Below are 43,269 nucleotides of genomic sequence, written 5' to 3' on the forward strand. Positions count from 1 at the left end.
ACAATAACCTATACAGTTACTGGAACAGGTGGTTGTTCAGATGCTACAGCAACACGAACAGTAACCGTAGATCCTCTACCAACAGTAACCATCCCATCAAGCGGAATTCTTTGTGAAGGAGCGACTTTAAACGTAACTCCTGCAACGGGTGGAACATGGGCAAGTAGTGATGTGAGTGTAGTTACGATCACAAACGGTGGAGTGGTAACAGGTGTTTCTGAGGGAACAGCGGACATGGTTTTCACATCGACATCAACAGGTTGTTCTAGTACACCAGGAGATGGAACCATCACCGTTAATCCATTGCCTACCTTTACAGTAGCATTAACAGATCCTAGTTCTTGTGGTGCAACTGATGGTAACATTACAATATCTGGATTAAATACATCAACAAGTTATGATGTATCAATAGCTTCTGGAGCACTAAACACTCAAACTTCAAATGCTGCAGGAGAAATTGTACTCTCAGGATTAGGAGCTGGTGGTTATTCTCCAATAGAAGTTGTTTTAAACGGTTGTTCAACAATTGACAACACAGTGTATGATTTAAACGATCCTTCTTCACCTACAATTACAGTTCCTTCTGGAGGTGTTATTTGTGAAGGAGAAACCTTAAATCTACTTCCATCAACTGGTGGAACATGGACAAGCAGTAATCCATCTGTAGCTACAATTGATAATGCTGGACTTTTAACAGGTATTTCTGCTGGTAATACTACAGTAATTTATACCGAGACTGCATCAGGTTGCTCAAGTATGGCTGCAGCTGGAAGTATAACTGTGAATCCAACACCATCGGTAACACTCCCTTCTGGTGGAAATGTATGTGAGGGAGCAACTTTAAATTTATCACCTTCAACAGGCGGAACATGGTCAAGTAGTGATGCAAATATAGCTACAATCACAAATGGTGGTCTAGTTACAGGAGTCGCTCAAGGAACAACTAATGTCATTTTTACATCAACAACAACGGGTTGTTCTAGTTCAGCAGCAGCAGGAACAATCACAGTGAATCCAATACCAACAATTACAGTACCTGCAAATAATTTAGTTTGTGAAGGTGCTACATTGAATTTAGAACCAACATCTGGTGGTACTTGGTCAACTAATGATGCAAGTATAGCTATAATTACAAATGATGGTGAAGTTACAGGAGTTGCTCAAGGCACAACAGAGATGATATTTACCAATACGACAACTGGATGCTCTAGTAATGAATCATCAGGAACAATAGACGTAAACGCAGCTCCTATGCTTACGATAGAAGAAATTATTTGTAATAAATTAGAAGGCAAATATTCGGTTGAGTATACAACAAATCCAGAAGCTACTATAACAGCAAGTTTAGGGAACGTTACACCCACGTCTATAACTGACATTCCAAATAATCAGGAGGTGGAGATTATGGCAACAACAGATGGTTGCCCTTCAATTACAGAGACAGTAATTACGAATGACTGTATCGAAATTACAATTGACATTTCAAATGGTGTATCTCCGAATGGCGATGGTTTAAATGATTTCTTTGAAGTAACGAATTTGGAAAATTATCCGAACAACAGCATCCTTATATTTAACAGATGGGGCGATAAAGTATTTGAAGAAGCACCTTATAAAAATAGCTGGGAAGGACAAAACAATTCAGGTGGACTTGGAGAAAACAAACTACCAGCAGGAACATACTTTTACATACTTAAACTAGATGATAATCAAGATCCTATTAAAGGATATATAGAATTAAAAAGATAAAAATAACTTAAAAGCAATCATCATGAATAAACTACTAGTCGGAAGCTTTTTATTGTTTTTGACCTCATCATTTTTGTTGGGTCAGAATAAATTAAATATAACACAATATATGATCCACCAACCCATATTAAATATGGCTTCCATTGGTGGGAACAACACAATCAATGCTGCGCTGGTTCATCGCCAACAATGGGTCGGATTTGAAGGAGCGCCAGCTACATCATTTTTTAGTGTTAATTCACCTATAAAGACAACAAATTTGCATATAGGAGGAATAGCTTCATTTGATAGAATTGGATCTAATTCAATTACAAATATCAATCTTGGTGTTGCCTATCGAATGAAGTTGAATACTAAAAATTACTTATCATTATCTTTGAAAGGTGGAATTACAAATACTAGTTCTGATTATTCGACTTTATCACTAAAAGATGAGATTGACCCCAAGTTCTCCTCAACATCAGTAAATGAGCTCCAACCAGACTTTGGATTCAGCGCTTATTTCTTTTCAAGAAAATATTACATAGGTTTGGCCATTCCATCCTTAATAAGAAACTCTAACTTTTATACAGAAAATCAACTCGTAATACCGCAAGATTTTCATTATTTTACTACAGCTGGTTATGAGTTTAACTTAAGTAATTCATTGGACCTAGGCATTTCAACCTTGATAAAAGGAGTTTTAGGATCACCTGTTCAAGCTGATTTAAATGCACGTTTACTTTATAAAGAATTTTTAGGTATAGGTGTTTCTTACAGATCTTCAAATGATATAGCACTATTGATGTCGGTTAAAATGTTTGATAAACTTACGCTTGCATACAGTTATGATCTAGGAATATCTGAAATTTCTAGATATCATAGTAATACACATGAAATAATGTTGACTTTTGATACTCCATCTAGAGATCTATTAAAAGTTGCATCTCCACGATTCTAACACAACTCTATTTAAAATCTGATTATGAAAAATTTATTATTAATGGTTTTAATAATTGCCTATGCAACGTCTGCTAAAGGGCAAAGTAAAGCTAATAATTATTATGAGGCTGGATATTACAAAGAAGCAAGTATAATATTTGAAAAAGAAATCAAGAAAGATAAAGGGAATAATAAAATGCTCCAGCTAAAACTTGCTGACAGCTACTTCCATTTAAAGAAATTTGAAAGTAGTATTAAACTTTATGAAGATCTTTATAAGAGAAGTATCAAAGATTCAATTGTCTTAATAAGACTAGCTGAGTTAAAGAGAATGTTTTGCGATTTTGATGAATCACAACAATATTATTCTGAATACGATGACGTTTTTTTATCGAAACAAAATAAAGCGAAATTCAATTTTGAAAAAATAATTGAATCTAAAATTAATTTTCCGCAATCAAACATTAATACTTCAAGTTCTGCTGAACTTGAAATTCTTAAATTACCACAAGTGGATAAGGGAATGGGATATACATTTCTTGGCAATGGAGATCTATTAGGAGCAATCAGTCATAAAGATAAAGAAGCGCGATCAACATTTACTACATTAGGTGTCTTCAATTCTGCATCAGACTTTCAACAGGTAAAAACATTCAGCTTCAATAAGGAAACATCTTTCTTCAATGCGTTTCCTAGCTATTGCAAACAATCAAACACTTTATACTTCACAGCTAACATCAGCGATAAGAGATTATCATTTAAAGAAAGACAGAATGTACTTCAGATTTACTCAATAAACTTATCTTCAGAAGATAACGAACCTGAACTTTTAAGCTTTAACATGCCAGATTATAATTTTACACATCCGGCTATTTCAGATAACGGAAAGAGATTATATTTCGTTTCTAACAAACCTGGAGGTATTGGTGGATTCGATGTTTATTATGTAAATAAAACAAATGATGGATGGTCTGAAATAAAAAATTGTGGTGAGCATATAAACACTCCTTTTGATGAGCTAACGCCTTATTCAAAAGAAGAGACTTTATATTTTTCAAGCTATGGACATAATAATTATGGCGGATCAGACATTTTTAAAAGCCAAACAAATAAAGGTGAGTTTTTAAAAGCCACTAACCTGGGACAACCCATCAATAGTTGTATGAATGACTTTTCATTTATTTTAGCACCTGACTCTGGTGAAGGACTATTTACTTCTGATCGAAATCACAAAGATGAAAATAAAGATGATGTCTATAAGGTGACTTTCCCTGTAATTAAAAGACTAATTACAGATGAACGTTCAAAAGATCCAATCTCCGATGTGTCTATTTTATTTAACGATGAGACAAGTTTTCTATCTGACGATCAAGGAAAATGGACAAAACAAATTTCACTCGGGACGGATACTGAGATAACGTTTGACCATCCTTATTACAATACGAAAACTTTAAAATATAAGAATCTTTCCATTGAGAATTTAAATGAGTTAAAACTTGTCTCTCTTACTCCAAACTTATTGATTGGTCAGGTGAAAGATGACATTACAGGTAATACATTAAAAGGAGCGTCTGTATCATTATATGAAAAAACTAAGAACGATAAGTGGGAGCTTGTGGAAGTTAAAAAAACGGATGGTGATGGGAAATGGGAGTTTCATGTTCGCAAAGACAGAACTCATAAAGTTGTCCTTGAAAAAGACAATTACCTAACACATAATGAAATTATTCCACGCAAAAATGAAAATGAAAAATTAAGAAATGAGGCTTTAACTAGAATTAATCCTTTTTTAATGAAATATGAAGTCAAGAAAGATTTGATTATTCAAATTGATAATATATATTTCGACTTTAATAGTTCATATATTCGTGAAGAATCATTTCCAGTACTTGATAAAGTAAAGAATTTTTTAAATGAAAATCCAAATATAAATATAGAACTTAGTGCTCACACGGACTGTATAGGAAAAGATAATTATAACTTATGGTTATCTGACAGAAGGGCAAGTAGAAGTAAAAAATATTTAGTAGAGGCAGGTATAGATCCAAAAAGGATAAAAGCTAAAGGATATGGAGAACAAAAAATGATTGTTAAGGATTGTGAATTACAAAAAAGAGATGATAAAGAAGCTCAAAAAAACAGAAGAGTCGAAGTTAAAATCTTGTAAATAAAAAGATTATGGTCATTAACAATCAATACCTTAGTGTTTTTTCAGATCGCTATACTCAAATTTATAGGGAATCCTGTATTATTAAACATGAAGAAATTACCAATATTTTGAATGATGTAAAATCGTCCTTAGACATTGATTTTGTTACAAAAAAACGCATCTACTCTATTGTTAATGAACTTCTTGAAAACACAATGCTTCATAGCGATCATAGCGAAAGCGAGGTTGAATTAGTTATACTAAAAACGGATGACTGCTATAGAATAATTACCATAAACACTATATCTGTTGACGAGAGACACAATCTTTTATCTTATTCTACTAATATTAATTCATTAAGCATCCAAGAATTAAAAAATCAATACAAAGAAAAATTATTGAATGGTGAAATAAACGACAAAGGCACAATCGGTGTAGGTATGGAACTAATTCGCTTACAATCCAATAATAAAATATTAATCTCAACTGATGATAATAGCAATGTTATTATCGATGTCAGACTTGACAAGTTATAAACTTTAACCCAATTAACATAAATCATATGCAACGTTTAAAAATTGATCCAACAGCTAGTAGTTTTTTTGTTGATTTAAATGCTGATACTGGAATATTTAATTTTCAAGGAGAATCAAGACCCGAAAATGCACCCAGCTTTTTTGAACCCATTATAGCGTGGCTAATCACCTATAGAAATACAATAGAAAAAGACAAAGACAGTCACCACTTAAAGGTGATTTTCAAACTCGATTATTTTAATTCAACATCTACAAAGTATATAGTTGATATAGCCAAATTACTTAAATCGATTGATGACCTTCCCAATGTAAACCTGGCAACTGAATGGTTTTATAAAAGTATAGATGAAGACATCAGAGATAGTGGTAATGAACTTATAGACTGGACGGGCCTAAAAATAAAATTAATTCCCTACGATTAATTTCCATTTCAAGGGAAAGTGTTCCTTTTAAATTAAATACTTTAATACATTTCTATTCTTATTTACCCAATCATTGAAATAAATATTTGATTCATTGCCCATCTTTGATAAAATCCTATTTTTATAATTGTTTATCGATTTTTGCTGAATATTCATTTGCGTAGCAACTTCATTTGTGTTTAATCCTTCGAAAAAATGAGTCAATACCTCACGCTCTCTCTTTGTAAGTGTATTCAGCACAGGAAGAACTTTTTTAATGAATTGATTACTATTATGAAAATCAAGAGAAAACCATTCTGAACAGATAAACAAGTTAGATGTATAAACCCTAAGTATTACTTCCTTTAAACTTTCAGGAGAGATGTTTTTTGTGATATAGCCATTCGCGCCATATTCTTTGGCAATAAATATAAACTCTTTTGCCGTTTGTGATGTTAACATTATGATCTTAGAACTTAACCCCATCTCTTTTAATCGGATTAATGTTTTAATTCCATTTAGCTCATTCAGTTTGATACCTGAAATGATAACATCGGGTTGTTCCTCTTTTGCTTTACTTAATAAATCAATTCCAGAAGCGGACTCCAAAAAGTTTGTTCTTGGAAAAGAATCTATCAAAGTATTTATAAGACATTTTCTAAATAATTCGTGTTTATCTGCTATTAGAATGGTTGAAATCATCTAATCAAATATACTAAAAAAGTTTAAAGGTAAGATTGTTAGAATAGAACTTAAATAAAATGAATTAATATTCAAACTTATAGAAATAAACATGTGGATAATTTGAATCTAATATACAAACAAACACATTTAAAATTGTATGGGCTAGATATCACTCATCAATCCAATATACAAACATGAAAATCAAAACATTAAAAATATTGAGGGGTTAACACTTCTCAATAATTACTAACAACATGTTACATTTGTAATAAATTAACACAATATATAACACAATGCAGAAGCCAAACTTAAATTTAAAAGCCTTAATATGGATTTTTATATTCATTATTTCAACAGCTCACGTGACCGCGCAAAACGTGGGAATAAACGAAGAAAACCCAACGAATACGCTACACATAAAACCGCTTAACACAGGAGATGAACCCTTAAGAATTGAAGGGTTAACCGCTGTGAGCGCTGGGGAAAATGCTTTATTAATCCACAACCCTTCAGTTGGTGTGGTACGCTATATTACCATTAATAACTTATCTGATTCTATATTAGAAAGCTTAGTGGTTAATCAAGTTTTTGTAGATAGTATGGTGAGTATGATTTATAATTATGGAGATACCTTACTACACAACGAAACATTTCTGACCAGTTTAGGTGATTCAATTGATACACATCTGGATTCTCTCACATTAAATGGGAACATCTTAAATGGATGGGTGGATGGAAATAATACTAGCGTTGACCTCACTAGCTTAACAGGTGTAAATCAAAACGATATTATCAATATCATTTATAATAACGGTGATACATTATTAAATAATACTACATTTTTGAACAATTTGCAAGATTCTATTGACACACATCTCGATTCTTTGGTTTTAAATGGTACATTGCTCTCAGGTTGGGTTGACGGAGCTAATAATACAGTTGATCTTGGCAACCTTATCGGTACAGATAATCAAAACCTAACGGGTGCAACTTTAAGTGGTACAACATTGACCATAGATATTCAAAATGGAACTTCCACATCAGTAGATCTTTCTTCGTTGATAGGAACAGATAATCAAGACCTAACAAATGCAACCCTTTCAGGAAATATTCTAACCATTGATATACAGAACGGAGCTTCCGTAAATGTTGATTTATCCAGTTTAGTTGGATCAGATAGTCAAAACTTAACCTTAACTGGAGACAATTTGAGTATTTCGAATGGAAACACTGTTATGTTAACTTCCCTGAAAGATCATGATTGGTATGAATCGGGTACAACAAATCAAGCGACGTCCATCAATCAAAGTATATTTACAAATGGAGATGTAGGAATAGGAAACAACAACCCGTTATCAAAATTACATCTATCTGGAAACCCTTTGGTAATGCGTCTTGAGAATACTTCTGGAGGAACTTGGGGATTAAATTCCACAAATGCTGGTGATTTTCGTTTGGAAAACATTTCAGGATCATCTACAGCGATAACAGCTTTAGGAAGCAATGACTATGTAGGAATTGGAACAAACAATCCTACACACAGACTTGAAGTAAACGGTGAAGTATTAATTGATAATGGAACAAACGATGGTGCAAGATTAATTTTCAGAGGAGGAACGGGAGCCACTGAAGAATACCGTGCGCGAGTTGGACTGACAGGTAACCTAGGCTTCTTTCCAATTGAAGCAGGATTACCGGGCTACATGGGAGAAGCATTAGTGTTAACTCAAGATGCTAAAGTTGGAGTTGGTGATCATCAAGCACCATTATATGCACTTGAGTTAAAAAATCAAATGAGCTTATATGGGCAGGCAAGGGCTACAGGGTGGCTTACATATTCGGATGAACGAATTAAAAGTAACCGTCAATCAATTGGAGATGCAGTAGGCACCATTAAAAAGCTTAATCCTGTTTATTATTTCCAACATAATTCTGAAAAAACAGAAAATGGATTGGCTATCTCAGATAAAGGCGGGTATTCTTACGGGTTCTTAGCGCAAGAGCTTTATAAAGTAGTACCTGAAATGGTATTTAAACCAAAGAATGACTCCGATGAATTGTGGAGTGTTGATTACATTAAATTAATTCCAATTCTAACAAAAGCAATACAGGAACAACAACTTGAAATTGACGCTTTGAAAACTGAAAATCAACAGTTGGTAGAACAACAAAATAAATTTGAAGAGTTGGAAAACGAAGTTGAAGAACTAAAGAATCAAATAAAAACACTAATTGAAAATACTAAATAACATGCGAGTTTTACTTTTTATTGTTATTCTAACTTTTGTTCATAAGCTATCAATAGCACAAGATATTACTCTAGTGAATTCGGAATTAACCGTACAATCAGGTGCTGTAATTACAATTCAAGGAGGCGTGAAAGCCGAATCAAATGGGCGTATTGATAATTCAGGAGAAATTCAAATTCGGAATGATATTGAAAACAACAGTGGTGGAGTTTTGTTTACCAATCAAAACGCTGGAGAAGTACTATTGTATGGTAACAATCAAGAAATTTTAGGTATAGATTCAACTGTTTTTTACAATTTATATTTTTCAGGCAACACACTTGATGAAAAGTCATTTCTAACATCAGCAAGCATATTGAATGAATTAGATATTAATAATCAAATATTAGAAACAAATGTAAACAAGGTGTATTTACTCAATCCTAGTTTAAACTCCTTATTTGTTGATCAAGGATTTATTTCATCAAATACCTTAGGTGGTTACTTTGTAAGAGCTACCAATTCATCGAATGAATATCTTTTCCCTACTGGCGCAACGAATTTATCACCCAATCATAGAGTGGTATTGATAACGCCTGATGATAATTCGACTAATCTTTTTCAAGTGCGTCTTTCCAATATTGGAAGTTCTATGGATAATAGCGGAACAAGTGCTTCTGGCGCCACTGGTCCATTTGATATAAATCTAAAAACAAACGATCTTGGTGAAATAAACAATGCGTATTATCATAATATTCATCAATTATCTGGTAATTCATCTGCAGAAATCAAACTATTTTGGAATGTAACAGATGGAAATTTTAAAACGATTGCACAATGGAGAGGTACTCAATTTTATGATGCACTAGCAGATTTAGAATTAGATAATTATTTTAATCTTGATCGCGCCTTGAGTATTAAAAACTATACTCAAATTCAAGATGATGTTTTTGCGCTAGCAGATGTAAACATTGAAATAAACATACCGAATGGAGTTTCTGCCAATAATGACGGAATAAATGATCTTTTTTATATCGAAAGTTTGGAATACTATCCAAACAACTCTTTAACCATATTTAATAGATGGGGAGATGAAGTTTTTTCTGCGCAGCCTTATGAAAATGATTGGTCGGGACAAAGCAATGTTCAGGGAGCAATTGGTGGTGATGACTTACCTGCGGGAACATACTATTATTTATTTAAGCCCGATGATGAAAGCGAAGTATTGAAAGGTTTTATTGAATTTAAAAAGAAATAAAGATGAGAAATTTTATTGTATCTGTTATTATCATTTTGAATTGCTTACTCTCTTTTAGCCAAAATCAACATTTCGTTACACAATATATGATTCATCAGCCAATTTTAAACATGGCTGCTATTGCCGCTAACGATCATATCAATGTAGCCGGTTTACACAGGCAACAGTGGGTCGGATTTGAGGGGGCTCCAAAAACATCATTATTTAGTATTAATGCGCCTATAAAATCCACAAAATTACATATTGGAGGTATAGTCGCTTATGATCAAATAGGAGCTAACGCAATCACTAATGTAGATTTGGGAATTGCTTATCGTATGAAATTATCGCGTAATTTATTCTTATCACTCGCATTAAAAGGTGGCATGATGAATACTGCGGCAGATTATTCTGAACTTTACCTGAACACGCTAAACGATCCTTCGTTTCCAGAAACAGCTACCAACAAAATCCAACCAAGTTTTGGGTTTAGTACTTATTTATTTTCAGACAATTATTATGTCGGTATTGCTGTACCAACATTTCTTAACAACACAACATTTTATGATAATGAGCAACGCTTTACGCCAAAAGACTTTCATTACTTTCTAACAGGTGGCTACCAATTTCAACTTTCAAAATCCTTTAAATTAGGTGTCTCAACATTATTAAAAGGAGTTATTGCGGCACCGTTACAAGCTGATTTCAATGCACGATTGCTATACAATGACTTTATAGGTTTAGGCCTAACCTACCGAACTTCTAATGATTTGGCAGCTATATTTTCAATAAAAGCTTTTAATCAGCTTACAATCTCTTACAGTTACGACTTTGGCATGTCTGAATTATCCAGACACCATAGTAATACACACGAAATCATGCTCGTTTTCGATGCACCTTCAAGAAATCTTATTCCAGTTACCTCACCCAGGTTTTAAAATTTAAAGCTTCACAACCATGTTAAAAACAGTTACGTTACTTATTTCTATCTTATTAGCTGGTGTAATCCAAGCTCAAACTACAGCAATGGAATATTATAATGCGAAGTACTTCAAAGAAGCCAGCTTAAGATTTGAAAAAACATTGGCTGAAGAAGGACAATTAGAAAATGATGAGCTAAAAAAACTGGCTGATTGTTATTATCAAATGAACAGAGTAGCATCAAGTGTAAAAGCTTACAAAGAGATATACAAGGAAAATGAGCAAGACACCACAGCTTTAAAAAGATTGGTAGAACTCATGAGGATGCAGTGTAATTATGATGCAGCAGACAAATACTTAGCACAGCTCAACTACAGCTCTATGAGAAACAAGCGATTTAGAAATGATAGGATCCTGTTTCCGCAAAACAATAGTAAAAAAAATAAGGCTTTAACAATAAAACAAATTAATATCCCAAATATCCATCAAGGTATGGGATACACATTTAAAGAAAACGGCGATTTAATTGCAGGATTACAATTAGAAAACAAAGAAGATCAAACAACATTTACAACATTGGGAACAATAGATAAAGGCAGCAGCGTTCAGCATATTCAACCTTTACCTTTTGAGGAAGAAACTCCCTTTTTTAATGCCTATCCGAGTTTTTGTAGCCAGTCAAACAAAATCTATTTCACAGCAAATATAAACAGTAAAAAAAGATCATTCCGTGAGCAGAAAAATGTTCTACAATTGTTCGAAATGGATATTACGGAAGGTCGCGCTTCTTCTACTCTACTTTCATTTAATCAAGAAGCGTATAATTTTACCCATCCCGCAATATCTGCAGATGGTAAGCGCTTATATTTTGTTTCTGACAAACCAAATGGATTTGGTGGTTTTGATGTTTATTATGTTCAAAAAACCGAAACGGGTTGGTCAGAGATAATTAATTGTGGTAAAAATGTGAATACAGCTTACGACGAAATAACACCTTTTGTTAAAAATGATTCCTTGTTTTATTCGAGCTATGGACATGAAAACCATGGAGGTTCTGATGTGTTTTTAAGTCAAATCAATCAGAATGAATTCACCGAAGCTAAAAATTTAGGTTTTCCAATAAATAGCTGTCAAGATGATTTTTCATTTGTACTTTCACCAGACATTTCTTTCGGACTTTTAACTTCTAACAGAAACTATAATGATGCCAATCAAGATGATGTATTTCAAATTAAATTTCCAGCTTATGACTATTTTGTAAAGGATACCGTTTCCAACCTTCCAATTGCAGCGGTAGATATTTTAATTAATAAAAAAACCGCAACCCAAACTGATACTTTAGGAAAATGGGAAAAATTAATCCAAAATGAACAAAAATTAAAGATCACCTATGATCATCCTTATTACGTAACAAAAACACTATCTTTTAACGAGAAATCTACTATGATTCATAAAAGTTTAAAACAAGTACAACTACAACCTGTACTTATCTCTGGGAGAGTTATAGATGATATCACAGGAAATGAAATTAGCGATATTGAAGTTCAACTTCTTGTTAAGTCAGAAGATGGAACCTGGAATTTTGTAGAAAAAAAACAAACTGATCTTGAAGGAAAATGGTCATTTCATGTACGTAAGGACAAAGCCTACAAAGTGATTTTTGAAAAGGACGATTATATAGCGCATGAAGAAATAATTCCTGAATTTGATGGACCTCAAGAAATCAGAGAGGAGGTTTTGTCTCGTATGAATCCATTCTCAATGAAGTATGAAGCCAAGAAGGATTTAGTAATTCAAATTGACAATATTTATTTCGATTTTAACAGTTCTTACATCAGAGAAGACTCCTATCCTGTTTTGGATAAGGTAAAAGGGTTTTTAGATGATAATCCTGACGTTAAAATTGAATTAAGCGCACATACGGACTGCCTTGGAAAAGATGATTATAATTTATGGTTATCCGATCGGAGAGCAAAAAGCAGTAAAAATTATTTGGTAAAGTTAGGCGTTTCTCCCAATCGCATTAAAGCTAAAGGTTATGGTGAACAGAGAATGATTGTTACAGACTGCGAATTACAAAAAAGAGATGACAATGAAGCCCAAAAAAACAGAAGGGTTGAAGTTAAAGTTTTATAGAATTCACTGGGTATTTAGTATTCTAAAATTGTAATGGTAATATCAAAATGTAAACTTCATACTGCGTTCATCTAAAATGGCAAAGCTAACTTTAAATGTAGTTCTAGGATCAATTTGATTTCCATCTGAGAAAGCAGCGTAAATACCGAGACGTAATCTTCTTCTAGCAAATTTAAAAACACGCTCTAAACCTGCATAGAATTCATAATGTGTCCAATTATGTTCAGGAACCCATAAGTATCCTCCTCCTGCAACAGTCGAAATACGGGTTTTTTTCATGAATGGAATCTTATTAATTAATGCGCCATTAAAATGATGAATATAATGTGATTCAAAATACCAATTCATGGTAGGTAAAGTTGAGTCTAAATCTTGATAGGAGTACATTGGATTAGAAAATAAAATTGGATCAGAACGTCGATGATATTGCATATCTTCAGCACGTAGAATTTTTTTATTTAAGAACCTTCCTGTTGTGAGGTGATATTTAGAGGTTCCAAGGGTAGATATTTTAAAGGTTTGAGTAGCACCAAATCTTATGTAATCATGGTTTACTTCACTACCGATAAATTCAGGAATTCCCTTTTCGTAATACATATAGAACATTGGCCATTTTGAGCCTAGAACAACCTTTCTATTGGGTTCTCTCATGTATTTTTGAAAAGGAGTATAACGTAACATTATATCAGCAATTAATGCGTTATACTCAATAAACTTAGGAGGTTCTGTATTTTCCAATGCATCATCAAACCATCGAATAAACTTTGTATCTTCTGGTAAAGGTCTTCTGTTGGTATACGTTAAACTACTCTCTAGATATAAGCCATTAAAGATTTCAAAATCATGATAGAGCGAACCAGATGTGCGCTCAATAAAATTATCACGTAAAAACACCTGTGTTAATGCATCATAAGAACGAATGAGGTCATAATTATGTGTTAAATTAATTCCTACCCGAGACTGCCGAAAAGGATTATACAGGTAACGCAAGTTGGTGTATCCTTTTATATCTCCATTGAGCACTCCCACATCAACGCGTGTATAACTATCAAAAGTTGTTTCATCATCCCATTTTTTAAAAAAATCAAAATCTGGACCTATTCTTGGGCCTGCGATATAAAGCGGTCTTAGCGTTGCAGCAATAGAGCTAATCGTCCATTGTGTTTTTTTTGCTCTATTCCTATGATCAATACCAAACCAAACTACTTTCCAAAAATCCACCTTATTAAAAACAGAATCTATGGAGTCTAAATAGGTTGTTTTGGTAAATAAATTCTCAATACTATCACGTTGTTTTATGTATTGCTGTTCTTTTGGTGTTAACGGTGTCAATCTCTTTGTTGACCAATAAGAGGAATCACGTTCGTATGCAGCTTGAGTCGTAACAGCCAGTTCATTTCCAAACATTTTCTTATCAAATGAAGGATTGAAATTATAGTTTTGATAATTAACAACCGTGCTACCTTCAAACTGCTCATTTTTATATGCAACATCATACTTCATGTCTTGTTGTTTAAGGACAGATAAGGTATCTCCATAAATTTCAAAATCTTGTACGACAGAAAAATGATCATAGATATATAGGTTTCCTTTTACAATAGTAAAATCGATTTTTTCTACCAGCCATGTGCTATCTTGTATATAAACAAAGCCGTCTAAAGTTGATGTAGAAATATTACGCGCACTAATTTTAATTTTATTGAGTGTAGGTAAATTTTCTCTTTTTATCTTCTCGATCAACTGATATTTGTAGGAGAGTATTCCAGCGGTTGATAAAGGAGATTGAATAGGTGATTTACTGAGGTCATCTAAGTAAAGTATATTTTGAAAGAAATTAAAATTTGACTTTGCGGTTGTTGTAAAATACAAGTTTCGATCACTACCCCTCTTGGTATATCCTGTTCTGACTTCCTTAATATTATTAGGTGGGGCGTAGCTTCTTTCCATTTCAACTTCCACCATATTTATGGCATTAAGTTGTCGCATTTTTTTCTCTTTTAAGGCTTCTGCATCATAGAATCGAGCATCATCATCTTCTGCATCTTCCGATTCGTCATTTTTTTCATTGTAATGTTCGGTCTTTTTCGCCTCATCTTTAGCCCTTATGTAAACATCACAAATGTGGGGATACATATTATGGTCAATTATATTTTTAACAGCTACCGTCTTCAATACGATCTCACGTCCGACATTTCGTCGTTTCTGAGCAAAATTAAATTCCTCTAAGTCTTTAACCTGCATTGGAAAGAGCTGCATATCAACCTTTTGATTCCTTTCTTCTACAATTAGATAATATTCTCGTTTTTGATAACCAGATGCAGAGAAAACAACGTAATACTCTCCTACCTCCAACCGCATCAAGTAATTACCCTCAATGTCGGCACGGGTTCGTAAATCCGCGTAATTTTTAACAAAAATATCTGCAAAAGGAATGCCTAAGTTAAGTTCATCGGTGACTTTTCCACTCACCACATACTGTGCTGACAGTTGAGGAACTATTAAAAGTAGCAAGACACTTGACAGTAACCTTAAAGAATATACACGTAGACTGTTGACCATTAAATTAATTCACCATCATTTTCATACTTATATTGAATAACAGCATAAATATAATTCGAATCTCATTATTACTAAAAAAAGACTTACTTTTTCTTACCTTTTTCTTCTAGATAGGCCTCATGCTTTTCCATTCTTTTCATCATAAAACGCCTTACAAAGTATAGTAATAAAGCTAGTACGCCGAAAAAGTAATAAGAAGCCCAGCGATCAAAGCCATCTGTAAGCCCCATATATGTTACCGCTACAATGGTTACTAATCCCATAGCCAACCAAAAGAATTGCATTATTTTATTGTATGTTTTCATCTTTTATTTATTGAGGTAAATTTTAGCGGTAGGTTCATAAAATTGCGCTGTATCAAAAGCTCGTGTTGTCCATGCGCCAACACCTGAAACAACCATATCAGGCGAGGTAATTACAACAGGTTTGTTGGTATAAATTGAATCACCTCCTTTATTCCAATACAAGACTTCTGTTGCCAGTGTTTTTTCTTGTTTAACGTTTAAAAACTTAACGCTATCTCGAACAGTAATATTCCCTGAGACTCCATCTATTTGACCATACAAGGAAGTTAAAACTGAAGCCACATCACCATCATCATTATAGAAGTTTACCTTTAGTCCGTCCTTAAACTCGGTTATTTTTTTGGGTTCGGCATAGGTTTCGGCAATTTTGGCAAAAATTTCTATTTGTGCATATCCTGAATCGGTATAAATTACATGTAACTCTTCACTAGTTTCATCAGGTTGATTTGGATGTGTAGTGATTTTTTTTACTTTTTGAAGATCATTTTCACACGAAATAAAGATTCCTGTCATGCTTAGCACAACAGGAATCAAAATAAAATATATACACTTAAACTTCAATTTTAATAAGCTTTAATTGTAAAGGTTTTCCCCCAACAACTCAAGGTAACTTGATCTCCAACAGATTTGTCTTCATTGAAAATATCAGTTGAACTTGGACATTGTGCTTTTAAAGAATTAACCAATGAGGTATTCCCCGATTTTTGAGCCAATTCTACAGCATAATAATTATTAGCCTTACGATCGAAAGTAGAGACACCACAATCATTCATTAAAGCATTCACACTTTTTGCAGCAATCTCATAACCTTTGGCTGCGTGTTTGCCTCCTAATGCAATCCCCGCATTATGGGCAGCTTTATAACTTCTTGAATTGAAATAAGACTGTGCAATTTTTAATTCTATATCATTTTTATCTTCTTCATTCTCGGTCATATCAACTGCTTGTTTAAAAGTAGCAATAGCACCAGAAGTATTTCCTCTACTTATCTGTAATTTAGCTTTTGCAAGAACAGCATCAACGGAAGGATCAATTGCAATAATAGTATCTACCAACATCGCATATTCATCGCTTTGTGTACAATCTTTACTCTCAAGCAATGCCATGAAGTTTTTAACAGTTGATTTTTTTGCTTCAACCTCCTGAGGTAAATCTTTTGCAAAAGCATTTATTTCTGGTAAAATCGATGCACAATCAGAAACAGTTTTATCAATTAATCTTGATAATTGACCCGTTGTTTTTTCTCCCATCTCACCTTTTGTAGCATAATCTGACAAGGTAAAATACTCCTCAATTAAGCGCTTTTTATAAGCTGCTTTTTGTTTTTCATCTTGTTCTTGTACCCATAAGTTGTATAAGTTTGCGTAATACTGACGTAAAAACGATTTACTTCCCTTTTCTTTTTGGTTATGAACACCACGTTTTAGGGCTTCATCTCCTTTTTGCATTCCTCCTGGTTCACCTTGAACGATGTAATAAAAACCAAGGTAAGATTGCCATTTCATTTGCATTCCGTGTGCTTCTTGACCTGCTTCATAAACCATAATCAAAGTATCTAAATATGCTGGTCCCTTAACAGTGTCTTTCTTATATTTACTGTACGACTTTTGCACTGCATAAATAAACGGACCATAAAAGTTTAATTCTAATTTTTCACATTCATTCAATGCTTTCATGTAAAATTTAGTAACTTTTTCATACTCCTTAGCTTTATATGCGTTTCCTGCGATTGCTTTAAAACGTGTACATTCATTAGGTGTATCCCCGTCTTGAGCAAAGGTAATAGCACCCAAACTCATTATAAAAAATGCTGTTAATATCAGTTTTTCGATTTTCATTTTATATACGTTTATTTATTAATCTAATTTATATTTTCTAAACCACTTGTCATATCCTGGAGCAATATTTATGCCGAGATTGAAGCCGAAATAATTTTCTTTAACCACTCCAGAACCTGCTCCTTTCCCCATAACTCCATAACTTCCTGATATGCTTAAAGTTGAAACCGCCCTACTAATTATCAACGGCAGCCCTAGACCAATACTCACTCCTTGATTTACAATTTGCTCCCCATTCATTTGATGTGGCGTATTCACATGATATGCGCCCACCCTATAATTCATTTTATCAAGAATGTTTATATAAGCAGAACGATCTGTTGCAATTCTGTGTGGTTTAAATTCGAAGCCAAAACGTAAGGCATCCGAATTAATATATTGCCCAGTTTCAGATTTCCCATCAAATGTTTCTTGGTAGCCACTCCAATCTGACATCGTATATTCTAAAGTAAACATATACGATCTTAGTTTTGAATTTCCAGATAATGAATCATTATGTGGTGTAAAGGTATAGGTTAAACCAACGCTTGTTTTGGCAGGCAAATAAAAATCCCCATCTATTCCAGTAGCATTGTATAAAGTGTCATACGTATCTTGGGAGACATAGTTTCCATAATATATTTTTCTTTGTGATTGTTCTGAACGAATACTTTTGGCTAGTCTATAAACACCTCCAAATCTTAAGCTATGTTGTCGTGAAAAACGATAGTCATAATTAATTCCTAGCTCAATTCCAAAATCCTTAGCACGTATAGCCTGTGATTCCATTCCACCAGTCTTTACACCACTAGCTTTCTTAAACGCCAGTCGTTCTCTATTTATTTTCCCAAAATAATATTTCCCATTAACACCAATAGAAAGGCTTTGCTTCCTGCGATCTATAATCGTTCCTGAAAAGCCAAGTAAGAATTCCTGAATTTCACCATCACCTGAGTAATTGTAAAATATACTGTCTCCTTCGACCATTTCAGCATCGTTAATTTCATATCCTGAACGACTTAAAGGTTTTAATCCTGCTGCAATTCCAAACCGTTTCGCAAACGGCACAACCAATGACATGTGAGTTATACTAGAAAAACGACCTTTTGTAGTTATGCCGTTATTTGAAAACTTTTTCTCAAAATGATTAACACCAATAGAAAATAATGGTAGCTGTTTGGCGATCAAAGCGTAAGTTGAAGGATTGTACAAATTAGTTTGACTTGAATCAGCCAATGCTGTAGCTGCTCCACCTAATCCAGAGAGGTAGGCATTTCCATAAAAACCTACATCACCGATTCCACGGGTAGAATAAGAGCTATTAGTGCTAATTTGTACCAGTGCGTTACCACTTAAGATGATAAAAAATGTCACTAATAAAATTCTAAACATTGTATTTTAATATTATGTGCAAACCTTTAACGGTCAAATTATCCTCGGCAAAGATGCTATTTTTTAATTCTTTATCAAATCTTTTATGGTCTCCACCTGTCAAAAAAATTGTTAACGGTTGATATTGTTGAGTGTAGCTGGCAATAAATCCTTCGATTTCTGCTTGAATTCCGTTAATAACTCCTGACAACATAGCTTTTTTAGTCGTTCTTCCAATTAAGGGTGTAACATCTTCTAATTCTAATAAAGGCAAAGCACCCGTAAATTCATGCATTGCTTTCAAACGCATGGCATATCCTGGAGCAATAGACCCTCCTTGATATTTGTCCTTCAGGACAAGGTCAAATTTTATACATGTCCCAATATCAATTACCAAGGCATGGTCGGTATTCGAATAGTAGTGTGCCGCTACAGCATTTGCAATTCTATCCGCACCTAAGGTATTTGGTGTTTCATAAGCATCAATAGAAATAGGCAAAGGAGTTTGATTACTTAAAACCACATTCGGTTCAAGTAAATCGCTTACCCATTTTAACTTTTCTTTGTCCAAAACAGAAGATAAGATACTTGTCGTTAATTTTTTTGCACTTAAAACAAGTTTTATTTTTTCTAAGTCCTCCAAAGCGATTTGCTGATGGCCTACGATCTCATCATTTTCAAAATCAACAACTTTGACCCGAGTATTTCCAGCATCAACGACACAGTATTTTATTTTTTCAGACATCTCTTGCAAAGTTAATAGAAGATTTTTAAAAATATATTCAAATTATTGTTGACAGAACAAATTTAGTTACTATCTTTGCCCGCACCTAATAATAAACCCAACCGATAAAAAGGTGATGTAGCTCAGTTGGTAGAGCAAAGGACTGAAAATCCTTGTGTCGGCGGTTCGATTCCGTCCATCACCACTACAAGAACCCCAACAGCCCACAAATAAAGGCGTTGGGGTTCTTCATTTGAATTACATTGTTTGATTTCGGAAAATAGTCTGAACTGTGATTCATTTGATTTTCGGATTACCTTGATTCTTAAATCAGAATTCAATTTAAATCAAACTTCACGTCTAAATCACACCCAATCACTTAATCACAAGAATCATAGTGCTGACAACTCCACGCCCAAATCACAACCAATCATAGAACTTGTAGGCATGTCAATAATTACATTACTGATTGTAAATCCTGCACCATCAAAAGTTCCCGAAAAAGGCTGAGCATCATCTACTCCAATTGGCGACCATAAATGAGCTGACAAATCAATATCTGAAGTCAAGGTAATTGTAACCCCGGAGAAGTCATTTCCATTAGCCGTCAATTCTGCCAAACCTGCCAATTCCTCAGCAGAATTAATTGTTAAATCTGTTGATTGAGCACTGTACCATTGCGTATCAGTATTATCACTCCAATTTGTAGATGGATTCCCTTGAGAAAACCCGTTCATCGTTAATCCAAATAGGAATAACAAAAAGAATATTGTTTTTTGCATAATTGTATTTTTAATATTTAGCACAAAAATAGAGTAAGGATCTCTCCAACTCAAATATATAAAAGGTGTTAATTCGGGTTTTATGTTAACATTCTTGAAAGGCTAGTGATAGACAAAGTTTAATCCGAATTATTCAGCGCATTTCCTATTTTAAACAAATACTTAGCTGATTTTTAAACCAATCATTTATTTTTATAAGACATAAATCTACCCCAAATTTGGGTATCAGTCCTTAATGCTTGGATTCTTTTGATTTATATTTCAATTGTAATCTGTTGATATAGAATACTATTATCATCAAATCACGAATATCATCTAAAATGCAAAATAGTCTTATGAACCGAGCTTGCGAGCCATACGAAGTTAATACTGCGGTATAAATCAAAAAAAGACGGAAATTATCCGTCTTTTTCGATTTGTAAAATCTTTAATTTTATAGGTTATCAATGTATTTCTTGATATCTTCTTTGGCCTCTCCAGTTTTCTCCTGAATTCTACCAATTAATTCATCCTCTTTCCCCTCTTGATACTGTAAATCATCATCTGTTAGATCAGCATATTTCTGTTTTACTTTTCCTTTCAGTTGATTCCAGTTTCCTTTAATTTTATCTTCTGTTGATCCCATTTTGTTTGTTTTTTTATGATTAATATTTGTTTGTTATCACTAATATACAAAGGGTTTACGTTAATTAAAACCTCATTGCTGTTAAAAAATAATAAGAAGGTATTATAAGGCTTGATTTTAATATTTTTTTGAAAAAACACAGTTAGAAATTTATTCAAAAGACAAATCTCAGAATCTAATTTAGACGCATTTTAAAATAATTCAATAATAAAAGGGCTTTCTTTTTTTATGAAATAAAAACCCATTACCTTTGCACAATTTTTTAAACGAAAATCCTTAAAATTATTGATTATGAACGAGTTTTTCGCAGCATTTAGTTTCAATGAGATTTTTAAAGCAACGATGGTACTTTTCGCTGTTATCGATATTATTGGCTCAATTCCAATCATCATTAAAATTAAAGAAACTTCTGGTGACATTCACTCGAGTAGAATAACACTTGTTTCCTTAGTCTTAATGATTGCTTTTTTAATTACAGGAGAAAGTCTGTTGATGCTCTTTGGTGTTAATGTGGAGTCATTCGCTGTCGCTGGTGCATTTATTCTATTTGCAATGGCAATAGAAATGATTATGGGTGTAGAATTATTCAAGGAAACTCCTATGAAAGGAAAAAGTGCTGGAATTGTTCCGCTTGCATTTCCAATTATTGCAGGTGCAGGTTCGATGACAACCTTGATTTCTTTGCGTGCAGAGTACGAAATGGTTAACATCTTAATCGCTATTTTGATTAACATGGCAATTGTAATTACTGTTCTTCGTCTCACGAGAAGAATAGAGCGTTTACTTGGCCCAGGTGGGGTGGCAATTTTAAAGAAAGTGTTTGGAATTATTCTACTGGCAATTGCAGTAAAACTATTTGCATCGAACGCCGCTTCTCTCTTTGTTAAGTAGCGTTTGATCAAAAACACGAAATGCTTATTCTTAACATTTTTGCTTAAGATTATTGAAACGAAAAAATCCCCAATAGAAAATTCTATTGGGGATTTTAAATTTATGTTTTGGTTTGTTTACAGTTTGTAAACAATGAGCTAAATTACTTAGCTGCGTTGTATCTTTTGTTTACCTCATCCCAATTAATTACGTTGAAGAATGCTTCAATGTAATCTGGTCTTCTGTTTTGGTAATTCAAATAGTAAGCATGTTCCCAAACATCAATTCCTAAGATAGGTGTTCCTCCACAACCTTCTCCCATTACTGGGTTATCTTGATTTGGTGTAGAACAAACTTCTAATTTTCCGTCTTTTACACATAGCCATGCCCATCCTGATCCGAATTGAGTAGCTGCTGCTTTTGAGAATTCATCTTTAAATGCATCAAAAGAACCAAATCGATCATCAATTGCTCCTTTTACATCTCCAGTTGGATTTCCTCCACCATTTGGTGACATTACTTGCCAGAATAAATCGTGGTTATAAAAACCTCCACCATTATTTCTTACAGCAGCTTTATCTTTTCCTTTTACAAGAATTTCTTCAATCGACTTTCCTTCTAAATCTGTTCCTTCGATTGCTGCATTCAATTTATTGGTATATCCTTGGTGGTGTTTACCATGGTGGATCTCCATTGTTCTTTTATCAATATGTGGTTCTAATGCATCATGTGCATAAGGTAACTTTGGTAATTCAAATGCCATTTTAATGTTGTTTTTTAATTAATAAATCTGTTTATTCAAATATAAAAAATTAAAACTGATTTTGTTCTATTCTTAATTTGAAAAATCTTAATTCTTCTTAAAACCTCCAACCGAAATCTTCAAGAAACAATTGATCAACATGCGCTCTAACAGCTTCATTTTGAATTTTATCCAAAATATCTCCAATAAATGCAGCAATCAACAATTGTTGTGCACTTTTTTTAGAGATTCCACGTGAACGCAAATAGTAAATTGCTTCTTCGTCTAATTCACCAATTGTAGATCCATGAGAACAGCGTACATCGTCTGCATAAATCTCTAATTCTGGTTTAGAATTTACACTTGCTCCTTTCGATAGCAAGATGTTTTTGTTGGATTGGTATGCTTCTATCTTTTGAGCATCTTGACGAACAATTACTTTTCCATTAAAGACTCCAACAGATTTATCATCCATCACTCCTTTATAGGATTCACTTGATGTACAATTAGAATACAATTGATCAATAATTGTATGGTTATCGATGTGTTGCTTTTCAGTTCCTAAGTATGCACCATTCATTTCTGTATGGCAGTTTTCACCTTCCACAATTACATTTAAACCGTTTCTCGTCAATTGACCACCTGTGGTAACTGTATTGATCAAAAAGTTACTCGATTCATCTTGAATAAACATTTCATTTGAAATATTCAAAACGTCTTTAGCTTCAGTTTGCAATTTATTGATTCTGATGCTAGCATTCGTTTCAACATGCCCTTCTAAAACGACATTCGTAAAACCATTGCTGGCATTGTTTGAAGCAAAGCTCGTTACGATTTCCGCTTGAGAACCCATCTCAGCATGAATAAAATGACGTGCATTGGCCATCACTTCTTCTCCTTCTAATACATGAAGAATGTGAATTGGATGATTCGCTTTTTTATTCTTTTTGATTTGAATGAATACTCCACCAGTTTGGTATCCTTTGTTGATTAAAGAAAACACATTTTCCTCTGTATCCTCCATTAAATCGGTGTAATATCCTTCATCAAGTTCATCAATTTTATGAATACTCACAGTATCATCTTCCAAAATTGTTGATGCTTTTTCATCGTAGAATCCGTTAACGAAAACCAATTGATGTGCATCTAAATCAGCAATTTTGAATTGATCAACATTTGCTGTTGTTTGAACTTGTTTATATTTTCTTTTTACGTATTTCGCTACACGCGTATACTTCCATTCTTCTACTCGTGTAGTCGGGAAATCCATCCCATTCAGTGCGTCGAGTGCTTGTTGTCTAACTTTAGAACCATCTTCTGGTCGCTTAAAGTCAGATACAAACGCCAACACTTTATTATCTGCAACTACTTCCATATTTATTGAGCAATTTCTTCGTTAATCCAATCGTACCCTTTCTCTTCTAGCTCTAAAGCTAAATTTTTGTCTCCTGTTTTAATGATTTTACCATCATTCAAAACATGTACAAAATCGGGTTGGATGTATTCTAATAAACGTTGGTAATGCGTAATCAAAATGATTGCATTGTCTTTTGAGCGCAATTTGTTTACTCCTTCAGAAACAATGCGTAAAGCATCGATATCTAAACCTGAATCTGTTTCATCAAGAATTGCTAGTTTTGGCTCCAACATTGCCATTTGGAAAATTTCGTTTCTCTTTTTCTCTCCACCTGAAAAACCAACATTTACTGCTCTACTTGCTAGTTTGTTGTCTAATTCCACCAAAGCAGAAGCTTCTTTTACTTTTGCTAAGAAGTCTTTTGCAGATAGTTTATCTTCTTTTCTGTACTCTCGAATTTCATTCATTGCCGTACGTAAGAAGTTCACATTAGAGACACCAGGAATCTCTACAGGGTATTGAAAAGCCAAGAACATTCCTTCTTTGGCTCTATCTTCTGCGTCCAATTCTAATAAATCTGTATCCGCAAACTTTACAGAACCTTCAGTTACTTCATAACCGTCTTTTCCTGCTAAAACAGAAGCCAAAGTTGACTTTCCAGAACCGTTTGGTCCCATTATTGCATGAACTTCGCCTGCTTTAACTTCTAGGTCTAAACCTTTTAATATCTCTGCTCCTTCTTCAACTGATGCGTGAAGATTTTTTATTGTTAACATATACTGTGATTTTCTTTATTAAACTTTTTAAACTAATTAATTTATCCTACTGAGTTTTCTAATGAAATTTCAAGTAGCTTTTGTGCTTCAACAGCGAATTCCATTGGCATGTGATTCAATACTTCTTTACAGTATCCGTTCACTATTAAACCAATTGCCTTTTCTTCGTCAATTCCTCTTTGTTGACAGTAGAAAATTTGATCTTCTCCAATTTTTGAAGTCGTTGCTTCGTGTTCAATTTTTGCCGTATTGTTCTTACATTCGATGTATGGGAATGTGTGTGCTCCCGAACGATCTGATAATAATAGCGAGTCACATTCTGATCTATTTCTCGCATTTTCAGCTCCAGGATGAATTTGTACCAATCCTCGGTAAGCGTTTTGCGATTGACCAGCTGAAATCCCCTTAGAAATAATGGTGCTTGAAGTATTTTTTCCAAGATGCACCATTTTTGTTCCTGTGTCGGCTTGCTGGAAGTTATTGGTTACAGCTACAGAATAAAATTCTCCAATTGAATTATCTCCTTTTAAGATACATGAAGGATATTTCCATGTTACTGCAGAACCAGTCTCAACTTGTGTCCAAGAAATCTTTGCGTTTTTCTCACAAATCCCTCTTTTCGTTACAAAGTTAAAAACTCCACCTTTTCCTTCTTTATTTCCAGGATACCAGTTTTGAACTGTAGAGTATTTAATTTCAGCATCATCTAGTGCGATAAGTTCTACGACTGCAGCGTGCAATTGATTTTCGTCACGCATTGGTGCTGTACAACCTTCCAAGTATGAAACGTAAGAACCTTCATCGGCAACAACCAATGTTCTTTCGAACTGTCCTGTTCCCCCTTCGTTTATTCTAAAATAGGTAGAAAGCTCCATTGGACATTTCACACCTTTTGGAATATAACAGAAAGATCCGTCAGTAAATACAGCACTATTTAAAGCTGCATAAAAGTTATCGGTATGCGGAACCACTGTTCCCATATATTTTTTCACCAATTCTGGATGATTTTCAACCGCTTCTGAGAACGAGCAGAAAATGATTCCCATTTCTGCTAATTTCTTTTTAAAAGAAGTTCCTACAGAAACAGAGTCTACAACGAAGTCCACTGCTGTTCCCGTCAATCTTTTTTGTTCCTCTAATGAAATCCCCAATTTCTTCATGGTTTCTTTCATTTCTGGGTCAACATCCTCCCAACTTTCATATTTTTTCGTTTGTTGAGGAGCTGAATAATAAGAAATCGCTTGAAAGTCTGGTTTTTCATAATTTACATGCGCCCATTCTGGCTCTGTCATTTCTTTCCAAGCGTAATAAGCCTGTAATCTTTTTTCAAGCAACCATTCTGGCTCCTCTTTTTTTGCTGAAATAAAACGAATAATGTCTTCGTTTAGTCCGTTAGGCGCTTTGTCGGACTTAAAATCTGATGTAAATCCGTACTTATATTCTTGTTCTTCTAAATTCTTTGCTAAATCTTCTTCGGTGTATGTATTACTCATCATTGAAATTTTTAATTGTTAAATAGAGAAACTTTCTCCACATCCGCATGTCCTATCTGCATTGGGATTCACAAACACAAAACCTTTTCCGTTTAATCCACCGGAATAGTCTAAAGTTGTGCCAACCAAATACAAAAAACTCTTTTTACTCACGACTATTTTGACGCCATTATCTTCAAAAGACTTATCGTCTTCAAGTTCTTTAGTGTCAAAATTGAGCTCGTACATCAAGCCTGAACAGCCGCCACCTTGAACACCTACACGAATAAAGCTGTTGGGCTCTCCCGACTCTTCCATTAATCGCAAGGCTTGTTTTCTAGCAGATTCTGTAACTTTTATCATATTTAAAACTTCCTTTATTTGGTTATTTATATTAAATCTAAATAACTTCATTTAAAAGGCAAAAATACCTAATTAATGGTATTTGACAAATAAATAAGTAAATTATTTTAATGGATTCGGGAAAGTTGACATTTTTATGAGATCAAAATATGTCTTATTGCTTAAAAAACAACAAATTCTGCGTAAAAAGGGCTTACAAAAAGCATTTTCTTAAAAACCGAACAACTACATCATAAACTCACTGAGGAAGTTTAATTTTAATAATGAAAAACTATACCATTCGATTAAAGAGATTTTACAGCGAAAACAAAAATTTCGCTCTACCTCTTAAGCCTTTAAAATCGCAAAACAAGCTATAACACTGAATAGCTAATAGCTAAAGAATAATCGAAAAGTTTATGTCAGACGTCAGTATTTCGTTATTCGTTATTCTTCAATTCGCAATTAATTAATATCCAACCACATATAGTTTGTACAAGCATTATATCTTTTATTTTTTTTCGGGACTTAAAGCAATGTTAATATTTCCTTAACATTAAAGCCACTATTGCTATCAAATACTCGATTAATTTTGCAGAAGAATTTTAATAAACTCATGAAAAAAAACTTCTTTTTATTACTCGCTGTATTGCTGAGTGCTTTTTTTGCTAATAACACTTTAGCTCAATCTCAACAACAAACGATTCCTGCTCAAGAAGAGTCAAGCGTAGATAGTATTCAAAACCTAAACTCAAAGACCAAAGTTGAAGGCTTTTCTGTGTCATGGAATCTGAATTATGGGATTTTTCAAGAATTAAAAGAAAAAGGATATTCAATTTCTATTCGGTACAATACCAAAATTGGCGCAAATCGACATAGTAAAGGGTACGAAAACTCTGATTGGACAGAAGTACACAATATTGATTTGAATTCTACGACTTATACAATTACCGATTTAGAAGGGGAGCAGTCTTATGTTTACCAAGTAGGTTTATCAAATGGAGATACCCAATACTGGTCCAGTAAACAAGAAGCAAAAACAGAACGCAGTTGGGGGATATTTCGTTTTCTAGTTTTAATTGGTGCTTTAGGAATGTTCATTTATGGAATGAAAATCATGAGTGAGGGTTTACAACAAGCAGCAGGATCAAGATTAAGATACTTACTTGGATCGATTACCTCAAACCGAATCAAAGGGATTTTAACTGGATTTGGAATCACATCAATTGTACAATCCTCTTCCGTTACCACCGTAATGACGGTTTCTTTTGTAAACGCTGGATTAATGACCCTGGTTCAGTCTGCAGGTGTCATGATGGGAGCAAACATAGGTACTACAATAACAGGTTGGATTATCAATATCTTTGGGTTTAAAGTAAGTATTGGTTCTTATGCCCTTGTTTTAATTGCAATTGGAGCGCCACTTATGTTCTTTGGTAAACAAAAAATCAAAGCATGGTCTAGTGCTATAATTGGATTTTCTTTATTATTTATGGGGCTTGGCTTTTTAAAAGATGCTGTTCCAGAACTAGACGAAACTTCTGCACTGGTTCAGTTCTTTGTTGACTTTAAAGATATTCCGTTCTTAAGCACCATCCTGTTTGTGTTTTTAGGAACCTTAGTGACCATAATTGTACAATCCTCTTCAGCTGCTTTAGCACTAACTATGACATTAGTAGCAGGAGGAGTAATACCTTTTGAGGTTGCTGCTGCAATGATTCTAGGTGAGAATATTGGTACAACCATCACAGCAGAGCTTGCATCTACTGTTGGAAATGTACATGCGAAAAGATCAGCACGGATTCATTCTTTATTTAATGTAATTGGGGTTACCTGGGCAGTATTGTTATTCCCATTTTTAATAGATGCAATTGGTGCGTTTATGGCTGCGATTGGCGCAGGAGATCCTTTTAACAACCCAAAAGAGCATGCTAATACAGGGATTGCTATCTTTCACACAGCTTTCAACTTACTAAATGTGTTAATTATGATTTGGTTTGTCCCTTGGATTGTGCGTGTGGCTGAACGAACGGTTAAATCTAAAGGCGGAGTTGATGAAGAGTTCCATTTGGATTATATCGGAGCGGGCTATATGTCCACTCCAGACCTATCACTTCTAGAAGCGAAAAAAGAAATTGCCAAGTTTGGTGAATTAACAAGTAGAATGTCCAAATTCTCACGTGATTTATTGTTTGAAAAAAGCCGTAAAAAACAGAAAAAACTAATTGAACGAATTGGGAAATATGAGGAGATTACTGATAGAGTTGAAGTTGAAGTGGCGAACTATTTAAGTAAAATATCGGAAGGTGAGCTAAGCGTAGATACTGCCATAAGAATTCGAGGAATGAACAGTATTGTGAATGACTTAGAAAGAATCGGAGATATTTATTACCAAATTTCAAAAAGCTTAGAACGCAAAGCTGAATCTAAAATTTGGTTCTCTCCAAATCAACGAAATCGTTTGGATGAACTCTTTGATTTAGTGGATGAAGCTTTCGAAGTAATGTGTGAAAATTTAACCATGCATTCTGCTGATGTATCTCTTGAAAAAGCCATTAAAATAGAAGATAGTATCAATAAGAAACGTGATCAAATCAGATCTGAATACCTAGATGCATTATCAAAAGATGATGAACTACACATGAAAGGTGGGATTATTTATAATGATGTATTTGCCTCTCTAGAAAAGGTAGGGGATCACATCATCAATGTTTCAGAAGGAATCGTTGGAAAAGTTTAATCGAATAAATATATAGTGCTGTAGGAGACAGAGGTTTTCCTACACACTAATTTTTTCTTTAATTGGATCTTCATTTAAACCCCCGATAAAGAATAAAAAAATCGTTTCCATCGTGTATTTTTGGCCAATAATGAATTGTTTTGACTAAACCAAAATTCCAAGACAGGGTCTTTTATAACATAAAATAGCTAACTTCATCGACTAAGTCGGCTTTTTTAGATTGAATTACACCTGACGCTGAAGGTCTCAAGTAATTATAGCCCCGTGTAAGCAAAGCGCAACGCGGGGCTCTAAATATCGGTATATTTCTTTTTGGCGGCATTTTTGTCGCGTAGCAAAACAAAAATGATGACAAAAAAATCGTCAATCAAAATATTACCTGTATTTTAAAGTAGCGGGGCTTTTGTGATATAAAATAGCTGATTTTAGTAACTTAGTCAATTTGTTAGATAGAATTATTCACCAATCACAATGTCTATAAGTATTGAAATTAAACGCATGAACCGAGTCTGCGAGCCCAAAGACCAAAGGAGTTAATAATCCAGGTAAAGACAATAAGCATCTAAAGCCATCAAACCTTTGTTTTACAAAACTTCTATCATCTCAACACATTAACATGTCCAGTATGCACGTGGCGTTTGTCGGACATTGTTTCTTTAAATTCTATTTTCCAAACATAAGTACCTTCTTTTACAATTTTTCGGCTATTTGACCCATAGGTACCTGACCAACCTTTTGTCGTATCATGAGATTCAAATACAAGTTCTCCCCAACGATTAAAAATATATAAGGTAAAATTTTGCGGATCGAATCCATGCGTAAAAACAGGCTGAAATGTTTCATTGTATTTATCTTTATCTGGCGTAAAGGTGTTGGGCACATAAAAAATAATTTTGTCTAAAACTGTTACAACCTGTACAGTTGTATCTGTACATCCTTCATCTGTGAAAGCAATCAGCTGTGATGTATATGAATCTGGCTCTAATGGGAATTCAACTATTGGATTGATATCATTTGTTGGGCCATGAAATTCGATATTCCATTGATAGAAATCAGCAAAGGAAGAAGTGTTCATGAACTCAACTTCAGGATCCATAACATTTGGTTCTTCGGGCGTATAGTAAAAGTCTGCTATGGGATTATGAAACACCTCAATATAATTGTCTTTGCTTAGTGTATCTAAACATCCTTCATTACTTTCAACTATTAAGTTTACATCATAAAAATCAGTTTGACTTCCAAGATTTTCAAAACAATCAGAAAACGACTTATCATTCGCATAAGTTGTTCCATCACTTAAAGACCAATAGTAATTTGATATTTCAGATGGTGCATTAATAGTAGAAATAGAATTTATAGAGGGGCAAATTGGAGAGCATCCATAAAGATCAAATCCAGTAAAGTTAGCAACTGGTTTTGGATGCACAACAACTGCTAGGCTTGTATCGTGTTGACATCCGTTATTAGATTCTACAGACAAGTTAACTTGGTAAGTTCCATCATTTTGGTAAAAATGCCCAGGATTTTGAACATTGCTATTGTTACCATCATTGAAATTCCAATCCCATAAGGTTACAGAGTTACTGGTATAATTATTACTTACCGTAGATAAATCTGTAAAATCAGTCTCAAACCCCAAGCAAACATCTGTAGCTGAAAATTGAGCTACTGGTAAAGGATAAACTGTTGCATCGATAGTTATACTGTCTTGACAACCTTTATTGGTTGTAATTAAGAGTTCCGTAGGATAAATACCTTCGTTTGGGTAGGTATGATTTGTATTTTCAGAGTTTGCTGTTGCTCCGTCACCAAATTCCCAACTGTAATTTACAATAGCGTCATCTGTTACGGGATTAACGGAGGAAGTATTCGTAAAGATATTATTTTGCTTGAAACAAATCGGATCTACGGTAAAATTAGCTGTTGGAAGCGCGTTAATTGTCACTTGTTGGGTGATTTCATTCGAACAACCATGCTCATTAACAACGGTATGACGTAAATCGAATTGACCATCATTCGGATATTCATACATCAATTGCGACCCAGTTGCATCGTCTGTTCCATCATTTGTATAGTCCCATGAATACGATGAAATTTGATATCCTAAACCATCAGCAGTAGAATTGGCAATTAAAGTTTCTTCATCACAAACATCATCAAAAGTGAAATTAGCGATTGGGTTTTCGTAGATAAGTAAATCACCACTAACCGATTTTGAACAGCCCTTATCATCGACTACTGTTAAATCATAATCATACAAGCCCTCGCTAGAAAAAGACGTTGTAAAGCTTTGATTGATCTCAGTGAGCGTTCCATCTACCAGCCAATCCCATGAGATAATCGGATTTTGATGTGTTCCAACCTCTCCAATGGACACCAATTCATCAATACAGCCGTTATCCGCATCAATTACAGGATCAGGTAATGGATTTACGCGATATTCCATCGTAATTAATGAAGCAGCACTACACTCAATATTCTGAGGTAAACATTCTAATGTATATAAATCTGCTTGAGGAGCTGTAAAACAACGAGAGTTACTTAATACATTTCCATTACTATCCATCCAATTGTAAGTAGCCATATTCGCAGGACCACATAGTTCATCTGTAGCAGTAATTGGATCTAAACAAGACTCTTCTGTCATTTCGGAATTCACAGGACAATCAATATCAATTAAAACATAAGCCCAATCAGGTCCAGGTCCACACCACTCTACACGAAATACTGCGGTGACAGCCTGTCCAGCATAACCACTTAAGTCCATAGAAACAGTATTCCAATCTGAGTATGTTACAGGGTGGGTTCCTGGACTATCCCCATCTGCTTGCGGATTATAAAAAGAAGCAGGATTCGGAGTTTCAACGAAAGTATTCACACCAACTGCTCCTTGATCAGAAGAGTAAAAACATTCATATTGCGGACATCCAAGTTTTGCTCCGTTTTGATCGTAAAATTCAACCCATAATTTAGCTGCTTGATTAGCAGGATGTGGAAAATTGAAAATACTCATTGCAAAGTGAAAGTTAAACAATGTTGTTCCAGTTGCAGGTACATTAATCACTCGATCCAACCGTCCATCTCTACAGCAGTCTCTATCACTACTGATTTTTGCCGAATTATTACCACCACCAGGATAAACCCAAGGGTAACCGCCATAAGGGTCGACACCATTGTTTACAACAGTAACCGCCCCTGTAGCATTCCATCCTGATAAAGTTCCATCTTCAAAATCCCAATTACCTCCAGCACAATCAAAAACATTCGCACGCTGATTAAGAATAGGCCCTGGAGAGCCATAAAATCCTAGCTCGTATTTTTTATCAATAAATTTTCTTCTTGCTGATTCAAGATAATCTTCTAATTCAGAAGAGTCCACATCATGCATAAGAATATGTGCTTTTTCTTCCGCCTCATCAAAACCATTGAGTGAATCTGAATAAGATTGAGCATTCAACCCATTACTCAATAATAAACATGTCAAAGTCAATAAAAATATAGCGCTCTTCATAATCAAACAGATTTTAACAAATAAAATTAAAGCATCTCGATCGCTACGTCAAAAAAACGAATCAATTTGTTTGAAATTGAGGGGTTAACACTCATCTATTCTTCAATATGAAATTAAATGATGAATAACAGTTATGCTAGTGTGAACTTATACGAATGAATGCAACGGTAAAAAATCAGATTCAGTTTGACTGTGTATTTCAATTCAGAAAAAAACTTCTTTTTATAGCCAGACAAATATTGAAAGGAAAGGTCTTTTTGGAAAAGATCATTAACTGATTATTAATATCAAACACATATTATCCGATTGAGTATATTTGTATCGAAACAACAATAAATTGAATACATGAAAGAGATTTATAACAAATCACCTCAATGAAAGCAGCAAAAACACCACTAGAAAACATACTCATTAATTCTAAAAAGGAAAAGATGTTGAAGTATATAAGAACACATCCTACAGATTTTAAAGAATTAATTGATTTAGCTCTTTCAAATCAACAACCCTTTTCTTGGAGAGCAGCTTGGTTGCTCCATAATTGCATGGATAAAAATGATTTACGCATCCATGCGTATGTGTCTACAATTATTGATCGACTCACAATGTTTTCTGATGGACACCAACGGAATCTCTTAAACATTCTTCTAAAAATGGAAGTACCAGAAGAAAATGAAGGACTTTTATATGATTCAAGCGTAAAAATTTGGTTAGATTTAAAGAAGCAATCTTCTGTTCGATCTAAAGCTTTTGAAGTAATTTTTCAGTTAGCAATGCGATACCCAGAATTAAGACAGGAAGTAAGCGCAATGACCGATAAACGATTTGTAGATGCCTTGTCTGCTGGGATTAGGAAGTCAGTTCAGAGGAAGATTGGAGAAATGAAAGGATGAAATTTTTCGAGACACTTTGAATACTGACAGTACTTTACATTTTTTGTTAAGAATTTTCTCCTATTTTTTGATACGCATACATTCATTGGATGTAAGCTCATGAAAAACTATTTAAGTTATTCCCATCAAATCAAGCGTTTCTTTAGAGGCAGCTTGTTCGGCAATTTTCTTAGAATTACCTTTCCCTTTCCCATAAGGATTTGAATTAATATAAACTTCAAGTTCATAATGCCATACACCGTCTAGCAACTCTTCTCTTATGGTCTTAAACTCGATGTTTAATCGATTTTTTTGCGCCCAAATAAAAAGTTTACTTTTAAAATCTATCTCTTTTTCTAGCAAGGTAGGCAAATCCAAATGTAATCGCAATATAGTATGGAAAACCGATTTTTTAACAGCCTCATATCCGCCATCTAGATAAATAGCACCAATTAGCGCTTCAAAAGCATTTCCTTCGAGGGTAGCCAATCGAATACTTCTCCCCTTTTGATATACAATATGTTCGGACAGCTGCATGGATTGGGCAATTTTGGTTAATGTTTTTCTACTAACCATTTTAGATTTCACTTTAGTTAAGTGACCTTCATTTTTGTCGGGAAATTTATGGTACAAATAATCAGCTATTGTAGCATCTAGAATAGTATCACCTAAGAACTCTAATCGTTCATTAGATACCAGTTTTGCTGATGTATTTGCTATAGATTTATGAGTAAGTGCTATTTTAAAAAGCAATAAGTTTTTGGGACGATATCCAAACTTTCTAATGATAAAACGAATGAGTGCTAAATCCTTCTTTCCTTTCGGAGTCGAGCGGAACGCAAACCATCTTAACAAAACCTATTGTTTTAACTTTTTAAATATTGCAGAGGTATTATGACCTCCAAAACCAAAGGTATTTGATAAAGCAACATTTACTTCTCTTTTTTGAGCTTCATTAAACGTAAAGTTGAGTTTATCATCAATCTCTGGATCATCTGTAAAGTGATTTATAGTGGGTGGTACTATGTCATTTTTAACAGACAAAATACTTGCTATTGCTTCAATTGCACCCGCAGCACCTAGTAAGTGACCAGTCATAGACTTTGTTGAAGAGATATTCAAATCATAAGCATTCTCTCCAAACACTTGTTTGATTGCTTTAGTTTCCGCAATGTCACCCAAAGGAGTAGAAGTTCCATGTACATTAACATAATCAACATCTTCAGGCTTCAATTCGGCGTCCTTTAACGCTTCTATCATAACATTTCGAGCTCCGATTCCATCGGGATGTGGAGCTGTAATGTGATAGGCATCACTAGACATTCCGCCACCTGCAACTTCAGCGTAAATTTTCGCACCTCGTTTTACAGCATGGTCGTAATCTTCTAAAATTAATGCTCCAGCACCTTCACCTAAAACAAATCCGTCTCTGTCTTTATCAAAAGGACGCGACGCAGTTTCAGGAGAATCATTACGCATCGATAATGCACGAAGACCATTAAATCCACCAACTCCCATTACAGTTACAGCAGCTTCTGAACCTCCTGTTACAATAGCATCAGCTTTTCCTAAACGAATTAAGTTAAAAGCATCAATAATTGCGTTTGTAGACGAAGCACATGCAGAAACGGTAACGTAATTTGGCCCACGCAAACCATACTTTATAGAAATATGCCCTGCAGCTATATCAGCTATCATTTTTGGTATAAAGAAAGGATTGAATTTTGGTGTACCATCTCCATTTAAGAAGTTAGTATGCTCATCCTCAAGAGACTTCAAACCACCAATTCCTGAACCCCAAATTACACCAATTCGCTCCACATTTGGACTAGATTCCATTAAATTAGAATCAGCCATAGCCTCCGATGCGGAGACCATGGCATATTGTGAAAATCTATCTAATTTTCTAGCTTCTTTTCTATCAATGTAATCTGTTACATTGAAGTCTTTAATTTCACAAGCAAATTGCGTTTTAAATTTGGAAGCATCAAACTGCTGTATAGGGGCAGCACCACTTTTCCCTGCCAGTAAAGCGTTCCAATATTCTTCTAAATTATTTCCTATTGGTGTAAGTGCACCTAATCCTGTTACAACAACTCGTTTAAGTTCCATGAGGCTAATCTAAATTTAAAAATTGCATTGCGTTGTGTAGTAAACTAAGTTTACTTAGCGTTTTCTTCAATGTAAGTAACTGCTTGACCTACAGTTTGAATATTTTCTGCTTGATCATCAGGAATCGCTATGTTAAATTCTTTTTCGAATTCCATGATTAACTCTACTGTATCTAGAGAATCTGCTCCTAGATCATTTGTGAATGAAGCTTCTGTTGTTACTTCTGCTTCTTCTACACCTAACTTATCAATAATAATTGATACAACTCTTGATTTAATATCAGACATTTTTCCTAATTTTAAAGGTTTATTCAGCCTGCAAAGAAATAATTTATGTTTTGAAATTCAAAATATAAACATAAAATTATCAAATTACCTATTGAACAAACCTGTTGGTTACTTGTTTTTAATAGCCTTAGCGGCATTTATTTTATTGTAAATATTTTTTTACAACGGTCTAAAGATAGAAAAATAATTGATTTTAGACACTATATTATGTTTGCTATAACTAAAAAAATAACTTTGTAAAAAAAGTAGTTTATGATTATTCGTTCAGCTTCATTTGTCATTAGTAACACAGAAGTTAATAAATGCCCCCATCCCGACATGCCAGAATATGCATTTATCGGAAGGTCAAATGTTGGTAAATCTTCTTTGATCAACATGCTTACGAATCATAAGAAGCTAGCCAAAACATCTGGAAAACCTGGAAAAACTCAACTGATCAACCATTTTCTAATTAATGAAGCGTGGTATTTGGTAGACTTACCAGGTTATGGCTATGCAAAAACTTCTAAGTCGAATCGAAAGAAGTGGTCTGCATTTATTGATGAATATCTTCTCACAAGAAAAAACCTAATGAATACATTTATTTTGTTAGATAGCAGATTGGCACCACAAAAAATAGATTTAGATTTTATGATGTGGTGTGCTGAAAATCAAATCCCATTCTCAATGATTTTTACAAAAACAGATAAATTATCAAAAGTTGCTACTCAAAAAAACATTGCAGCCTATAAAAGAGAAATGTTAAAATACTGGGAAGAAATGCCTACATACTTTATTACCTCAAGCGTTGAAGGAACGGGGAGAGATCAAGTTTTAAAATATATCGATGAAGTAAACCCACTTTTTGATGTAGATTAGACTATCTTTTCCAACGACTTTTATAAATAGATTGTCGGTAATCATCTAAGATTTCATTTCCATTTCGTGCCCGAAACTTCTTTATCCACTTTGGATAGCCTTTGTGCATCTTACGCTCAAATTCTTTATGAAAAAGAGGAATAATCGCCAAAAAATAAACCATCCGGTCTCCTACTTGTAATGGCGGGAAATAATCTTCTAAAAAAATCGGGTCTGCCATCAAAAAATATTCTTGTTTCATGGTTTCCGAAATTTCTTTCGTAGGATTACCATTTGCAATAGTATGGCCGGGACCATACCAAGATTTTTGCTCAATTACATTTCTAGCTAATTTTTGAATTACTTCAAAAGGCCAATTAAAGTTGGGGTTCTCCTTATTGTCAAGCTCCCAATATCCAGGGATGCAAAAAAATATTTCGTTGTGCTCTCTACCTTTATATCTTTCCGGAACTGGCATGGTGTAATCTGACATCCCATGTGTAGATAAGATTGTGAGTGGGAATTTCTTCTCAATATCAATTTTCAACAAATCAATATAATCTCCGTCCTGTTGAGGATATTCACTCACCCGATGCGCTCCAAATCGTTTTTCTAATGCTGTTTTTAATTCGCTCATTTCTTTGTGTTAGTGAATTATGGAATCCACTTAATATCTTTAAAATCAGGCTTGCGTTTCTCTAAAAAAGCATTTCTTCCTTCTTTTGCTTCTTCAGTCATGTAAGCTAATCGTGTTGCTTCTCCAGCAAAAACTTGCTGCCCTACCATTCCATCATCTGTTAAATTCATTGCAAATTTCAACATTTTTATTGATGTTGGAGACTTTTCTAAAATCTCTTGCGCCCATTCATAGGCTGTGTCTTCTAGTTCTGCATGTGGAATTGCGGCATTTACCATTCCCATATCAACGCCGTCTTGCGCTGAATAGTTACGTCCTAAAAAGAAAATTTCACGCGCTTTTTTCTGACCAACCATTTTAGCAAGGTAAGCAGATCCGTATCCACCATCAAAACTAGTAACGTCTGCATCTGTTTGTTTGAATATTGCATGCTCTTTACTGGCCAGTGTCATGTCACAAACAACATGTAAAGAATGTCCACCGCCAACAGCCCAACCTGGTACAACCGCAATAACAACTTTGGGCATAAAACGTATTAATCGTTGAACTTCCAATATGTTTAATCGGTGCATTCCATCATCACCAACATATCCTTGGTGACCTCTCGCTTTTTGATCTCCTCCAGAACAGAAAGAGTATACGCCATCTTTACTACTTGGACCTTCGGCAGATAACAAAACAACACCAATTGAAGGGTCTTCTTGCGCATCGTAAAAAGCTTCATAAAGCTCGGAAGTTGTCTTTGGTCTAAAAGCATTTCTTACATCTGGGCGATTAAATGCAATTCGTGCTACTCCGTTTGATTTTTTATAAGTAATATCCTCATAATCTTTGACTGTCTTCCAATCTGCTTTTACCATAATTCAAATTTTGGTGTGAAGATAAAGAAATTACAGTACTTTTAAAATGAGGACCCACTAAAAAGTTACTATAAAGAATATAATTGACCTATTTAAAATTGAATGATAACATTAAACGACTAAATGATGAATCCCACTTTCCAACCTCTACTCACCGATGTCCGATAAAAATCAATAACCGACTGACCACTTTGAAAAGTTTTTGATACATCTGAAACTTCTAATTGTTGGTTCTTTTGTTGAATTCCATCTCCAAAACTAGATTCTGCTTCGGTATTTTCTTCTTCCAAAAACAACATCAATTTTCTTAAACTTTCCACACCTTCATTCGCTGAAATTGAAAAATCATCTGAAGTTACACTACGTACAAAAGTAATCTTTGCAATCGCCCGAGACATTAGCACATTCAACCTTCGGTGACCTTGCTCTTGATTTAATGGCCCAAAACGCATGTGGAAATCTCCGTTTTCATTCTTTGCATAACCCAAACTGATGATTAAATGCTCACACTGATCTCCTTGCACGTTTTCCAAAGACTGAATAAAAACAGCGTCCTTATCCGCAAGTTGGTCAAGATACTTTGTCGGAATTTTTTCTAAAATCGCATTCAATTGCGTCTGACTAAACGCCACTAATCCAAAATCAAATGCTTTATTTTTTATTTTTTCAATAATGATCTCCGCAACAATTCGCGCTTCTTTTTCGTTCGAACGTTCATTAAAAACACCGTCAGTGCTAATCAACTCAATGGGTTTTTGAGGATTTACTGTCGGGAACGTTTTTAGTTTATTTTCGTAGAAATATTGATTGCTAAAAGCAATTAAACGCGGATGAACCGAACGGTAATGATGCGTTAAAAGTGAATTCTCCCAATAAAAACTCGCATGATGAAGTGCATCTGCTTGTTGATGGTCTTTCTTCTGAAAATAAAACTGAGGTGCCATTTGTTGCTGATCCCCAGAAATGACAATGCGATTTGAACGCTGTACACTTCCTACAATATGACTCAATGGAATCTGACTGGCTTCATCAAAAACGGCTAAATCAAAAGCAAAATCTATCGGTAAACTTTTCGCTACGCTGTATGGACTGCAAAGAAAAACAGGATGTAATAACTGAATCCATAATTTGGCTTCACTTTCTAATAATTCTCGAACACTTGGGAATACACGTTTCTTCTCAAAAGCCTTAACGAGAATAGATTTTCCTTTGCGTAAGTTCTTTTTTAATGCTTTTTCCTCCTGACTGAGTTTGTTTGCAGGAGTTTGCAAAAGGGTGTGATATTCTTCAAACTTTGTTTTGATCTGCTGTGCAATTGAAAGGCTAAATTCCTCACTTTCTTTATCGAAAGTAGTAATACATTCTTCTATTTTTGAACTTAAATCTGATCCATTAATCTCCGCCAGAGATGGAAACCTACCTTTGAAATCTTTCCAATGTGAATTGTAAATTACTTCTTCCGCTTCTTTTAATGATTGGGTTTTGCTCAAAGCATATTTCGTCAGGTTGCTAATGCTTTCAATTCGCGCTGAATTTTCAACCAATTGTGGAAGAACCTCCTTGAGTTCTTGGATTTGCTTTTGAATCGGTTCTTTTTCGTCTAAATTGAAGTAAGTACGCAGTAATTGACTGATTTCAGTATGAATTGAAACACTATTCTTGATAGCTAAACGTTCTTTCTTCGACATCTTGAATAAAGACTGCACTTCATTATTGTCCACAGAATTTAAACGCGAAATTGCAAAATGAATGTGTTCTAAAACAGGGAACTCTTCAGGAATATTTAGTTTTCGTAGCTTTTCTTTAGTATTGATGAGATCTCTTCTTGTCGTGTTTAATTCCACTAAATTTTCTAATGCCTTTTTCGCTTCAAGCAAATTCAAATCGGTGTATTTAAAAACCTTATTTTTCGTTCGCCAATGTTTCAAGCTGAACCTTGTTGTGGAAGCCACTGCGGCAAGAAATTCTTGTAGTTCCGAAAGACTAAAACTTTTGTTCCAATGGGCTTCTTCACGTTTTAAAAGTTCTTCTTTTTCTGTTAATGTTTTTAATTCCTTGAATAATTTTAAAAATTGCTTTTGTTTTTTGCTGTCTTCTTCAAATAAATCACTGGGAAGTGCTTGATCATTGTAATAAAACAAAGAGACCAATCCACTAAGCTTGATGGATTTCTGAAGTTCGATGCAATTCAAGTTGTTATTCGAAACATTTTGAAGCAATCGAAGTGCTTTATTCATTGCTTCTTCAATTGAATGAATGGAGTTTTGTTCCGTTTTTAGTTTGCTCCAACCACCGAAAATAGGGAAGTCATTATTTTCTAATTGCTTTAAAATGATTTTGTCTTTTATCCATTCTAAAACACTTGGTTTTTTTGATAAATAGCGTGCTTTTTCATTGGGTGTAAACCCTTTTTTAAACGCATTAAAAGAAATGCCGCCAATCAAATCATGCTGACGTAAACGGTCAAGTGTTAAATCCAAACTTTGTTGAAGCAGCTCTGATTTTTGTCCGACAACCACATGTTTTTTAGGAATTGCTTCCAAGTATTTCCAAGTATTCTGCAGCGAACGAACAATATGTTTTGACTTTAACTCATGGTGATAAAGCACACAGAAATGGTGAAGTTCTTTCTTCTTCAGTTGGTCATAAATCACTTGTAAAGCGACTGATTTCTCAGCGACAAGCAACGCATTTTTATTACCACCCAACGCTTTCCCAATCAAGTTCGCAATGACTTGAGATTTACCCGTTCCTGGAGGACCTTGAATGACTAAATGATTGTCTTTTGATTTTTCAATTGCAACGCGTTGACTTTCGTCGGCAGAAAAGAGAAAATGTTCAGAAATTTCCAGAGGAGTATTTTCATTTTCTTCACCAAACAGACTTTTTAAGGATTCGCTCAACTGTGGAGCTTCTAGAACAGCATCCAGTTCTTTTTGCAAGACAAAACGATGCGGGTGGAAGTTTGCAGCCCAAATTCCGTTCTCAAGTTCTACCTTTAAGCCTAGACTTTGCAATTCATCAATTGCTTCTGTTGTGTTTTCGGGTAAAACCTTCAGATTTAATACCTTCAACAGTAAAGGATTGATGTAAAAGTCTTCAATTTGCTCTATTTCAAAAGTAGAGTTGAATCTATTTTTCTTAATCGAAGCATCCGCCAAAAGAAAAGGCATTTGATACATCTTTCCTTCTATTTCAAAATTGAATTTGTCTTGTGCGATTCCAAAAATTGGAGATCCCGTTTCTTTAATGTGCTGTTGATGCTGTTTTAAACATTTCTTTAGAAAAGCACTTTCTTCAATTGAAAATATTCCCTCTTCCTTATAAAAATCAGCAATAGAAATAGCGTTTTTCTCCGGAATCAAAGTCAACAACACATCATTTTGATTCGGCGCTAAAAGTCCATCCCTCCATTGTGTTATTTGCTTATGTATCGTTGCCATTTCTAAAAGCGAAAATAGGGTTTATTTTATAATTTCCGTTGAGCGAGAAGGATATGTAAATGAAAAAGGGTCTTTAGGAATAACTTACTTTTATCAGATTGGGAGGACGCAAATGCATGAGGAGGTGGAGAGATGAAGACAATTGTGTAGATTCTGCCTAGCAGAGTAGAAAACAATCATAGTCCATTTGACGATTTGTAAATCACAAACATTTCATTAATTTCACAATATATTATCCAGTAAAACTGTACAATATTTCTTGGTTTAGAGGATTTTGTGCGGATTAATTGGATGTATAAATGAGTTGCCCACAATACAAAAAAAACAATCATTACGGAAAAAAACCGTACGTAAATTTTGTTCGTACGGAATAATAGCGTACTTTTGAGAAAAAAGTAAGATTATGGCAACGAAAGAATTAAAACAAGAAAAAGCGAGATTTGATACACGTTTATCGAAGGAACAAAAGGTTTTTTTCGAGAGAGCTGCAAGAGTTGGCGGTTATAGAAGTTTAACTGATTTTGTGGTTTTAGCAGTACAAGAAAAAGCTAAAGAAATCATTGCGGAAAAAGAGCAAATTATTGCCTCAAAAAAAGATAGTGAAATATTTTTTGATGCAATCACGAATTCACCAAAAGCAAACAAGAATTTAATTGATGCTTCGAATGAATACAAAGCTCAATTATCTCAATGAAAGAACTTACAGAAAACCTAAATTCAAAACACAGAAAAAAAGAATTTTCTTGCGGGAAAGATATGCTGGATAATTATCTGCATAAACAAGCCAATCAAGATGTAAAACGAAAGCTATCAGCCTGTTTTGTTTTAAATGATAAGGAAACAGATTTATTAAAGGGATATTACACATTGGCAAATAATAGTATTCCACAAGATTTGATTCCCGCAGAATATCAAAAGAAACTACCAAATTCTTATAAATCGATACCTACTACTCTACTTGGAAGATTAGCAATAGACAACCGATTTCAGAATAAAGGAATTGGAAAATTATTGTTGATTGATGCCTTGAGAAGAAGTTACGATATTTCTAAAAGTATAGGCTCTTTTGCAGTTGTAACTGACCCAATAGATGAAAGTGCAGAGAAATTTTATGGCAAATATGGATTTATAAAACTGCCAGATAGCGGAAAAATGTTTCTACCAATGAATACAATCCGGACATTGTTTGAGTAGAAGTACTGTGGGCAATCGAGTAGACGGCTGACAGTCGAATGACTGCCAGTGCGCCTCTCACACCACTGTACGTAC

The 43,269-nt window shown here is 34.3% G+C and carries 36 protein-coding genes and 1 tRNA gene; 16 read left to right on the forward strand and 21 right to left on the reverse strand.

The genetic code is table 11. The features are described 5' to 3' along the window. From CW751_RS13655 to CW751_RS13675, 5 genes are all read left to right on the forward strand, one after another. A partial coding sequence (locus tag CW751_RS13655) for a T9SS type B sorting domain-containing protein (RefSeq protein WP_133122229.1) occupies positions 1–1,749 on the forward strand: 1,749 nt, incomplete at its 5' end. Between the two features lie 22 nt (positions 1,750–1,771). Then, positions 1,772–2,689 (forward strand): PorP/SprF family type IX secretion system membrane protein, encoded by a 918-nt coding sequence (locus CW751_RS13660; RefSeq protein WP_101335592.1) that lies wholly within the window; start codon positions 1,772–1,774, stop codon positions 2,687–2,689. Between the two features lie 24 nt (positions 2,690–2,713). Next, on the forward strand, positions 2,714–4,837 hold the full coding sequence (locus CW751_RS13665; protein ID WP_101335593.1) for an OmpA family protein: 2,124 nt from the start codon (positions 2,714–2,716) through the stop codon (positions 4,835–4,837). Positions 4,838–4,848: 11 nt separating this feature from the next. Continuing rightward, positions 4,849–5,355 (forward strand): DUF6272 family protein, encoded by a 507-nt coding sequence (locus CW751_RS13670; RefSeq protein WP_101335594.1) that lies wholly within the window; start codon positions 4,849–4,851, stop codon positions 5,353–5,355. Positions 5,356–5,381: 26 nt separating this feature from the next. Then, entirely contained in the window at positions 5,382–5,777 is a 396-nt protein-coding gene (locus CW751_RS13675) for a DUF1987 domain-containing protein (protein ID WP_101335595.1), read from the forward strand. 27 nt (positions 5,778–5,804) lie between these two features. Here CW751_RS13675 and CW751_RS13680 read toward each other — a convergent pair whose 3' ends face one another. Further along, positions 5,805–6,458, reverse strand: coding sequence for a response regulator transcription factor (locus CW751_RS13680; protein ID WP_101335596.1), 654 nt, complete (start codon positions 6,456–6,458; stop codon positions 5,805–5,807). Positions 6,459–6,733: 275 nt separating this feature from the next. Between CW751_RS13680 and CW751_RS13685 the strand changes: the two genes are divergently transcribed. The 4 genes from CW751_RS13685 to CW751_RS13700 are packed head-to-tail and all read left to right on the forward strand — an operon-like array spanning position 6,734 to position 12,962. Beyond that, positions 6,734–8,689, forward strand: coding sequence for a tail fiber domain-containing protein (locus CW751_RS13685; protein ID WP_101335597.1), 1,956 nt, complete (start codon positions 6,734–6,736; stop codon positions 8,687–8,689). Then, the gene (locus CW751_RS13690; RefSeq protein WP_133122230.1) at positions 8,673–9,926 is read left to right on the forward strand and encodes a gliding motility-associated C-terminal domain-containing protein; all 1,254 of its coding nucleotides are present in this window, start codon (positions 8,673–8,675) and stop codon (positions 9,924–9,926) included. Before CW751_RS13685 ends, CW751_RS13690 begins: the two co-directional genes overlap by 17 nt. 2 nt (positions 9,927–9,928) lie before the next feature. Beyond that, entirely contained in the window at positions 9,929–10,843 is a 915-nt protein-coding gene (locus CW751_RS13695) for a PorP/SprF family type IX secretion system membrane protein (RefSeq protein ID WP_101335599.1), read from the forward strand. A gap of 19 nt (positions 10,844–10,862) precedes the next feature. Next, positions 10,863–12,962, forward strand: coding sequence for an OmpA family protein (locus tag CW751_RS13700; protein WP_101335600.1), 2,100 nt, complete (start codon positions 10,863–10,865; stop codon positions 12,960–12,962). 42 nt (positions 12,963–13,004) lie between these two features. On the opposite strand, the gene CW751_RS13705 is transcribed toward CW751_RS13700, so the two are convergent. The 6 genes from CW751_RS13705 to CW751_RS13730 all read right to left on the reverse strand — a co-directional run bounded on the left by CW751_RS13705 (position 13,005) and on the right by CW751_RS13730 (position 19,759). Next, positions 13,005–15,431, reverse strand: coding sequence for a DUF5686 family protein (locus CW751_RS13705; protein WP_205677837.1), 2,427 nt, complete (start codon positions 15,429–15,431; stop codon positions 13,005–13,007). Positions 15,432–15,604: 173 nt separating this feature from the next. After that, entirely contained in the window at positions 15,605–15,826 is a 222-nt protein-coding gene (locus CW751_RS13710) for a hypothetical protein (RefSeq protein ID WP_101335602.1), read from the reverse strand. Between the two features lie 3 nt (positions 15,827–15,829). Continuing rightward, a complete protein-coding gene (gene lptC, locus CW751_RS13715; RefSeq protein ID WP_165779314.1) occupies positions 15,830–16,387 on the reverse strand; it encodes an LPS export ABC transporter periplasmic protein LptC in 558 nt (185 codons plus the stop codon). Between the two features lie 2 nt (positions 16,388–16,389). Beyond that, complete coding sequence (locus tag CW751_RS13720) at positions 16,390–17,664, reverse strand: hypothetical protein (protein WP_133122231.1); 1,275 nt, start codon at positions 17,662–17,664, stop codon at positions 16,390–16,392. 18 nt (positions 17,665–17,682) lie between these two features. Continuing rightward, positions 17,683–19,035, reverse strand: coding sequence for a hypothetical protein (locus CW751_RS13725; RefSeq protein WP_101335605.1), 1,353 nt, complete (start codon positions 19,033–19,035; stop codon positions 17,683–17,685). Next, positions 19,028–19,759 (reverse strand): type III pantothenate kinase, encoded by a 732-nt coding sequence (locus CW751_RS13730; RefSeq protein ID WP_101335606.1) that lies wholly within the window; start codon positions 19,757–19,759, stop codon positions 19,028–19,030. The genes CW751_RS13725 and CW751_RS13730 overlap by 8 nt, the downstream gene beginning before the upstream one ends. Before the next feature lie 111 nt (positions 19,760–19,870). Here CW751_RS13730 and CW751_RS13735 point away from each other — a divergent pair. Beyond that, positions 19,871–19,943: transfer RNA gene (locus tag CW751_RS13735), tRNA-Phe, on the forward strand. Between the two features lie 187 nt (positions 19,944–20,130). Here CW751_RS13735 and CW751_RS13740 read toward each other — a convergent pair. Beyond that, positions 20,131–20,520, reverse strand: coding sequence for a hypothetical protein (locus CW751_RS13740; protein ID WP_101335607.1), 390 nt, complete (start codon positions 20,518–20,520; stop codon positions 20,131–20,133). Positions 20,521–20,953: 433 nt separating this feature from the next. Next, positions 20,954–21,145 carry a CsbD family protein gene (locus CW751_RS13745; RefSeq protein WP_101335608.1) on the reverse strand — a complete coding sequence of 64 codons (192 nt, stop codon included), beginning with the start codon at positions 21,143–21,145 and terminating at the stop codon, positions 20,954–20,956. A gap of 291 nt (positions 21,146–21,436) precedes the next feature. On the opposite strand from CW751_RS13745, the gene CW751_RS13750 reads away from it, so the two are divergent. After that, positions 21,437–22,036, forward strand: coding sequence for a MarC family protein (locus tag CW751_RS13750; RefSeq protein WP_101335609.1), 600 nt, complete (start codon positions 21,437–21,439; stop codon positions 22,034–22,036). 142 nt (positions 22,037–22,178) lie between these two features. Here the strand turns inward: CW751_RS13750 and CW751_RS13755 are convergent, their stop codons facing one another. From CW751_RS13755 to CW751_RS13775, 5 genes are all read right to left on the reverse strand, one after another. Continuing rightward, positions 22,179–22,778 (reverse strand): superoxide dismutase, encoded by a 600-nt coding sequence (locus tag CW751_RS13755; protein WP_101335610.1) that lies wholly within the window; start codon positions 22,776–22,778, stop codon positions 22,179–22,181. A 97-nt stretch (positions 22,779–22,875) separates the two neighbouring features. After that, positions 22,876–24,132 carry a Fe-S cluster assembly protein SufD gene (sufD, locus tag CW751_RS13760; protein WP_101335611.1) on the reverse strand — a complete coding sequence of 419 codons (1,257 nt, stop codon included), beginning with the start codon at positions 24,130–24,132 and terminating at the stop codon, positions 22,876–22,878. Between the two features lie 2 nt (positions 24,133–24,134). Next, positions 24,135–24,890 (reverse strand): Fe-S cluster assembly ATPase SufC, encoded by a 756-nt coding sequence (gene sufC / locus CW751_RS13765; protein ID WP_101335612.1) that lies wholly within the window; start codon positions 24,888–24,890, stop codon positions 24,135–24,137. Positions 24,891–24,931: 41 nt separating this feature from the next. Beyond that, on the reverse strand, positions 24,932–26,383 hold the full coding sequence (gene sufB / locus CW751_RS13770; RefSeq protein WP_101335625.1) for a Fe-S cluster assembly protein SufB: 1,452 nt from the start codon (positions 26,381–26,383) through the stop codon (positions 24,932–24,934). A gap of 18 nt (positions 26,384–26,401) precedes the next feature. Then, positions 26,402–26,725 carry a HesB/IscA family protein gene (locus tag CW751_RS13775; RefSeq protein WP_101335626.1) on the reverse strand — a complete coding sequence of 108 codons (324 nt, stop codon included), beginning with the start codon at positions 26,723–26,725 and terminating at the stop codon, positions 26,402–26,404. Between the two features lie 595 nt (positions 26,726–27,320). Between CW751_RS13775 and CW751_RS13780 the strand changes: the two genes are divergently transcribed. After that, positions 27,321–29,444: a Na/Pi cotransporter family protein gene (locus CW751_RS13780; protein WP_101335613.1), complete on the forward strand. Its 2,124-nt coding sequence runs from the start codon at positions 27,321–27,323 to the stop codon at positions 29,442–29,444. A 598-nt stretch (positions 29,445–30,042) separates the two neighbouring features. Here CW751_RS13780 and CW751_RS13785 read toward each other — a convergent pair. Beyond that, a complete protein-coding gene (locus tag CW751_RS13785) occupies positions 30,043–32,955 on the reverse strand; it encodes a PKD domain-containing protein (protein WP_101335614.1) in 2,913 nt (970 codons plus the stop codon). 374 nt (positions 32,956–33,329) lie between these two features. Here CW751_RS13785 and CW751_RS13790 point away from each other — a divergent pair, with 374 nt between their 5' ends. Then, complete coding sequence (locus CW751_RS13790; protein WP_101335615.1) at positions 33,330–33,845, forward strand: hypothetical protein; 516 nt, start codon at positions 33,330–33,332, stop codon at positions 33,843–33,845. 111 nt (positions 33,846–33,956) lie between these two features. Here CW751_RS13790 and rnc read toward each other — a convergent pair whose 3' ends face one another. Genes rnc through CW751_RS13805 form a run of 3 tightly spaced genes read right to left on the reverse strand, consistent with a single transcriptional unit; the run spans position 33,957 to position 36,223 of the window. After that, positions 33,957–34,679 carry a ribonuclease III gene (gene rnc, locus CW751_RS13795; RefSeq protein ID WP_101335616.1) on the reverse strand — a complete coding sequence of 241 codons (723 nt, stop codon included), beginning with the start codon at positions 34,677–34,679 and terminating at the stop codon, positions 33,957–33,959. Positions 34,680–34,682: 3 nt separating this feature from the next. Further along, positions 34,683–35,936: a beta-ketoacyl-ACP synthase II gene (fabF, locus tag CW751_RS13800; protein WP_101335617.1), complete on the reverse strand. Its 1,254-nt coding sequence runs from the start codon at positions 35,934–35,936 to the stop codon at positions 34,683–34,685. A 50-nt stretch (positions 35,937–35,986) separates the two neighbouring features. After that, entirely contained in the window at positions 35,987–36,223 is a 237-nt protein-coding gene (locus CW751_RS13805; protein ID WP_101335618.1) for an acyl carrier protein, read from the reverse strand. A 252-nt stretch (positions 36,224–36,475) separates the two neighbouring features. Between CW751_RS13805 and yihA the strand changes: the two genes are divergently transcribed. Next, entirely contained in the window at positions 36,476–37,081 is a 606-nt protein-coding gene (gene yihA, locus CW751_RS13810; protein WP_101335619.1) for a ribosome biogenesis GTP-binding protein YihA/YsxC, read from the forward strand. A 1-nt stretch (position 37,082) separates the two neighbouring features. On the opposite strand, the gene CW751_RS13815 is transcribed toward yihA, so the two are convergent. From CW751_RS13815 to CW751_RS13825, 3 genes are all read right to left on the reverse strand, one after another. Further along, on the reverse strand, positions 37,083–37,697 hold the full coding sequence (locus tag CW751_RS13815) for a suppressor of fused domain protein (protein WP_101335620.1): 615 nt from the start codon (positions 37,695–37,697) through the stop codon (positions 37,083–37,085). Positions 37,698–37,714: 17 nt separating this feature from the next. Continuing rightward, positions 37,715–38,557, reverse strand: coding sequence for a 1,4-dihydroxy-2-naphthoyl-CoA synthase (locus tag CW751_RS13820; RefSeq protein WP_101335621.1), 843 nt, complete (start codon positions 38,555–38,557; stop codon positions 37,715–37,717). 119 nt (positions 38,558–38,676) lie between these two features. Continuing rightward, positions 38,677–42,000: a DEAD/DEAH box helicase gene (locus CW751_RS13825; protein ID WP_101335622.1), complete on the reverse strand. Its 3,324-nt coding sequence runs from the start codon at positions 41,998–42,000 to the stop codon at positions 38,677–38,679. Between the two features lie 403 nt (positions 42,001–42,403). Between CW751_RS13825 and CW751_RS13830 the strand changes: the two genes are divergently transcribed. Next, positions 42,404–42,694, forward strand: a complete 291-nt coding sequence (locus CW751_RS13830; protein WP_101335623.1) for a type II toxin-antitoxin system TacA family antitoxin — start codon at positions 42,404–42,406, stop codon at positions 42,692–42,694. Beyond that, the gene (locus CW751_RS13835; RefSeq protein WP_101335624.1) at positions 42,691–43,194 is read left to right on the forward strand and encodes a GNAT family N-acetyltransferase; all 504 of its coding nucleotides are present in this window, start codon (positions 42,691–42,693) and stop codon (positions 43,192–43,194) included. Before CW751_RS13830 ends, CW751_RS13835 begins: the two co-directional genes overlap by 4 nt. Positions 43,195–43,269: the final 75 nt, after the last annotated feature.

It is taken from the genome of Brumimicrobium salinarum (genome assembly GCF_002844555.1).
In the GTDB taxonomy this organism is placed as follows: Bacteria; Bacteroidota; Bacteroidia; order Flavobacteriales_D; family Crocinitomicaceae; genus Brumimicrobium; species Brumimicrobium salinarum.

Bases quoted from the DNA above. Each gene is read 5' to 3' on its own strand.
- CW751_RS13785 (WP_101335614.1), bottom strand. From the start codon at position 32,955: ATGAAGAGCGCTATATTTTTATTGACTTTGACATGTTTATTATTGAGT.
- CW751_RS13750 (WP_101335609.1), top strand. From the start codon at position 21,437: ATGAACGAGTTTTTCGCAGCATTTAGTTTCAATGAGATTTTTAAAGCA.
- CW751_RS13695 (WP_101335599.1), top strand. From the start codon at position 9,929: ATGAGAAATTTTATTGTATCTGTTATTATCATTTTGAATTGCTTACTC.
- sufB (WP_101335625.1), bottom strand. From the start codon at position 26,383: ATGAGTAATACATACACCGAAGAAGATTTAGCAAAGAATTTAGAAGAA.
- CW751_RS13835 (WP_101335624.1), top strand. From the start codon at position 42,691: ATGAAAGAACTTACAGAAAACCTAAATTCAAAACACAGAAAAAAAGAA.
- CW751_RS13740 (WP_101335607.1), bottom strand. From the start codon at position 20,520: ATGCAAAAAACAATATTCTTTTTGTTATTCCTATTTGGATTAACGATG.
- CW751_RS13670 (WP_101335594.1), top strand. From the start codon at position 4,849: ATGGTCATTAACAATCAATACCTTAGTGTTTTTTCAGATCGCTATACT.
- CW751_RS13825 (WP_101335622.1), bottom strand. From the start codon at position 42,000: ATGGCAACGATACATAAGCAAATAACACAATGGAGGGATGGACTTTTA.
- CW751_RS13685 (WP_101335597.1), top strand. From the start codon at position 6,734: ATGCAGAAGCCAAACTTAAATTTAAAAGCCTTAATATGGATTTTTATA.
- CW751_RS13830 (WP_101335623.1), top strand. From the start codon at position 42,404: ATGGCAACGAAAGAATTAAAACAAGAAAAAGCGAGATTTGATACACGT.
- CW751_RS13815 (WP_101335620.1), bottom strand. From the start codon at position 37,697: ATGAGCGAATTAAAAACAGCATTAGAAAAACGATTTGGAGCGCATCGG.
- sufC (WP_101335612.1), bottom strand. From the start codon at position 24,890: ATGTTAACAATAAAAAATCTTCACGCATCAGTTGAAGAAGGAGCAGAG.
- CW751_RS13745 (WP_101335608.1), bottom strand. From the start codon at position 21,145: ATGGGATCAACAGAAGATAAAATTAAAGGAAACTGGAATCAACTGAAA.
- CW751_RS13700 (WP_101335600.1), top strand. From the start codon at position 10,863: ATGTTAAAAACAGTTACGTTACTTATTTCTATCTTATTAGCTGGTGTA.
- CW751_RS13780 (WP_101335613.1), top strand. From the start codon at position 27,321: ATGAAAAAAAACTTCTTTTTATTACTCGCTGTATTGCTGAGTGCTTTT.
- CW751_RS13665 (WP_101335593.1), top strand. From the start codon at position 2,714: ATGAAAAATTTATTATTAATGGTTTTAATAATTGCCTATGCAACGTCT.
- CW751_RS13675 (WP_101335595.1), top strand. From the start codon at position 5,382: ATGCAACGTTTAAAAATTGATCCAACAGCTAGTAGTTTTTTTGTTGAT.
- CW751_RS13775 (WP_101335626.1), bottom strand. From the start codon at position 26,725: ATGATAAAAGTTACAGAATCTGCTAGAAAACAAGCCTTGCGATTAATG.
- CW751_RS13805 (WP_101335618.1), bottom strand. From the start codon at position 36,223: ATGTCTGATATTAAATCAAGAGTTGTATCAATTATTATTGATAAGTTA.
- CW751_RS13720 (WP_133122231.1), bottom strand. From the start codon at position 17,664: ATGAAAATCGAAAAACTGATATTAACAGCATTTTTTATAATGAGTTTG.
- CW751_RS13820 (WP_101335621.1), bottom strand. From the start codon at position 38,557: ATGGTAAAAGCAGATTGGAAGACAGTCAAAGATTATGAGGATATTACT.
- CW751_RS13660 (WP_101335592.1), top strand. From the start codon at position 1,772: ATGAATAAACTACTAGTCGGAAGCTTTTTATTGTTTTTGACCTCATCA.
- CW751_RS13710 (WP_101335602.1), bottom strand. From the start codon at position 15,826: ATGAAAACATACAATAAAATAATGCAATTCTTTTGGTTGGCTATGGGA.
- fabF (WP_101335617.1), bottom strand. From the start codon at position 35,936: ATGGAACTTAAACGAGTTGTTGTAACAGGATTAGGTGCACTTACACCA.
- CW751_RS13680 (WP_101335596.1), bottom strand. From the start codon at position 6,458: ATGATTTCAACCATTCTAATAGCAGATAAACACGAATTATTTAGAAAA.
- CW751_RS13730 (WP_101335606.1), bottom strand. From the start codon at position 19,759: ATGTCTGAAAAAATAAAATACTGTGTCGTTGATGCTGGAAATACTCGG.
- yihA (WP_101335619.1), top strand. From the start codon at position 36,476: ATGATTATTCGTTCAGCTTCATTTGTCATTAGTAACACAGAAGTTAAT.
- CW751_RS13755 (WP_101335610.1), bottom strand. From the start codon at position 22,778: ATGGCATTTGAATTACCAAAGTTACCTTATGCACATGATGCATTAGAA.
- CW751_RS13725 (WP_101335605.1), bottom strand. From the start codon at position 19,035: ATGTTTAGAATTTTATTAGTGACATTTTTTATCATCTTAAGTGGTAAC.
- sufD (WP_101335611.1), bottom strand. From the start codon at position 24,132: ATGGAAGTAGTTGCAGATAATAAAGTGTTGGCGTTTGTATCTGACTTT.
- CW751_RS13790 (WP_101335615.1), top strand. From the start codon at position 33,330: ATGAAAGCAGCAAAAACACCACTAGAAAACATACTCATTAATTCTAAA.